Annotated in this window: 54 protein-coding genes, 1 tRNA gene and 1 pseudogene (1 of these 56 cut by a window edge); 33 read left to right on the forward strand and 23 right to left on the reverse strand. The window is 66.2% G+C overall.

Annotation, left to right across the window (positions count from 1 at the left end):
• Positions 1–42: 42 nt before the first annotated feature.
• Entirely contained in the window at positions 43–936 is an 894-nt protein-coding gene (gene serB, locus RM50_RS18730) for a phosphoserine phosphatase SerB (protein WP_043455872.1), read from the reverse strand.
• Positions 937–1,062: 126 nt separating this feature from the next.
• On the opposite strand from serB, the gene RM50_RS18735 reads away from it, so the two are divergent.
• The 3 genes from RM50_RS18735 to RM50_RS18745 are packed head-to-tail and all read left to right on the forward strand — an operon-like array spanning position 1,063 to position 3,555.
• Positions 1,063–1,848 carry an ABC transporter ATP-binding protein gene (locus tag RM50_RS18735; RefSeq protein ID WP_043455873.1) on the forward strand — a complete coding sequence of 262 codons (786 nt, stop codon included), beginning with the start codon at positions 1,063–1,065 and terminating at the stop codon, positions 1,846–1,848.
• Between the two features lie 20 nt (positions 1,849–1,868).
• Positions 1,869–2,654 carry a sulfite exporter TauE/SafE family protein gene (locus RM50_RS18740; protein ID WP_043455874.1) on the forward strand — a complete coding sequence of 262 codons (786 nt, stop codon included), beginning with the start codon at positions 1,869–1,871 and terminating at the stop codon, positions 2,652–2,654.
• A 7-nt stretch (positions 2,655–2,661) separates the two neighbouring features.
• A complete protein-coding gene (locus RM50_RS18745; RefSeq protein WP_043455876.1) occupies positions 2,662–3,555 on the forward strand; it encodes a TrmH family RNA methyltransferase in 894 nt (297 codons plus the stop codon).
• Between the two features lie 66 nt (positions 3,556–3,621).
• Here RM50_RS18745 and RM50_RS18750 read toward each other — a convergent pair whose 3' ends face one another.
• From RM50_RS18750 to RM50_RS18765, 4 genes are all read right to left on the reverse strand, one after another.
• The gene (locus tag RM50_RS18750) at positions 3,622–4,254 is read right to left on the reverse strand and encodes a YoaK family protein (protein ID WP_043455878.1); all 633 of its coding nucleotides are present in this window, start codon (positions 4,252–4,254) and stop codon (positions 3,622–3,624) included.
• A gap of 260 nt (positions 4,255–4,514) precedes the next feature.
• The gene (locus RM50_RS18755; RefSeq protein ID WP_043455880.1) at positions 4,515–5,087 is read right to left on the reverse strand and encodes a flavin reductase family protein; all 573 of its coding nucleotides are present in this window, start codon (positions 5,085–5,087) and stop codon (positions 4,515–4,517) included.
• Between the two features lie 2 nt (positions 5,088–5,089).
• A complete protein-coding gene (locus RM50_RS18760; protein WP_043455881.1) occupies positions 5,090–6,136 on the reverse strand; it encodes a methionine synthase in 1,047 nt (348 codons plus the stop codon).
• A 20-nt stretch (positions 6,137–6,156) separates the two neighbouring features.
• Positions 6,157–7,149, reverse strand: coding sequence for a DUF1852 domain-containing protein (locus RM50_RS18765; protein WP_043455883.1), 993 nt, complete (start codon positions 7,147–7,149; stop codon positions 6,157–6,159).
• Positions 7,150–7,272: 123 nt separating this feature from the next.
• Here RM50_RS18765 and RM50_RS18770 point away from each other — a divergent pair, with 123 nt between their 5' ends.
• The 4 genes and pseudogenes from RM50_RS18770 to RM50_RS18780 all read left to right on the forward strand — a co-directional run bounded on the left by RM50_RS18770 (position 7,273) and on the right by RM50_RS18780 (position 10,047).
• Complete coding sequence (locus RM50_RS18770) at positions 7,273–8,214, forward strand: LysR family transcriptional regulator (RefSeq protein ID WP_043455884.1); 942 nt, start codon at positions 7,273–7,275, stop codon at positions 8,212–8,214.
• A pseudogene (locus tag RM50_RS20510) lies at positions 8,215–8,432 on the forward strand (TrmH family RNA methyltransferase); the annotation flags it as partial.
• Between the two features lie 163 nt (positions 8,433–8,595).
• A complete protein-coding gene (locus tag RM50_RS18775; RefSeq protein WP_018771158.1) occupies positions 8,596–8,853 on the forward strand; it encodes a type B 50S ribosomal protein L31 in 258 nt (85 codons plus the stop codon).
• A gap of 90 nt (positions 8,854–8,943) precedes the next feature.
• Positions 8,944–10,047 (forward strand): lipoate--protein ligase family protein, encoded by a 1,104-nt coding sequence (locus RM50_RS18780; RefSeq protein ID WP_052260375.1) that lies wholly within the window; start codon positions 8,944–8,946, stop codon positions 10,045–10,047.
• A gap of 72 nt (positions 10,048–10,119) precedes the next feature.
• Here the strand turns inward: RM50_RS18780 and pepN are convergent, their stop codons facing one another.
• Complete coding sequence (gene pepN, locus RM50_RS18785; RefSeq protein WP_052260377.1) at positions 10,120–12,816, reverse strand: aminopeptidase N; 2,697 nt, start codon at positions 12,814–12,816, stop codon at positions 10,120–10,122.
• 33 nt (positions 12,817–12,849) lie between these two features.
• Positions 12,850–13,890: a putative sulfate exporter family transporter gene (locus RM50_RS18790; RefSeq protein ID WP_052260384.1), complete on the reverse strand. Its 1,041-nt coding sequence runs from the start codon at positions 13,888–13,890 to the stop codon at positions 12,850–12,852.
• 131 nt (positions 13,891–14,021) lie between these two features.
• Between RM50_RS18790 and RM50_RS18795 the strand changes: the two genes are divergently transcribed.
• The 3 genes from RM50_RS18795 (at position 14,022) to RM50_RS18805 (ending at position 17,428) form a co-directional block, all read left to right on the forward strand.
• Positions 14,022–15,578: a circularly permuted type 2 ATP-grasp protein gene (locus tag RM50_RS18795; RefSeq protein ID WP_043455888.1), complete on the forward strand. Its 1,557-nt coding sequence runs from the start codon at positions 14,022–14,024 to the stop codon at positions 15,576–15,578.
• A gap of 75 nt (positions 15,579–15,653) precedes the next feature.
• Positions 15,654–16,580: an alpha-E domain-containing protein gene (locus tag RM50_RS18800; protein ID WP_043455889.1), complete on the forward strand. Its 927-nt coding sequence runs from the start codon at positions 15,654–15,656 to the stop codon at positions 16,578–16,580.
• The gene (locus RM50_RS18805) at positions 16,577–17,428 is read left to right on the forward strand and encodes a transglutaminase family protein (RefSeq protein ID WP_043455890.1); all 852 of its coding nucleotides are present in this window, start codon (positions 16,577–16,579) and stop codon (positions 17,426–17,428) included. The genes RM50_RS18800 and RM50_RS18805 overlap by 4 nt, the downstream gene beginning before the upstream one ends.
• A 3-nt stretch (positions 17,429–17,431) precedes the next feature.
• On the opposite strand, the gene RM50_RS18810 is transcribed toward RM50_RS18805, so the two are convergent.
• The 3 genes from RM50_RS18810 to glgC form a co-directional block, all read right to left on the reverse strand.
• Positions 17,432–17,902, reverse strand: a complete 471-nt coding sequence (locus tag RM50_RS18810) for a pyridoxamine 5'-phosphate oxidase family protein (RefSeq protein ID WP_043455891.1) — start codon at positions 17,900–17,902, stop codon at positions 17,432–17,434.
• Positions 17,903–17,920: 18 nt separating this feature from the next.
• On the reverse strand, positions 17,921–19,372 hold the full coding sequence (locus RM50_RS18815; RefSeq protein WP_043455892.1) for an SDR family NAD(P)-dependent oxidoreductase: 1,452 nt from the start codon (positions 19,370–19,372) through the stop codon (positions 17,921–17,923).
• 88 nt (positions 19,373–19,460) lie between these two features.
• Positions 19,461–20,870, reverse strand: a complete 1,410-nt coding sequence (gene glgC, locus RM50_RS18820; protein ID WP_043455894.1) for a glucose-1-phosphate adenylyltransferase — start codon at positions 20,868–20,870, stop codon at positions 19,461–19,463.
• Between the two features lie 102 nt (positions 20,871–20,972).
• Here glgC and glgA point away from each other — a divergent pair, with 102 nt between their 5' ends.
• Positions 20,973–22,178 (forward strand): glycogen synthase, encoded by a 1,206-nt coding sequence (gene glgA, locus RM50_RS18825; protein ID WP_043455896.1) that lies wholly within the window; start codon positions 20,973–20,975, stop codon positions 22,176–22,178.
• 125 nt (positions 22,179–22,303) lie between these two features.
• On the opposite strand, the gene RM50_RS18830 is transcribed toward glgA, so the two are convergent.
• On the reverse strand, positions 22,304–24,421 hold the full coding sequence (locus RM50_RS18830) for an acyl-CoA dehydrogenase (protein WP_043455897.1): 2,118 nt from the start codon (positions 24,419–24,421) through the stop codon (positions 22,304–22,306).
• A gap of 1 nt (position 24,422) precedes the next feature.
• Complete coding sequence (locus RM50_RS18835) at positions 24,423–25,151, reverse strand: TetR/AcrR family transcriptional regulator (protein WP_043455899.1); 729 nt, start codon at positions 25,149–25,151, stop codon at positions 24,423–24,425.
• Between the two features lie 61 nt (positions 25,152–25,212).
• Between RM50_RS18835 and RM50_RS18840 the strand changes: the two genes are divergently transcribed.
• Genes RM50_RS18840 through RM50_RS18850 form a run of 3 tightly spaced genes read left to right on the forward strand, consistent with a single transcriptional unit; the run spans position 25,213 to position 28,843 of the window.
• Positions 25,213–26,565, forward strand: coding sequence for an acetyl-CoA C-acetyltransferase (locus RM50_RS18840; protein WP_043455900.1), 1,353 nt, complete (start codon positions 25,213–25,215; stop codon positions 26,563–26,565).
• Between the two features lie 11 nt (positions 26,566–26,576).
• The gene (locus tag RM50_RS18845; RefSeq protein WP_043455901.1) at positions 26,577–27,917 is read left to right on the forward strand and encodes a 3-oxoacyl-ACP reductase; all 1,341 of its coding nucleotides are present in this window, start codon (positions 26,577–26,579) and stop codon (positions 27,915–27,917) included.
• Complete coding sequence (locus RM50_RS18850; RefSeq protein WP_043455903.1) at positions 27,914–28,843, forward strand: MaoC family dehydratase; 930 nt, start codon at positions 27,914–27,916, stop codon at positions 28,841–28,843. The genes RM50_RS18845 and RM50_RS18850 overlap by 4 nt, the downstream gene beginning before the upstream one ends.
• Here the strand turns inward: RM50_RS18850 and RM50_RS18855 are convergent.
• The 5 genes from RM50_RS18855 to RM50_RS18875 all read right to left on the reverse strand — a co-directional run bounded on the left by RM50_RS18855 (position 28,840) and on the right by RM50_RS18875 (position 33,488).
• Positions 28,840–29,892 carry an FUSC family protein gene (locus RM50_RS18855; protein WP_043455905.1) on the reverse strand — a complete coding sequence of 351 codons (1,053 nt, stop codon included), beginning with the start codon at positions 29,890–29,892 and terminating at the stop codon, positions 28,840–28,842. The genes RM50_RS18850 and RM50_RS18855 overlap by 4 nt on opposite strands.
• 92 nt (positions 29,893–29,984) lie before the next feature.
• The gene (locus RM50_RS18860) at positions 29,985–31,094 is read right to left on the reverse strand and encodes an EstA family serine hydrolase (RefSeq protein WP_043455906.1); all 1,110 of its coding nucleotides are present in this window, start codon (positions 31,092–31,094) and stop codon (positions 29,985–29,987) included.
• A gap of 39 nt (positions 31,095–31,133) precedes the next feature.
• Positions 31,134–32,222 carry a glutathione S-transferase family protein gene (locus RM50_RS18865; protein ID WP_043455908.1) on the reverse strand — a complete coding sequence of 363 codons (1,089 nt, stop codon included), beginning with the start codon at positions 32,220–32,222 and terminating at the stop codon, positions 31,134–31,136.
• A 30-nt stretch (positions 32,223–32,252) separates the two neighbouring features.
• Positions 32,253–32,993: a M50 family metallopeptidase gene (locus tag RM50_RS18870; RefSeq protein WP_043455909.1), complete on the reverse strand. Its 741-nt coding sequence runs from the start codon at positions 32,991–32,993 to the stop codon at positions 32,253–32,255.
• Between the two features lie 192 nt (positions 32,994–33,185).
• Positions 33,186–33,488 (reverse strand): DUF4193 domain-containing protein, encoded by a 303-nt coding sequence (locus RM50_RS18875; protein ID WP_018761323.1) that lies wholly within the window; start codon positions 33,486–33,488, stop codon positions 33,186–33,188.
• Between the two features lie 195 nt (positions 33,489–33,683).
• On the opposite strand from RM50_RS18875, the gene RM50_RS18880 reads away from it, so the two are divergent.
• The 4 genes from RM50_RS18880 (at position 33,684) to RM50_RS18895 (ending at position 36,448) form a co-directional block, all read left to right on the forward strand.
• Positions 33,684–34,823, forward strand: a complete 1,140-nt coding sequence (locus RM50_RS18880) for a glycosyltransferase family 9 protein (protein WP_043455911.1) — start codon at positions 33,684–33,686, stop codon at positions 34,821–34,823.
• Complete coding sequence (locus RM50_RS18885) at positions 34,820–35,791, forward strand: glycosyltransferase family 9 protein (protein WP_156133917.1); 972 nt, start codon at positions 34,820–34,822, stop codon at positions 35,789–35,791. Before RM50_RS18880 ends, RM50_RS18885 begins: the two co-directional genes overlap by 4 nt.
• 73 nt (positions 35,792–35,864) lie before the next feature.
• Positions 35,865–36,095, forward strand: coding sequence for a hypothetical protein (locus RM50_RS18890; RefSeq protein WP_043455913.1), 231 nt, complete (start codon positions 35,865–35,867; stop codon positions 36,093–36,095).
• Between the two features lie 161 nt (positions 36,096–36,256).
• Positions 36,257–36,448: a three-helix bundle dimerization domain-containing protein gene (locus RM50_RS18895; RefSeq protein ID WP_043455915.1), complete on the forward strand. Its 192-nt coding sequence runs from the start codon at positions 36,257–36,259 to the stop codon at positions 36,446–36,448.
• Between the two features lie 12 nt (positions 36,449–36,460).
• Here the strand turns inward: RM50_RS18895 and RM50_RS18900 are convergent, their stop codons facing one another.
• Both RM50_RS18900 and RM50_RS18905 read right to left on the reverse strand, forming a co-directional pair.
• Positions 36,461–37,486 (reverse strand): NADPH:quinone reductase, encoded by a 1,026-nt coding sequence (locus RM50_RS18900; protein ID WP_043455917.1) that lies wholly within the window; start codon positions 37,484–37,486, stop codon positions 36,461–36,463.
• A 114-nt stretch (positions 37,487–37,600) separates the two neighbouring features.
• Positions 37,601–39,205, reverse strand: coding sequence for a phospholipase D family protein (locus RM50_RS18905; RefSeq protein ID WP_043455919.1), 1,605 nt, complete (start codon positions 39,203–39,205; stop codon positions 37,601–37,603).
• Between the two features lie 124 nt (positions 39,206–39,329).
• Between RM50_RS18905 and RM50_RS18910 the strand changes: the two genes are divergently transcribed.
• The 3 genes from RM50_RS18910 to RM50_RS18920 all read left to right on the forward strand — a co-directional run bounded on the left by RM50_RS18910 (position 39,330) and on the right by RM50_RS18920 (position 40,749).
• The gene (locus tag RM50_RS18910; RefSeq protein ID WP_043455921.1) at positions 39,330–39,791 is read left to right on the forward strand and encodes a GatB/YqeY domain-containing protein; all 462 of its coding nucleotides are present in this window, start codon (positions 39,330–39,332) and stop codon (positions 39,789–39,791) included.
• 164 nt (positions 39,792–39,955) lie between these two features.
• Positions 39,956–40,363 (forward strand): rhodanese-like domain-containing protein, encoded by a 408-nt coding sequence (locus RM50_RS18915; RefSeq protein ID WP_052260378.1) that lies wholly within the window; start codon positions 39,956–39,958, stop codon positions 40,361–40,363.
• 170 nt (positions 40,364–40,533) lie between these two features.
• Entirely contained in the window at positions 40,534–40,749 is a 216-nt protein-coding gene (locus tag RM50_RS18920) for a hypothetical protein (RefSeq protein WP_043455922.1), read from the forward strand.
• 172 nt (positions 40,750–40,921) lie between these two features.
• Here the strand turns inward: RM50_RS18920 and RM50_RS18925 are convergent.
• Positions 40,922–41,004, reverse strand: a tRNA-Leu gene (locus RM50_RS18925).
• A gap of 170 nt (positions 41,005–41,174) precedes the next feature.
• On the opposite strand from RM50_RS18925, the gene RM50_RS18930 reads away from it, so the two are divergent.
• Positions 41,175–42,479 (forward strand): M20/M25/M40 family metallo-hydrolase, encoded by a 1,305-nt coding sequence (locus RM50_RS18930; protein WP_043455923.1) that lies wholly within the window; start codon positions 41,175–41,177, stop codon positions 42,477–42,479.
• Between the two features lie 12 nt (positions 42,480–42,491).
• Positions 42,492–43,652 (forward strand): acyl-CoA dehydrogenase family protein, encoded by a 1,161-nt coding sequence (locus RM50_RS18935; RefSeq protein WP_043455924.1) that lies wholly within the window; start codon positions 42,492–42,494, stop codon positions 43,650–43,652.
• A gap of 23 nt (positions 43,653–43,675) precedes the next feature.
• Here the strand turns inward: RM50_RS18935 and RM50_RS18940 are convergent, their stop codons facing one another.
• Positions 43,676–43,909: a DUF5703 family protein gene (locus RM50_RS18940; protein WP_018771130.1), complete on the reverse strand. Its 234-nt coding sequence runs from the start codon at positions 43,907–43,909 to the stop codon at positions 43,676–43,678.
• A 40-nt stretch (positions 43,910–43,949) separates the two neighbouring features.
• On the opposite strand from RM50_RS18940, the gene RM50_RS18945 reads away from it, so the two are divergent.
• The gene (locus RM50_RS18945) at positions 43,950–44,216 is read left to right on the forward strand and encodes a hypothetical protein (protein WP_043455925.1); all 267 of its coding nucleotides are present in this window, start codon (positions 43,950–43,952) and stop codon (positions 44,214–44,216) included.
• Positions 44,217–44,248: 32 nt separating this feature from the next.
• Here the strand turns inward: RM50_RS18945 and RM50_RS18950 are convergent, their stop codons facing one another.
• Entirely contained in the window at positions 44,249–45,178 is a 930-nt protein-coding gene (locus tag RM50_RS18950; RefSeq protein WP_043455926.1) for an aldo/keto reductase, read from the reverse strand.
• A 51-nt stretch (positions 45,179–45,229) separates the two neighbouring features.
• On the opposite strand from RM50_RS18950, the gene RM50_RS18955 reads away from it, so the two are divergent.
• Both RM50_RS18955 and mshC read left to right on the forward strand, forming a co-directional pair.
• A complete protein-coding gene (locus RM50_RS18955; RefSeq protein ID WP_043455927.1) occupies positions 45,230–46,063 on the forward strand; it encodes an undecaprenyl-diphosphate phosphatase in 834 nt (277 codons plus the stop codon).
• A gap of 15 nt (positions 46,064–46,078) precedes the next feature.
• Positions 46,079–47,356 (forward strand): cysteine--1-D-myo-inosityl 2-amino-2-deoxy-alpha-D-glucopyranoside ligase, encoded by a 1,278-nt coding sequence (gene mshC, locus RM50_RS18960; RefSeq protein ID WP_043455928.1) that lies wholly within the window; start codon positions 46,079–46,081, stop codon positions 47,354–47,356.
• Between the two features lie 150 nt (positions 47,357–47,506).
• On the opposite strand, the gene RM50_RS18965 is transcribed toward mshC, so the two are convergent.
• Complete coding sequence (locus RM50_RS18965) at positions 47,507–48,412, reverse strand: PAC2 family protein (protein ID WP_043455929.1); 906 nt, start codon at positions 48,410–48,412, stop codon at positions 47,507–47,509.
• Between the two features lie 199 nt (positions 48,413–48,611).
• On the opposite strand from RM50_RS18965, the gene RM50_RS18970 reads away from it, so the two are divergent.
• From RM50_RS18970 to prcB, 7 genes are all read left to right on the forward strand, one after another.
• Positions 48,612–49,295 (forward strand): HAD family hydrolase, encoded by a 684-nt coding sequence (locus RM50_RS18970; RefSeq protein WP_043455931.1) that lies wholly within the window; start codon positions 48,612–48,614, stop codon positions 49,293–49,295.
• A complete protein-coding gene (locus RM50_RS18975) occupies positions 49,288–50,478 on the forward strand; it encodes a site-2 protease family protein (RefSeq protein ID WP_043455950.1) in 1,191 nt (396 codons plus the stop codon). Before RM50_RS18970 ends, RM50_RS18975 begins: the two co-directional genes overlap by 8 nt.
• Positions 50,479–50,576: 98 nt before the next feature.
• Positions 50,577–51,641, forward strand: a complete 1,065-nt coding sequence (locus tag RM50_RS18980) for a tRNA (adenine-N1)-methyltransferase (RefSeq protein WP_043455932.1) — start codon at positions 50,577–50,579, stop codon at positions 51,639–51,641.
• Positions 51,642–51,723: 82 nt separating this feature from the next.
• A complete protein-coding gene (arc, locus tag RM50_RS18985; protein WP_043455933.1) occupies positions 51,724–53,475 on the forward strand; it encodes a proteasome ATPase in 1,752 nt (583 codons plus the stop codon).
• Positions 53,476–53,525: 50 nt separating this feature from the next.
• A complete protein-coding gene (gene dop / locus RM50_RS18990; protein WP_167562187.1) occupies positions 53,526–55,145 on the forward strand; it encodes a depupylase/deamidase Dop in 1,620 nt (539 codons plus the stop codon).
• Between the two features lie 84 nt (positions 55,146–55,229).
• Positions 55,230–55,433, forward strand: coding sequence for a ubiquitin-like protein Pup (locus RM50_RS18995; RefSeq protein ID WP_043455935.1), 204 nt, complete (start codon positions 55,230–55,232; stop codon positions 55,431–55,433).
• 80 nt (positions 55,434–55,513) lie between these two features.
• Positions 55,514–56,101, forward strand: the 5' portion of a protein-coding gene (prcB, locus tag RM50_RS19000; protein ID WP_043455936.1) for a proteasome subunit beta. Its footprint extends 234 nt past the window's final position; the window shows 588 of its 822 coding nt (coding positions 1–588); it begins with the start codon at positions 55,514–55,516; the stop codon falls past the right edge of the window.

The following is a 56,101-nucleotide window of genomic DNA, read 5'->3' on the forward strand; positions in this document are numbered from 1 at the left end:
TTGCCGCGAACTGCCAATTCGCGGTTAAGGGGCGGTGCGGGCTCAGACCCCGGCGACGTGGCGGACCGCGTCCAGGTACGGCATGTTCAGCGCGGCGTCGGCCACGGCGCGGACGGCAGGCTTGGCATTGAACGCCACCCCGATGCCCGCGGCGCCCAGCATGTCCAGGTCGTTGGCGCCGTCGCCCACGGCAATGGTGTGCTCAAGCGCAATGCCCTCGGCGGCAGACCACTCCCGCAGGTACTTTTCCTTGGCAGCCCTGTCCACGACGGCGCCCAGCACCTTTCCCGTCAGCGCGCCGTCGACGATTTCCAGTTCATTGGCCTGCCAGTAGTCCAGGGCCAGGTCCGCGGCGATCGGTTCAAGGATCTGGTTGAAGCCGCCGGAGACCACCGCCACGGCGTGCCCTGCGGCCTTGAAGGCGGCTACCAGCTCATCGGCCCCTTCGCTGAGCTTCACTTCCTGGCGCACGGAGTGGACGACGTCGGCCGGCAGCCCCGCCAGCACCGCCACCCGGGCGTGCAGGCTCTGCGCGAAATCCAGTTCCCCCCGCATGGCCGCTTCAGTAACCGCGGCCACTTCCTCGCGCTTCCCGGCATAGGCGGCCAAAAGTTCGATGACCTCCTGCTGGATCAGGGTGGAGTCCACGTCCATGATCAGCAGCTTCCGGGACGCCGCCCGAAGCGCGGCCGGAACTAGGGCGGTATCAAAGCCGGGATCGGCCGCTTCCGCGACGGCGTGGCGGAGCGCGGCCAGGCCGGCCGCGGTGGCGTCCTGAAGGGCAAGGTCAAGGACGCGGACCTGGTACCGGTCGTCGCCGGAGGCGGACTCGGACAGCACCTGCGCGCCATGGGCTGCAAGGGTGGAACGCAGCTGCTCCAGCCCGGTCGGGGTCACATTCAGGCCATAGCTGACCGCAGTCACGTTCGAAGTCATGCCAGCAATCTTAGTCAGCGGTGGCGGGCCCGCCTGAATTCATTGCGCGGCCGCCGCCATGGGGCAGTCTGGCCGCCTTCCCGCCGGTTATCAGTCATCTTCCGTTTTGTCCTAGTGTCTACTCCTATGAGTGATGTTCTGGAACTGGACTCCGTCAGCGTTGTCCGAGGTAAGAAGACCCTGCTGGACAAGGTTGACTGGCAGGTCAACGAAGGCGAACGGTGGGTCATCCTGGGCCCCAACGGCGCCGGCAAAACCACCCTCCTCCAGATCGCGGCAGCCCGCCTCCACCCGAGCAGCGGCACCGCCGGCATCCTCGATGAAGTCCTTGGCCGTGTTGACGTCTTTGAGCTCCGGCCGCGCATCGGCCTGTCCTCGGCCGCCCTTGCCACCCAGATTCCCGAGCACGAGAACGTCCTCAACGTGGTGGTCACCGCCGCCTACGGCGTCACCGGCCGCTGGCGGGAAGGCTACGAGCGCGACGACGAACGGCGCGCCTTCCGGCTCCTGAACGACTGGGGCATGGGGCCGCTGCTGAACCGGACGTTCGCAACCCTGTCCGAAGGTGAGCGCAAGCGCGTCCAGATCGCCCGGGCCCTGATGACCGACCCCGAACTGCTGCTCCTGGACGAACCGGGCGCCGGGCTGGATCTGGGCGGCCGCGAGGAACTCGTCCACAAGCTGGGCGAGCTGGCGCGTGACGAGGCAGCCCCGGCCATGGTGCTGGTCACGCACCACCTGGAAGAAGTCCCGCCGGGCTTCACGCATGCCATGCTCCTGCGCGACGGCGGCGTGGTGGCTGCTGGACCCATTACCGAGGTGCTGACCGAAGAGCACCTGAGCACCACCTTCGGGATGCCGCTTGCGGTCACCGAAAACGCGGGACGCTACACCGCCACCGCACGCCGCTAGAACAGGCCTGCGCTACTGCCTTGGAACTCTTCAGCAGCATCATTGTGTTCATCGCCGGCCTGTGGGCCGGCACCATCAACGCGGTAGTCGGCTCGGGCACCCTGGTGACCTTCCCGGTGCTCATCGCGCTGGGCGTGGCCCCGGTGGTTGCCTCCATGAGCAATGCCATGGGCCTCGTGGCCGGTACCGCCGCCGGGGCCTTCGGCTACCGCCGGGAACTAGCCGGCCGGGGCCGGCAGGTGCTGCGGCTGCTGCCGGCGTCTGTTCTTGGCGGCGTCTCCGGGGCCTGGCTCCTGCTTCACCTGCCGGAGAAGGTCTTCCACTATGTCGCCCCGGTCCTGCTCGTCCTTGCCCTGCTGATGGTGGTGTTCCAGCCGCGCCTGCAGGACTGGGTGCGCAACCGCGAGGCCAACCCCGAACACGCCGTCCGGGACAAGCGCCATGGCGTCCTCCTGGTGGTCCTGGTCTACCTGGCCGGCGTCTACGGCGGCTACTTCGTGGCCGCGCAGGGGATTCTGCTGGTCGGCATCCTGGGCGTGTTCCTTACCGGCACCATCCAGAACGCCAATGCCATGAAGAACATCCTGGTCCTCGGCGTGAACATGGTGGCGGCCATCTCCTACCTCCTGTTCGCCTTCGACCGGATCAACTGGCTGGTGGTGCTGCTGATCGCCGTCAGTTCCACTATCGGCGGCATCCTGGGCTCCAAGGTGGGCCGGAAGCTCTCGCCCCGCGTCCTCCGCGCGGTGATCTTCAGCCTGGGCATCGTGGCCCTCGGTGTCATGATCGCCAACCTGCTGAAATAATCACCCGGTGACCTTCCACTACCTCGAATCCGCGGATGACCCGCGCGTCAGCGACTACACCACCCTTACCGATGTGCACCTGCGCAAGCTGCGGGAACCGGCCGAGGGCATGTACATCGCCGAGTCCTCGCGGGTCCTGCGCCGTGCCCTGGCGGCGGGGCACCGGCCGCGTTCCTTCTTCCTCGCCGAGAAATGGGTGGCGGACCTTGAGGATGTCTTCCAGGAGTATCCGGATGTGCCTGCCTTCATTGGTTCCGCGGCACTGCTGGAGGAAATCAGCGGGTTCCACCTGCACCGCGGAGCCATGGCGGCGATGCAGCGTCCCGCCCCGGTGCCGCTGCCGGACCTGCTCGCGGGGGCGCGCCGCGTGGCCGTGCTGGAGGACATCGTGGACCACACCAATGTCAGTGGTCGCAAAATACAAGAGTCTGATCGAGACCGTATGCCGGGACGATCAAGGATCGCGGTCCTGGAGAACCTTACCGACCATACAAACGTTGGGGCGATTTTCCGCAGCGCCGCAGCCATTGGCGTTGACGCTGTCCTGGTCTCTCCACAGTGCGCCGACCCGCTCTACCGGCGCTCCATCCGGGTGTCGATGGGGACTGTGTTCCAAGTGCCATGGACCAGAATCGAGTCGTGGCCTGGGGACCTTGAGGTACTCAAGGACGCAGGCTACTTCGTGGCCGGCATGTCGCTCGGCGAAGGTGCCATCACACTCGATGAGCTGGTCGCCCAGGACCACCCGAACCTGGCGCTGGTCTTCGGCACGGAGGGAGAGGGGCTGAGGCCTGAGACCGATCAGGTGCTCGACGCGCGCGTGACGATTCCGATGATGAACGGCGTCGACTCCCTCAATGTGGCTGCCTCGTCGGCTGTTGCGTTTTATGCGACGAGGTAGCGGCTGAGCGTGACGTACCCGCCCGACCGGCGGTGGCAGGAGCAATTGAAGAGCTGGATTAGCGCATCAATGCCAGCGGCGACTCCCCAGGAACGTCACAGCGGCGGTGATGGCGATGCCGAGGGCGATCGGGACGCTGAAATGGATCTGGAGCAGGAGTACTCCGGTAGCGGCCCCGGCGAACATAGCGAGGACAGCGCCCAGCCGTCGGTTGAGTAACCGGGGCCGTTGCCTGCCCACAAGTGACTCTCCGGCGAGGGAAGTCATGGTGGAAGTAATGACCACTGTGGTCATGTCCCGTACGCCCAAATGCCGCGCAATCAGGGCCTGGGAACCCATGTGCATGGCGATAACGGCGGCAACAATGACACCGGTGGACTGCCGGCCGACGTCTTCCACGATGAGCGAGATGGCGGCGGTTCCCGTCAACGCGATACAACCCGCTGTGAGAAGCAGCGTGACCCTGCGGTTCCAGCCTTTCGGGCTTGACTGGAGCGTAAATCCGGCAACCGCCGCGCCGAGGAGAAAGGCGCCAAGTGCTACCAGTGGGCCCAAAGTTGGCAGGTTCGCCGCCCCGGCCAGCGCCATCGCAAGAATCACCACGTTGCCGGTCATGTTTCCGGTGAAGACGTGATCGAGTCCAAGGTAGCCGACCGCGTCAACCACACCTGTAACGAGCGTGAGGGCCATCATGAGCATCAGTCGGAACTTTTCCGGAGACGACACATTTTCTTGTGGGGTAGAGGCGGTTTTGATACCTGAGCCGGCTACAGCTGATGTCATGGTTTAAGGGATCCTTCATCATGAGGGGTGGTCTCTATGACCACCCCTCGGACATGCTTGTTGGTGGTTTTAGATGGACTGGCAGGCAACTAAGGCGCTGCCAGTCCTCCGGGGATCTGCGCCGGCGACTAGGGCGCCATCGTAGCGGCGACGCGCAGTCATTGTTGGCGCGGCGCTCAGGCTTCAAGCTTGGAATGCTGGCCCAGACGGTGCCATGAACGGTTGTGGTAGACCAGAGCGTCGCCGGGTTCGCCCGATTGGACGTCACGCATCACGCGGGACTCCAGGGCGTGAACGGCGATGATGGTGGAGGTCCCCACCTCCATGCGATTGATGACGGCGCAGCGCACCCAGGCGCGGACATCGTCATACACCGCCTCGCCGGTTGCAAGGGCCGACCAGCGGTGCGTCTGGTCAAAGCGGTCGGCGCCGGGGGTCGCTCCAAACTTGGCCAAGTCGACGTCGTGCGCGTCCAGCAGGTGCACGACGACGGTTTCGGCGCGCGACAGCACCTCGGACGCAGAAGACAGTGCCGAGACCGAGAAGATCAGCAACGGAGGGTCCGCACTCACCGACACGACCGAAGATACCGTCAGCGCCACAGGCCCTTCGCCGGCATCGGCCGTGATGACGGCGACACCTCCCGGGTGCCCACGGAACAGTGCTTTGAATTCATCGGCCGAGAGGGAGGACGGGAAGCTTTGCCGCGGAGCCTCGAGCCAGGTGTCTGTGGGGTAGGCGTGAAACACCGTTATGACACCCTGGGGGCGGAGCGGGCGAGTTCCTCGCGGACGATGGTCGTCCCTGCACTGAGAGCACTCAGCTTGGCCAGTGCGACGTCCCGGGGGAACGGTGCCATGCCGCAGTTGGAGCTGGGGATGAGCTTGTCCGCATCGACGAACTGCAGGGCCATGCGGAGGGTGTCGGCGACCTCCTCCGGGGTCTCGACGGTCTCGCTTGCGACGTCGATTGCCCCGAGCATGACTTTCTTGCCGCGGAGGAGCTCGATGAGGTCCATGGGCACGTGGGAGTTCTGGGATTCCAGCGAGATGATGTCGATGCTGGAGCTTTGCAGCAGCGGGAACGTTTCCTCATACTGCCGCCACTGTGAGCCGAGCGTCGCCTTCCAGTCATTGTTCGCCTTGATCCCGTAGCCGTAGCAGATATGCACGGCGGTCTCCGCGCGCAGTCCTTCTGCCGCTCTCTCAAGCGCAGCCACTCCCCAATCCTTGACCTCATCGAGGAAGACATTGAACGCGGGCTCGTCGAACTGGATGATGTCAACGCCGGCCGCCTCCAGTTCTTTCGCCTCCTGGTTCAGGATGGTGGCGAACTCCCAGGCCAGCTTCTCGCGGCTCTTGTAGTGGTCATCGTAGAGCGTATCCACCATCGTCATTGGACCGGGAAGAGTCCATTTGATCGGCCGGTCCGTGGTTGCGCGGAGGAACTTCGCGTCTTCCACGAATACCGGCCGCTCGCGGCGCACCGGTCCGACGACGGTCGGTACGCTCGCGTCGTAGCGGTTGCGGATGCGCACGGTCTTGCGTTGTTCAAAGTCGACCCCGCTGAGATTCTCGATGAAGGTCGTGACGAAGTGCTGGCGGGTTTGCTCGCCGTCGCTGACGATGTCGATGCCGCGCAGGCTCTGCTCGTGGATGGCGATGCGCAGCGCATCCTGTTTGCCCTCGAGCAGCGCATCTCCCTCCAGCTTCCACGGGGACCAAAGAGTCTCCGGCTGTGCGAGCCACGATGGTTTCGGCAGGCTTCCGACAAGGGTGGTGGGCAAAAGTGTGTTCATGATTGACGATTCTCCGTGGGTCAGTTGACGAGAGCGGGGTAGTTGGCGGTCCACCGGTCCAACAGATCCTTGTGGGGCGTGATGAAGTGCTCCTCCGTGTACTTTGCCTGCGTGATCGCGAGCTGACTGCGCTCGACGCGGTCGTAAGCGATCTGGGTCCGCGAGTAATCCTCCTCGCCCAGGCTCGGCTGGTAGACGGCGGCGGCGGCGGAGTTCGCGTTGTAGATCTCCGGGCGGTAGATCTTCTGGAACGTCTCCATGGTGCTGATCGTGCCGATGAGCTGCAGGTTGGAGTAGTCATTGAGCAGGTCGCCGCGGAAATAAAAGGCGAGGGGAGCCACGCTGCCGCGGGGCATGAAGTAGCGGACTTTCAGCCCCATCTTTGCGAAGTAAGCGTCCGTCAGCGAGAACTCGTCCTGCTGGTACTCGACGCCCAGGACCGGGTGACGGTTCCCGGTTCGCCGGTACGTTTTGCTCGTGGAGACGCTGATGCAGACCACTGGCGGCTGCGGGAAGCGTTCCTGGCATTCGGGGGAATCGAGGAAGTGCTGGAACAGCTTGCCGTGAAGGTCGCCGAAGTCCTCGGGGACGGTGGGCTTGCCTGAGTCCCCTGCTGCCGCCGGCAGTACGACGCTGAAGTCGAAGTCGCGGACGTAGGAGGAGAAGTTGTTCCCGACGATTCCTTGGTGGCGGACCCCGTTCAGCAGGTCGACGATCTGGATGTCGAGGACCTCGAACAGGGGGAACTGCTGATCCGTGCCTTCCGCAGTGAACTGTATCTGTACGGAGACGATATTAAGCTCGAGCGTGTAGCGGTCCCGGTCCGGGTTGTCCCAGTCTGCTAGATCGTTGAAACGGCGCCGGATCATGGTCAAGGCGTTGCGGAGGTTCTCCTGGCGGTGCTCGCCCCGTGCCAGGTTGGCGAAGTTCGTCGTGATCCGGGAGCCTTCGGACGGGGAGTAGTCCTCGTCGAAGCGGGTGGTGGTGATACTGAACGTAAAGTCGTCTGCCATGTGTTGCCAATCCGTTGTCGATGGGCCGGAGACGGCCTTCCAGAAGGGGTTGAGTCCATGGTGCAACCTTTCCGCGGGTATCGGGTAACTAGGCGCTACTATGCATTGATATAGACTTTTCCTATGGCCCAGATTTCGAGCGGACTGACGCTGCAGCAGCTCCGCTACTTCATAGAAGTTGCAGCCGAGGGATCGATCTCCGCGGCTGCCGATCTTCTCTACGTAGCGCAGCCAACGATGTCCGCAGCGATGAAGGACCTTGAGGCCCGGGTGGGCCGTGCGCTCCTGGTTCGCTCCGCCCGCGGGGTCACCCTCACCGCCGACGGGGCAGAGTTCCTCGGCTATGCGAGGCAGGTCGTCGAGCAGTTCGCTCTCCTCGAGCAGCGCTACCTCGGCAGGCCACCGATGCGACGTCTGCTCGGGGTGTCAACGCAGCACTACTCGTTCGCGGTGGACGCCTTCGTCCGGATGGTCAAGGCCACTGAGGTGGCCGAATACGAGTTCTCGCTCCGTGAGTCCCGCACCTGGGACATCATCGAGGATGTCCGGACGCTCCGCAGCGAGATAGGCATCCTCTACCGGAACGATTTCAACCGGAAGGTCATCGACAAGCTGCTCCGGGAATCCGGGCTCGCGTTCACTCCGCTTTTCCTCGCCGATCCGCACATTTTCATTGCACGGAATAACCCGCTGGCCTCAAAAGAGCGTGCGACTCTCGCCGATCTCGCCGGCTTGCCGCGCCTAACTTTCGATCAAGGTGCGAACAACTCTTTTTACTTCGCCGAGGAGATTCTCTCCACCTTGTCCAGCAAGCAGGAGATCCGGGTCTCTGACCGGGCGACGATCTTCAACCTCATGATCGGGCTCCACGGCTACACGATCTCGACGGGTATCATCAGCGGGCAGCTCGACCCGGAGATCGTCGCCATCCCGCTCGATGTAGACGAACGCATCGAGATCGGCTGGATCGGTCACGCCGCGATTCCGCTTACCGACCAGGCGCAGCGCTACCTCAGGGAATTGCGGGCCGTCGTCGCCGAGTTCGGCGTAGCGCTACTCGGCTGACTGGAGCTCACGCCGGACGCGGAGGATGTCGACGCCGTCGCGGCGCGCAACCTGGACAGGCTCGCCCTGGTGCTTGGCACCGAAGGCGGGGCATGGGCGCGGAGACCCTCGCCGCCGTCGACCTCGCCGTGAAGATCCCCATGCGCAACGGCGTGGATTCGCTCAACGTGGCGGCAGCCTCGGCGGTGGCGTTCTGGGAGCTGCGCGCCCGGGACTGACGCGGCACGCAGCCGGGCGGCCGTTCGTCAGGCCCCTCCGGATCGGCTATGATGGATAGCTGGTTGTCCTGCTTTTTCAGCTTCGGCTGATGCATCAGTACCCAGCCATCCCATTCATACCTGGCAACTGGCAAAATCCAGCTGCGCGAACAAAGGTCCAATTATGAAGTCTGATACCCACCCGAAGTACGAAGCTGTTGTCTTCAACGACCTGGCCTCCGGCACCAAGTTCCTGACCCGCTCCACCGTGTCTTCCAACAAGACCATCGAGTGGGAAGACGGCAACACCTACCCGGTCATCGACGTCGAAATCTCTTCCGAGTCCCACCCGTTCTACACGGGCAAGCAGCGCATCATGGACTCTGCAGGCCGCGTCGAGCGCTTCAACGCTCGCTTCAAGGGCTTCGGCGGCAAGAAGTAATTCCCTTCGCCCAAGCTTGTTGCAGAAAGCCCGCACCGGTCCCGGTGCGGGCTTTTCCGCGTTAACGGCGTCCCGGATTTCTGGGGCAGGATGGGACGTATGACCGAATCTGCCTTTCCTGCCAACCACGCCACCGGCCAGCGCCTGCACGGGGAGTACAAGGTTCCCGGCGGCAAACTGGTGGTGGTGGACCTCTCGGTGGTGGACGGGGCCCTGGCGGACGTGTCCGTCAGCGGCGACTTTTTCCTTGAACCGGACGAGGCCCTGGAGGACATTAACCGGGCGCTGACCGGGCTGCCTGATCCCACGCCTGCCTCCGACCTGGCCGCCGCCGTCACCGCCGCCCTGCCCGCCGGTGCCGTGCTGTTCGGCTTCTCCGCCGACGCCGTGGCGGTGACAGTCCGCCGCGCGCTGGCCAAGGCAACGTCCTGGGGTGACCACGAGTGGAACATCATCGCGCCCACCGTGCTGCCCACCCAGATCAACGTCGCCCTCGACGAGGTGCTGACCGAGGCCGTCGGCGCCGGGGAGCGTACCCCCACCCTGCGGTTCTGGGACTGGCAGGAACCGTCCGTGGTCATTGGCAGCTTCCAGTCCGTGCAGAACGAGGTGGACCCGCACGGCGTCGCCCGGCACGGCATCAACGTGGTCCGGCGGATCAGCGGCGGTGGCGCGATGTTCATGGAGGCCGGCAACTGCATCACGTACTCGCTTTACCTGCCGCAGACCCTGGTGGACGGGCTGAGCTTCGCCGATTCCTACCCCTTCCTGGACGCGTGGGTGATGGCGGCACTGGAACGCCTCGGCATCAATGCCTTCTATATCCCGCTGAACGATATTGCCACGGACCAGGGGAAGATCGGCGGTGCCGCCCAGAAGCGGCTGGCCAACGGCGGCATGCTCCACCATGTCACCATGAGCTATGACATCGACGCCGACAAGATGGTGGAGGTCCTGCGGATCGGCAAGGAAAAACTGTCCGACAAGGGCACCCGAAGCGCCAAGAAGCGGGTGGATCCACTGCGCCGCCAAACCGGCCTGGCCCGGACCGCGATCATCGAGGCCATGATGGACGTTTTCAGTGAACGGTACGGCGCCACGCCGTCCACCCTGGCCGGCCACGAACTGGCGGCGGCAGAGGAACGGGTGGCGGCCAAGTTCGGCACCGACGAATGGCTATACCGGGTCCCGTAAACCATGCGTTATCGGGTCCCCTGGACTCATCGACTGCTGAGTAACTGTCGTTTTGGGCAGGGAAAACGACAGTTACGGAGCAACCGATGAGTGGTGGGCGGCCCACGCCGGTAGGGTTCCCTGGCCGAGCGCAGCGAGGTTAGGGGGCCGGTGGGGAACGACGGCGGCCTGCGCCGTGAGCGCCCGCAGCAGGTGGCTGCGCTGCTCCACGATGATCCGGCGGAGTGCGTGCGGTGCGTCCGGGTTGGCGGCCAGCCAGGTATCCGTCCGCCGGACCACAGGGTGGCCTTCCGGCCGCATGCCGTCCGCCAGGTCCTGCGCGGCGGGATAGAGGCCGCGGACAATCCGGCTGGCGATCTCGATGCTGCGCCCATCCCAGACGCTCTGCAGGCACTCGAAGTATGGCTCTACATAGGGGGCCAGCAGTTCCGGCGGCGCGGTGGTGAAGCCGCTGATGGTGGCTGTGAGGAGTTGGTTGGACAGCTCATTACCGTGCACCGCCGCGCTCCACGCTGCAGCCTTGACGGCAGCCTCCGGCCGGGTGGCCATCGCCGTCGCATGACCGGCCCGGCCCGACGCGGTGGTGTCCTGCGCCAGTTCGGCGTCGAGCTCGGCGGCAGTGGCCTGCCCGTGCGCGGCCAGTGCATGCCACAGCTGCCAGCGCAGGTCGGCGTCCACGGCCAGGCCTGCCACGGGCGCCGTGCCGTCGAGCAGGCCGCGGAGCCGGGGGAGTGCGGTGCTGTCGTGCCTGCCCAAGGCGGCAAGGGTGCGGGCCCAGGCAAGCTGCGCGTCCGATCCCGGGGCGGCCCGGTCCAGTTCGGCGGCGGCAGCAGAGATGAAGGTTGACCGCACGGTGTTCCTTGCGGCTGCGGGGGTGTAACGCTCAATGGCGGTGGCGGCGTTGTCCAGGATGTTCAGCAGGACACCGATGCCGGTCTCCGCCGGTGCGAAGGCGGCCACCGCGTCGACGTACTGCGCGGCAGGGCTTTCGCCGTCGCGGGCGGAGTTCCACAGCGCCGTCCAGCACAGGGCGCGCGCCATGGGGTCGGAGATCCGGTCCAGGGCCCGCCGGACGGTCGCCTCGGAGACCGGGTCCAGCCGGACCTTGGCGTACGCCAGGTCGTCGTCATTGACCAGCAGGAGCGGCGGCCGCGGCTGCCCCGCGAGCTGGGGGAGTTCGGTCCGGCCGCCAACCACATCAGCCTCCATGCTTCCGGTCCGCACCAGCGCACCGGAAGCGTCAAAGTCGTAGGAACCCACGCGGAGGCGGTGCGGGCGCAGCTCCTCCCGTCCCGTGACCGGGTCCACCGCGTCCTGGACGATCGCCACCTGCCCCAGGATGCCGTCGTCGCCCGCTTCCGGAGCAATGTCCACGGACAGCGTGGAAATCCCCGAGGTCTGCAGCCACTGCCGGGCCCAGCCGGACAGGTCGCGGCCCGAGGCCGTGCCCAGGGCCGCCAGCAGGTCCTGGAGCGTGGTGTTCCCGTAGGCGTGCGTCCTGAAGTACTCCCGGGACCCGGCAATGAAGGCGTCAAAGCCCACGTATGCCACCAGCTGCTTCAGCACGGATGCGCCCTTGGCGTAGGTGATGCCGTCGAAGTTCTGTTTCGCCGCTTCCAGATCGGGAATGTCCGCGACGATGGGATGGGTGGTGGGCAGCTGGTCCTGGACGTAGGCCCACGCCTTGCGCTTGTTGGCGAAGTTGACCCATGCCGTGTCCCAGTCCGTGGCCCGGTCGACGGCGAGCGTTCCCATGTAGTCGGCAAACGATTCCTTCAACCACAGGTCGTCCCACCACTGCATGGTCACCAGGTCGCCGAACCACATGTGGGCCATCTCGTGCATCAAGGTGTTGGCCCGCGCCTGGTACTGCGCGTCCGTGGCGCGGGAGGTGAACACGTAGCTTTCCGTGAAGGTGACCAGGCCGGGGTTCTCCATGGCGCCAAGGTTGTATTCGGGGACGAACGCCTGATCGTATTTGCCCCAGGGGTACGGGAAGTCGAAGAGGCGGTTGAAGAAGTCCAGGCCCTGCTTGGTGAGGCGGAACAATTCTTCCGTGTCGAAGGATTCGGCCATGGATGCCCGGCAGTACAGGGCCAGCGGCACGTCCAGCCGGGTGCCGTCGTCGAGCGTGCCCTCCCAGCGGTCCTCGGCCTTGAAGTAGGGCCCGGCCAGGATGGCGGTGATGTAGGTGGACATGGGCAATGTGGTGGCGAAGTCCCAGCATGCCGTGGCCGGGTCGCTGGTCAGCAGGGTGCGGCCCACCCCGGCCCCGTTGGATGCCACCTGCCACCCGGCGGGTGCCATGACATGGAACGTGTAGGTGGCCTTCAGGTCCGGCTGTTCAAAGTTGGCGAACACCCGGCGGGCATCAGCCGGTTCGTATTGCGTGTAGAGGTAGCACTGCCCGTCCGCGGGATCCACGAACCGGTGCATGCCCTCGCCCGACCGGCTGTACAGCGCCGTCCCGGTCACGGTGACCTGGTTTTCGGCCTGGAGGTTGTCCAGCCTGATGCGTGCACCGTCCACCACGTCCTCCACGGGCAGGCTTTTGCCGTTGAGGAACACGCTGTGGACACTGCCGGCAATGAAGTCCAGGAAGGTGCTGGCACCGGGTGCGGCCGTGAAGGTGATGATGCTGCGGCTCGTGTAGCCGGGGACGGCTGGATCGGCGGCCTGGCGCACATCCAGGGAGACGTCGTAGCTGGTGGTGCTGATCAGGGCTGAACGTTCGGCGGCTTCACGGCGCTGCAGATTCTCATGTGACACCCGGCTATCTAATCACGGCGCTGCTTCATCGCTTCAGTGCACAATCAGGAAGGCGGCCCCGAGGCCCAGCACGGCTATCAGGAGCCACGCGGCCAGGGCGGCAAGGACAGCCTGACCTCCGGTATGGAGCAGCGTCCGGATTCGCACGGCCGAGCCCAGTCCGAACAGGGCGGCGCCCAGGAGGATGTCCTGCGCCATGGCGCCGGCGTCGAGCCAGCCGGGGGACAGCCAACCCGTGGAGCGCAACCCCACCATGGCCACGAACCCGACGACGAACAGCGGCACCACCGGCGGCATCGCCGACGACGTGCCGTCCGCGGCCCCAAGGGCCCGGACCTCCCGGCGGTGGTGCACCCCCGCCACGGCGGCGACGGGTGCCAACAGCAGCACGCGGGTGAGCTTGACGACGACGGCGATCGCCAGGGCAGCGGTTCCGGCGGTTTGCGCTGTGGCCACCACCTGGCCCACGTCGTGGACCGAGGCTCCGGTCCAGGCCCCGAAAACCCCGGCGCTCAGGCCCAGGGGGTGCGCCAGCAGGGGGAGGACACCGATGGCCAGTGTTCCGCAAAGGGTCACGAGCGCCACGGGCAGGACGGTCTCCGCGTGCCGGATGCGGCGGACGGCGGCCACCGCACCGATCGCGGACGCGCCGCAGATGGAGAAGCCCGTAGCCACCAGCAGCGAGGTCACCGGCGTCAGCCGGAACAGCCGCGCAATCGCGTACGTGCCGCCGAAACTTGCTGCCACCACGGCCACGATCAGGACCAACGCCAGCCATCCAAGGTCCAGGACGTCCCCGATGCCCACCTTCAGGCCCAAAAGCACGATCCCGCCGCGCATCAGGTGCTTGCCTGCGAAGTCCAGGCCCGGCCTGGCGCGGCCTGCGGTCCAGCCGGCCGCTCCCGGCAGGTTTGCGGCGAGGACACCCAGGACCACTGCCACGGTCATGGCGGGAAGGGCAGGCATCAGCCCGTGCACCAGGAATGCCGCCGCCACCGCAGCCGCGGCGGTCACCAGGCCCGGCACCAGCCATGCCGGCCCGTGGCGTGAACTGCCGTGGCCCGGCGCGGGGATGCTGTTGCTGACTGGCACTCACCTACTGTGCCCGACGGGGCCCGTAAAGTACGAACCGGGCCATCGGCGCCAACACGCCAGAATGGATGGCAGTAATGAATTCGAAACAAAAAGATGGTTGGCTATTGGACATGTCAGACCTATTCCAGGATTACTCCGAGGCCGCGGGCCGCACCGGAGCCTACGACGAGATGTTTGCCCCCGGGCAACAGGCCAGGGAGTCGTACGGGCAGGTGGCGGAGGCACTCCGGAAGCTGTCGCTGGCGGACGTCAGCGCCCGTGCCGATTCGATGGCGCGCACGTTCCTGGACCGCGGCGTGACGTTCGACTACGCAGGCGAGGAGCGGCCCTTCCCGCTCGATATCGTCCCCCGGGTCATCCCCGCGGCGGAGTGGGATGTGCTGGAGAGCGGCGTGGCCCAGCGTGTGCGCGCCCTGGAGGCCTTCCTCAACGACGTATACGACAAGATGACCGTGGTGTCCGACGGCGTGATCCCGCGCCAGCTGGTGACAACCAGCGCCCATTTCCACCGCCAGGTCCACGGCTTCGAGCCGGCAGGCGGGGTCCGGGTGCACATCTCGGGCATCGACGTCATCCGCGACGCCGCCGGGACCTTCCGGGTACTGGAGGACAACGTCCGGGTACCGTCCGGCGTCAGCTACGTCCTGGAGAACCGGCGCGCCATGGCCAAGGGCCTGCCGGAGGCCTTCGGCCAGCAGCTCATCCGGCCCGTCGAGGAATACCCGCGCCGATTGCTCTCGGCCCTGCGCAAGACCGCACCGGCCGGCGTCGACGATCCCACCGTCGTCGTCCTGACCCCCGGCGTGTTCAACAGCGCCTACTTCGAACACACCCTGCTGGCCGGCCTCATGGGCGTCGAGCTGGTGGAAGGCCGCGACTTGATCTGCCGCGGCAACCGCGTGTACATGCGCACCACCGCCGGTGAGCAGCGCGTGGACGTGATCTACAAGCGGATCGATGACGACTTCCTCGACCCGCTGCAGTTCCGGTCCGACTCCATGCTCGGCTGCCCGGGCCTGGTCAACGCCGCCCGGGCCGGCGGCGTCACCATCGCCAACGCCGTGGGCAATGGCGTTGCCGACGACAAACTGGTTTACAGTTACGTCCCTGACCTGATCCGCTACTACCTCAGCGAGGAGCCCATCATCGCCAACGTGGACACCTTCCGCCTCGAGGAGAAGGAGGCCCGGGAATACACCCTGGACAACCTCGCGGACCTGGTGGTCAAGCCGGTGGATGGTTCGGGCGGCAAAGGCCTGGTCATCGGCCCCGACGCGTCCAGGGACGAACTGGACGCCCTCCGGCAGCGGATCATCGCCGATCCCCGCGGCTGGATCGCCCAGCCCGTGCTGCAGCTCTCCACCGTGCCCACGCTGGGCGGTGACAAGTTCGGCCCCCGCCACGTGGACCTCCGGCCTTTTGCCGTCAACGACGGCGACAACGTCTGGGTGCTTCCGGGCGGCCTGACCCGGGTGGCGTTGAAGGAAGGGTCGCTGATCGTCAACTCCAGCCAGGGCGGCGGTTCCAAGGACACCTGGGTCCTGGCCAATTCGCCCCAGATGCCGGTGGAAACCGTTCCCCGCCAGTCCGTCACGGTCCGTGAACGGGTCTCCGTGTGGCCTGTGGAAAGCAACTGGCGTGACCGCCAGTCGGAGCAGCAGCAGTGACCCGGACACGTGGACACGTGGCCGCCGTCGTGCATTTTTTTGACACCGTCCCGGTCGCGCAGGAGGTAGCCGCGAATGCTTAGCCGAATAGCCGAGTCCCTGTTCTGGATCGGCCGCTATGTGGAGCGGGCGGATGGAACTGCCCGCATCCTTGACGTGCACCTGGAACGCCTGAACCACCTTCCCATGGAGGAACGCAAAAGCGTGGCCCAGGAACTCCTGGCCGTCATGGGCGCCAGGCCGCAGAGCGAGGACTTCGGCCTTCCGGAACTCCTCCATGCGCTGGCCTACGACAAGACCAGCGCCACGTCCATCGCGGGCTCCCTGGGGGCGGCCCGGGAAAATGCCCGCCGGGCCCGCGAAACCGTGTCCTCCGGACTGTGGGAGAGCCTGAACACCACCTACTACGGCCTGAGCCAGCACCGCAAGGACGTGGTGGGGACCTACCGCTTCTGCAACTGGACGCTGGAACGCACCGCCATGGTCAGCGGGCTCGCCGACACCACGGTGAGCCACGACGAGAGCTGGCTGTTCCTGGTCCTGGGCCGTTCCCTGGAGCGTGCCGACATGACCGCCCGCATGCTCTCCACCCGCGACGTGCTCTCCGCCGGTATGTCCTGGGTGAACATGCTGCGGTGCGCCGGCGCCTACGAGTCCTTCCTCCGGACCCGCCGCGCAGCGTTCGGCGACCAGCACGCAGCCGAGTTCCTGCTGCTGGACCGCCTCTTTCCACGCTCGATCGTCTATGCACTGCGGGACGCCGACGAGTGCCTGGCCAAGTTGGACCCCTCTGCCCAGCGCGTGGGCTTCATCAACGACGCCCGCCGCATTGTGGGGCAGGCCCGTACCTTCCTGGAGTTCCACAGGACGGACGACCTCATGTCCGAACTGCCCGAGCACATGGAGCGGGTGCAGAAGGCCGTGTCGCAGGCCTCGGACGCCATTTCCCGTAAGTACTTCAATCAGGCTGACGAACTTGCCTGGGTGGGAGAGCTGTCATGACCCGGCTGAGCATCGTCCACAGGACGGCCTACAAGTACAACAAGCGCGTGACACTGTCCTACAACGAGGCCCGGATGACACCGCTGACAGATTCGCAGCAGGTGGTCCTTGAATCAGTGGTGAAGGTGTCCCCGTCACAGGCCGCTGTCAGCACCTACCGCGATTACTGGGGGACCAGGGTTACGGCCTTCGACATGCAGATGCCGCACGAGAACCTCGAGGTGGTCTCCAACATCACGGTGGAGGTGCACCGCGCAGAGAAGATCCCCGCGGAGGCGGACATCGTGGGCTGGGACGTCCTGAGGTCTCCGGAGACGCTCGACGCGTTCAGCGACTGGCTCCCGCAGTCCCGGCTCAGTGGCCCGGGCGGGGAAGTCCTGGGCATCATTCCCGGCGTGGTGGCCGGAAAGAACCCGCACGAGGCAGCCATGGCGGTCTTCGCATGGATGCGCGGGGAAATGACCTACATGTCCGGCTCCACCGCCGTCACCACCAACGCCGAAGAAGCGTGGACCCAGCGCCAAGGGGTATGCCAGGACCTGGCCCACCTGGCCATCGGCGCACTGCGGAGCTGCGGTATCCCGGCGCGCTACGTCTCCGGCTACCTGCACCCGCGCTCCAGCGCCGGCATCGGCGAAACCGTGGCCGGGCAGTCGCACGCCTGGCTCGAGTGGTGGGACGGCGAGTGGCGCAGCTGGGATCCCACCAACCACAAACCGGCAGGGGACTTCCACGTCACCGTGGCCAGGGGCCGGGACTACCGCGACGTGTCGCCGCTGAAGGGCATCCTGTCCGGAGGCGGCGGGTCCGCGCTGAACGTTAGCGTGGAAATCACCCAGCTCGCCTAGGGCCTACTCCGGTGCGGTCCTGGCGGAACTGCTGATCTGGGTCCACCAGGTCATGGGGTCGGTGACCTTGAAGCGCCGGCCCGTGATCGAGTCCGGAGTGATGCGGACAAACGCGTCCTTCCGGCCGGACTGCCAGGGGAACAGGTACAGGCGCGACGTTTCCAGCACGTCCTCCGTGCTCTTGACCAGGGCGGCGGTGCCCTTGATCACCACGCTCCATGCCAGTCCGGTGTCCGGGTCCACGCCGTCAGCTTCGACGGCGACGGCGGCGTCCTCACCGGTGGCTGCGGACAGTTTGGTGCCCTGGCCGGTGCGGAAGACCAGGGTGCCGCCGTCCACCGTGTAGTTGACCGGAAAGATATCCGGGCGCCCGTCCGCCAGCACGGCCAGCCTGCCCACGGAGACGGTCCGCAGCAAAGCCCAGCATTCGTGGTGTTCCAGGTTCTCCACCTGCGGAGATGACTCGTTGCTCATGCCGTGAGCATACGCCCTTCACCAGGGGCTGGGCTTGTAATCCTTCAGGAAGACCCCGTACTGGTCCTCGCCCTGTTCGCCCATGACGATGGGATCATAGACCCGGGCCGCGCCGTCCACCAGGTCCAGGGGAGCGTGGAAGCCTTCCTCCATGAGCCGGACCTTGGTGAAGTGGGGGCGTTCGTCCGTAATCCAGCCCGTGTCCACGGCCGTCATCAGGATGCCGTCCGTGTCCAGCATTTCCTGGGCGCTGGTGCGCGTCATCATGTTCAGGGCCGCCTTGGCCATGTTGGTGTGCGGATGCCCCGGACCCTTGTAGGCACGGGAAAACTGGCCTTCCATGGCGGAGACGTTCACGATGTACTTCCGGCGCGCGGTGGAACGCCGCATGGCCCCGCGCAGCCGGCTGACCAGCAGGAACGGGGCTGTGACGTTGCACAGCTGGACCTCCAGCATCTCCAGCGGGTCCACCTCGTCCACCACTTGGGTCCAGCTGTTGATGGTGGCGAGGTCCGGAACCAGGCCGCCGGCATCGATCGCCGTTCCCGAGGCGATCCGTTCCAGGGACGCGGACCCGGTGGACAGGGCAAGGGAGGTGATGGCGTCCCCGGCCAGGACCGGGTGCTCCGTGACGCTGCCGGCAAGCGCCAGGGGGTGCTTGTCATGGGCGTGGCCGAAGGTCAGCAGTTCGGGGCCGCCGTTCGCCTGCTCCAGTGCTGCGGGCAGCGGCTCGTCCTCGGCGTCCACGAGCGGCTTGTAAGCGTTCCCGGAGCGCCGGACCGTCTGTGCCGCGTTGTTGATGATGATGTCCAGCGGGCCGGCTTCGTTGAGTGAGTCCGTCAGCGCCATCACCTGCGCGGGGTCGCGCAGGTCGATGCCGACAATCCGGAGCCGGTGCAGCCAGTCGCCGCTGTCTTCCATGGCCGCGAAGCGGCGGGCGGCGTCCTTGGGGAACCGGGTGGTGATGGTGGTGTGCGCGCCGTCGCGCAGCAGCCGGAGCGCAATGTACATACCGATCTTGGCCCGGCCCCCGGTGAGCAGTGCCCGCCGCCCCGTCAGGTCCGTGCGGGCGTCACGCTTGCTGTGGCTGAATGCCGCGCATTCGGGGCAGAGCTGGTGGTAGAACGCATCCACCTGGGTGTAGTGCTGCTTGCAGATGTAGCAGGGCCGGGACCGGATGAGGTGCCCCGCAACTTTGCCGGTGGCGGATGGCGCCAGCTTGTTGCCCCGGGTTTCGTCATCAATCCGGTCCGGTGCCGCGGTGGCCGTCTGGGCGATGACAGCGCGGTCGGCCTCTGCGATCGAATCACGCTTAGTGACCCTGCGGTGGCGCTTAACGGCCTTGAACATCTTGCCGGTGGCACGGCGCACCGAGATGTAGTCCGGGTGCTCCTCGTCGTAGGCGTGGATGGTGTTCAGGACCTTGAGGCAGGCCTGGATGTCCTCAGGGGTCAGATCGGGGGAGCTCATTGGGAAAATTTTACAGCGTACGCCGCAGGCCGGGTCACCACCAGCGGTGACCCGGCCTGCAGGATGCCTTGGAAGGATGAGGAGCAGGTCAGGAAACCCGGGCTCCGGGCGTGGCTTCAGCTGCGGCTGCAGCATGGGTGCCCGCAACCTTGTCCACCGTGTCCCGCACCTCCGGGTACTGCTCGGCGGCTGCCTTCACGGCGCTGGGCAGCAGGCTCAGGTGCTTTGCCGCCAGCTGCCGTTCCTCGTCACCGGGTTCCGGGACTTCCTGGCCCTTGGCGAGGACCGTGATGCCGGAGTCGGTGACCTTGAATCCGCGGGCCCGGTCCAGGTCGGGGTCCAGCCCGATGGCTGCGCCGGCAGGAACCTTGACGTTCTTGTCCAGGATGGCGCGGTTGATGACCGCTCCTTCACCCACCTGCACCTTGTCCATCAGGACGGAGTCGATGACCCGGCTGCTGGAGGCCACGTAGACATCGTTGGACAGCACGGAGCCCTCCACGATCCCGCCGGAGATCACCACGCCGCTGGAGACAATCGAGTCCAGGGCCGTGCCCACGGTGTTGTTCTGGCCGCGGACGAACTTGGCCGGCGGGGAAATGCTCTGCCGGGTGTAGATGGGCCACTCGGAGTTGTACAGGTTGAAGACCGGCAGCGGGGAGATAAGGTCCATGTGGGCGTCGTAGAACGAATCGATGGTGCCCACGTCGCGCCAGTAGGTGCGGTCGCGTTCGGTGGAGCCGGGGATGTCGTTGAGGGTGAAGTCGTAGACTCCGGCCTCGCCGCGGTTGACGAAGTAGGGGATGATGTCGCCGCCCATATCGTGCTTGGTGTCCAGGCGCTCGGCGTCAACGTGCAGCGCTGACACAAGGGCGTCGGCATCAAAGACGTAGTTGCCCATGGAGGCCAGGAACTGGGAAGGGTCGGCGGCCAGGCCGGGCGTGGAGGACGGCTTCTCCACGAACGCTGCGATCTTCTGCGGATCGTCCTGGTCCACCTCGATGACACCGAACTGGTCTGCCATGTGCAGCGGCTGCCGGACGGCAGCCACCGTGGCCTTCGCGCCGCTGTTCACATGCTGGGCCACCATCTGGGCAAAGTCCATCCGGTACACGTGGTCCGCGCCGACCACCACAACAATGTCCGGGTTGGCGTCGTGGATGAGGTTCAGCGACTGGTAGATGGCGTTGGCGCTGCCCAGGAACCAGCTCTTGCCCACGCGCTGCTGTGCCGGCACCGATGCGATGTAGTTGCCCAGCTGCGTGGACATCCGCCAGGTTTCGGAGATGTGCCGGTCGAGGCTGTGCGACTTGTACTGCGTCAACACCACGATCTGCAGGTAGCGGGAATTGACCAGGTTGGACAGCGCGAAGTCGATAAGGCGGTAGCTGCCGGCGAAGGGCACGGCGGGCTTGGCCCGGTCTGCCGTCAGTGGCATCAGTCTGTTTCCCTCGCCACCTGCGAGGACAATGGCCAGGACTTTTTTCGTTAACGGCATGATGGTCGCTCCTGTACGCCTTCGTAACTCCCCAAGACAGTCCGGTTCGCCCGGACCCCTTCACACTAGAACAGTTATGCGTGAAGGACTACCTTGGGTCTTGTGCGTATAGACATTGTGACTAAAGAGTTCCCGCCGGAGATCTACGGTGGCGCCGGGGTGCATGTGGCCGAATTGAGCAGGGTGCTTAGTAAGCACGTTGACCTGCAGGTTCGTGCTTTTGGCGCTCCCCGCGACACCGATTACCATGGCGCGACGGTGACGTCCTACCAGGTCCCGGAGGACCTGGGCGGGGCCAATGCCGCTGTGCAGACGCTGGGTGTCGACCTGCGCATTGTGCCGGACGTGCAGGGCGCGGACCTGGTCCATTCGCACACCTGGTACGCCAACATGGCCGGCCACCTGGCCTCTCTCCTGCACGGGATTCCGCATGTGCTGAGCGCCCACAGCCTGGAGCCGCTGCGGCCGTGGAAGGCTGAGCAGCTGGGCGGCGGTTACGCCCTGTCCTCCTGGGTGGAGAAGACGGCCTACGAAGCGGCCGCGGCGATCATCGCCGTCTCCGAAGGCATGCGCCAGGACATCCTGCGCAGCTACCCCAATGTGGACCCCGCAAAGGTCCGGGTGGTCCACAACGGCATCGACGTGGAGCTTTGGCAGCGTGATGAAAATGACGACGCCGTCCGCGCCCTGGGGATTGACCCCGCCAAGCCAAGCGTCGTCTTTGTGGGCAGAAACACACGCCAGAAGGGCGTCCCCTACCTTCTGCGGGCAGCGGCAAAACTTCCCGCCGACGTCCAGCTGGTGCTGTGCCTCGGTGCCGCGGACACCCCGGAACTGGCTGCCGAAACAGCGGCGTTGATCGAGGACCTCCAGACGCAGCGCACGGGCGTGGTGCTCATCGAGCGGATGCTGCCGCGCCATGAATTGATCCAGGTCCTCAGCCACGCCACCGCGTTTGCCTGCCCCTCCATCTACGAGCCGCTCGGCATCGTCAACCTGGAGGCCATGGCCTGCGGTGCAGCTGTGGTGGCCAGCGCTACTGGCGGCATTCCCGAGGTGGTGGAGCACGGCCGCACAGGACTCCTGGTGGACCTGGAGCAGGTCACCGACGGCACCGGCACGCCCCTGGACCCGGAAAAGTTCGTCAAGGAATTTGCCGCCGCCCTCACCGAAGTGGTGTCCGATCCGGAACGCGCCCGCGCCATGGGGCAGGCCGGCCGCGAGCGCGCCGAGAAGCACTTCTCCTGGGAGTCGATCACCGAGACCACCCTTGAGGTGTACCGCTCGGTGCTGCCGGCAGCCGGCTGAGCCCACTGGCCGGCGTGACACGCGCCGGGACGTTGGGCGCCAGCACAACCAACGACGGCGCCGCTCCCCATGGAAGGGGAGCGGCGCCGTCGTGGTTTCACACTATGTCCGCCAATGCCGGCAGGTCAGCCCTTCCGTGCCCCCGCTGCCCTGGCGATCATGACCTTCTCGTCCACGGGCGAGGCACCGCTGGCCCGCTGGGCCCGGAAATAGGCCCTGGCCTCATCCTGCCGGGCTTTTTCGGCGCCGGTGGCGATCGCTGCCCGGACATGGTCGTCGCCGTATCCGAACGCTTCCACCAGGTCCAGGGCATGGGGGCGGATCTTTTCCAGCAGCCGGTTGATGTAGCCTCCCACGGTCCGTGCCCGCTGCATGGAGAGCCGGCCGTTCATGAGGTACCAGGACAGGTTCTTCTCGATCAGGGACAGGCCGAACAGGTCGCGGAGCCAGGTAAGGACGGTCTTGGTGCCCGGATCGGCGACGTTCTCCAGGGCTTCGGTGAACGCTTCCCACTGCAGCAGCTCTGCGTGGGCCTGGGCCGCGTCGATGAGTTCGTTCTGGTGCCGGTTGAACAGGGCTGCACCCTTGTCCTGCGGCAGCCGCCTGCTGCCCTTAAGGGCCGCCCCCGCCTCGGCGACCATGGTCTGCACCCTGTCGGTGAGGAGGGCGCGCTGCGCTTCCCCGTCCCGGAGCGCGATCGCGGCCTTCTGGACTGAGCCGGTGTCTGCCACGAACTGGGCCACCTGGCGCAGGCCGGTGCGGTGGACGGCAGCGCCGGCCGCCTGGTTCACCACGTAGCGGGCCAGCACCCCGAAGTCGACGTTGCGGAATTCCTTGGCGTAATCAGCCAGCAGGCGCTTGGCCACCAGCTGCAGCAGCACGGTGTTGTCGCCTTCGAAGGTGGCATAGACGTCCAGGTCCGCGCGGAGTGAGGCGAAACGGTTCTCGATCAGGAAGCCGGCACCGCCGCAGGCCTCGCGGCATTCCTGAAGGGTATCCAAGGCGTGCCAGGTGCTCAGCGGCTTCAATGCCGCTGCCAGTGTCTCCAGGTCCTGGCGGTCGGCGTCGGTATCGTGGGCGCCCGAGAAGACGTCGTCGAACTTCTGCAGCAGCTGCTCATGGGCAAAACCCGCCGCGTACGTGGTGGCGAGCCGCGTGAACAGCCGGCGCTGGTGCCGCTGGTAGTCGAGCAGGACCTCCTCGTCAGTGTGCGAGGAGGCGTTGAACTGGCGGCGTTCGGTGGCGTACTGGATGGCGGCCTTCAGGGCTACCTTTGACGCCGCGACCGCGGCTCCGTCCAGTGACACACGCCCCTGCACCAGGGTTCCGAGCATGGTGAAGAAGCGCCGGCCGGGGCTGGCGATAGGGGAGGTGTACGTGCCGTCAGCGTCCACATTGCCGTACCGGTTCAGCAGGTTGGTCCTGGGAATGCGGACGTTGGTGAAGTGCAGCCGGCCGTTGTCGATGCCGTTCAGGCCGCCCTTGATGCCGTCGTCCTCGCCGCCGATCCCGGGCAGGAACTCCCTGGTGTCCGGATCCCGCAGGTCGACGTAGAAGGCGTGCACGCCGTGGTTGACGCCGCGGGTCACGAGTTGGGCGAACACGACGGCGCCGAGTCCGTCCGTTGCGGCGTTGCCGATGTAGTCCTTCCAGGCGGCGCGGAAGGGCGTGTGGATGATGAATTCTTCGGTGTCCGGGTCATATGTGGCGGTGGTGGCGATGCTTGCCACGTCCGAGCCGTGGCCGGTTTCCGTCATGGCGAAGCAGCCCGGGATGTCCAGGTTCATGATTCCCGGCAGCCACTTGGCGTGGTGTTCCGCCGTCCCCAGGTGCATCACGGCGGATCCGAAGAGACCCCACTGGACTCCGGCCTTAATTTGCAGAGACGGGTCTGCCACGACCAGTTCCTCGAACCCCGCGATGTTCCCGCCGTGGTCGTCCGAACCGCCCAGTTCCGCCGGGAAGGCGCGGTGCACGGCTTCGTTGTCCACGAGGTACTTCAGCTGGCCGAATACCCGGGCACGGTGTTCCGTGTGAGTCTGCCCCTCGATCTTGTGCAGTTCGGGGCTGGCTGCCAACTCCCGCGCCTGGAGCCGGACATCGGCCCACTTGCCCAGCAACTGGCGGCCCAGAGCTTCGACGTCGACGGCGGGGGCGGGGCCGGCGCCCGGGGCACCGGCGGCTGCAGGGGTTGCTGCGGGCCGAAGCCCTTTGCGGGCGGGGCGGTCCACTACGTCAGTCATGTCACAGTCCTTCTTTGGCGGATAACTTGGTGTTCTGTGGGGCGGGAGTGAGTTCGGGGGCAATGCCTACGCACAGCCAGGCGGTGATTTGGCGGGCCATGGTTTCCTGGTCCGGTTTCGTGGGGGAATCCGGGGTGCCGAGCCACTGTTCGCCGGCGTTCCGCACCAGTCCAATGGCTGCCTTGGGCCAGTAACCGATCAGGGTTTCCGTCGCCCCGGCCAGGTGCGAGCGCATGGGCGTGGCAATCATGTCCGCAATGGCGTCAAAGAAGTGGCCCAGGGGACCGCCGGCAGCGGCGGGGTGGGGCGGGCCTGCGGGGTCCGCCGGGGCGTAGCTGGTGACGAATGTATAGACGTTGGGGCTGGTGTCCGCCATCTGGAGATAGGCCGAGACCATCGCCAGCAGACCTTCCCGGGGCGTGAGTGCACTTTGGGCTGCTTCCTGGATGCGGTGCTGCATCTGGCGGAGGACCACTTCGCCCACCGCCTGCTGCAGCCCGGCTTTGTCCCCGAAGTAGCGGTAAAAGACCGACTTTGACGTCCCGGCGGCGCTGGCGATGTCCTCCATGGACGCATCGCTGCCCAGGGCGTGTACGGCACGGCGGGCCTGCCTGATCAGTTCCCTGCGCCGTTCCTCGCGGTGGCTCTGCCAGCGGGCCGAGCGCCCGTCCGGACTTGCCGGGGAGGGCAGCTCAATGCTCAAGGGGAGGCTTGTGTCCTGAAAGTTCACGATACCCAGCGTATCAGGTACGCTGGGTATCGGTAACCGCATGTGACCAAAGGAGCCATCCATGTCCACAACCGGACAGTCCACGCCCGCATCCGACGAAGCTGTCCGCCGCGCTCCGGCGACGCGCAGGGCGGTGATCGTCGGCGGCAACAGGATTCCGTTCGCCCGCGCCGGCGGCGCCTATGCCAAGTCGTCCAACCAGGACATGCTGACCGCAGCCCTGGACGGCTTGATCGCACGGTTCGGCCTGCAGGACGAACGGATCGGCCAGGTGGCGGCGGGCGCCGTTCTTAAGCACTCCCGTGACTTCAACCTCACCAGGGAAGCAGTCCTCGGATCGGCCCTTTCTGCCGAGACTCCGGTGTACGACCTGCAGCAGGCATGCGCCACCGGCCTTGAAACGGTGGTGGGACTGTCCAACAAGATCAAACTCGGGCAGATCGAATCGGGGATAGCCGGCGGCGTGGATTCCGCCTCGGACGCGCCGGTAGTGGTCAGCGAGGGTCTCCGTGAGGTCATCCTGGACCTCAGCCGGGCCAAGGCGCTGCCCCAGCGGCTCCAGATCCTCAGCCGGTTGCGGCCAAAGGACCTGGCACCACTGGCCCCCGGGACGGCGGAACCACGGACCGGGCTGAGCATGGGTGAGCACCAGGCCCTCACCACGGCGCAGTGGAAGATCTCCCGGGAAGCACAGGACGAACTGGCGCTGAACAGCCACCGCAACCTCGCTGCCGCCTACGATTCGGGGTTCTTTGATGACCTCCTTACCCCCTACCGCGGGCTGACGCGCGACGGCAATCTGCGGGCGGACACGTCCGCGGAGAAACTCGCCGGACTGAAGCCAGTCTTCGGCCGCAACCTTGGTGCCGACGCAACCATGACTGCGGGTAACTCCACCCCGCTGACCGACGGTGCTTCCACGGTGCTGCTGGCCTCCGACGAATGGGCTGATGCCCGCGACCTGCCCAAGCTGGCAGCCGTGGTGGATGCGGAAGCCGCGGCCGTCGACTTTGTCCATGGCAAGGACGGGCTGCTGATGGCCCCCGTGTTCGCCGTGCCCCGGCTCCTGGCCCGCCATGACCTGACCCTGGCAGACTTTGACTTCTTCGAGATCCATGAGGCCTTTGCGGCCACCGTGCTCAGTACGTTGGCTGCCTGGGAAGACGAGGAGTTTGGCCGTACCCGCCTGGGCCTGGAGGGCGCGTTCGGCAGCATTGACCGTTCCCGCCTCAACGTCAACGGCTCATCGCTGGCAGCAGGCCATCCGTTTGCCGCCACCGGCGGACGCATCGTCGCCACACTGGCCAAGATGCTCCACGCTAAGGCGGCCTCCACCGGCCGTCCCGCCCGGGGGCTGGTATCGGTGTGCGCAGCAGGCGGCCAGGGCGTCGTCGCGATCCTTGAATCTCTGTAGGGGGGACAGCTATGGCAGATACGTATTCGCAATTGGTCAACAGCGGCCTGGGCAGGAACGTCGCAAAGAAACTCGGACTCCCGCAACCTGCCGTCCTGCGCCGTTACCAGCCAGGCGGGCCGCTGGTTACCGGACCCGTCGTCGTCCTGGGTGACACCACCGGCGCGGACAAGCTCGCCGCGGAACTGTTGTCGTGGGACCTTGACGTCAGGAGGCACGCCGTCCCGGCCGAAAAGCTCGGCGGCATCATCCTGGTCCTCGACGAACTCGGGCACCCCGCGGACCTGGAAAAGCCCGTTCTCGCAGCGGCAGGATCCCTCCGGGACCTGCGTCCGGGCGGCAGGGTCATCACCATCTCCCGCCCGGCAGCGGAGGCAACCACTCCGGACGCGGCGGCGGCCCGGCAGGGGGTCGACGGCTTCCTGCGCTCACTGGCCAAGGAACTCCGTGCGGGCGCCACCGGCAACGGCGTGCTCCTGGCAGACGGCACCACCGCCACGAGCCCCAGCGTCCTGGCCGCCACCCGGTTCTTCCTCTCCGGCCGTTCAGCCTTCGTGGACGGGCAGTTCCTGGCCGTGTCGACCGGAGACGGGGTGTTGCCCGGGAACCCGGAGCAGCCGCTTGCCGGGAAGATTGCCGTCGTCACCGGTGCGGCCCGGGGCATCGGCGCCCAGATCGCCCGGACCCTGCACCGCGATGGCGCAACCCTGGTCCTGGTGGACATTCCTGCGGCAGGCGACCAGCTGGCAGCCGTAGCCAACCAGGTGCACGGCACGGCCCTGCAACTGGACATCACCCGGACCGACGCGGGCCAGCGCATCATCGATCACGCCGTGCAGCGGCACGGACGGCTGGACGTCGTGGTGCACAACGCAGGGGTCACGCGGGACAAGCTCCTCGCCAACATGGACCCGGTGCGGTGGAACACCGTCATCAACATCAACATCGCCGCCCAGCTGCGCATCAACGAGGCGCTGCTGTCATCCGACCACTTCCAGCCTTCGCCACGTATTGTTTCAGTTGCCTCCACCAGCGGCATTGCCGGCAACCGGGGGCAGACGAACTACGCAGCATCCAAGGGAGGTGTCATGGGAATGGTGCGGGCCACAGCCCCGCTGATCGCCTCCCGCGGCGGCACCATCAACGCCGTTGCCCCCGGATTCATCGAAACAGAGATGACGGCGCGCATTCCCTTCGCCGTACGCGAAGTGGCCCGTCGGCTGAACTCCCTGCAGCAGGGGGGACTGCCGTCCGACGTCGCCGAAACCATCGCGTTCCTGGCCAGCGACGCCGCAGGCGGAATTAACGGGGAGGTGCTGCGGGTGTGTGGTCAAAACCTGGTGGGGGCATGACGCACCAGCAACCGGTAATCCTGGCCGAGATGCCGTCCTTGTCGAAGCTCTATGTCAACGCCGCAGCCCAGGCAGCCCGCCGCCGGCTCCTGGGAACGCATGACGCCGCCGTCCTCCCCACGGACAGCCATGAAGTCAGGGGGGTGACCGTTGCGGTGGAGAACCTCACCGCGTACCAGCATCTGATCGGCGAGACGGCCAGTGACGTGCTGCCCGCAGGCTTTATACACGCCATTGCGTTTCCACTGGCAATGAGTGTCCTGAACCGCGACGACTTCCCGCTGCCGCTGCTCGGGATGATCCACCTCCGCAACAGTGTTGAGCAACGGTCGCCCCTCGTCTTCACCGACGTCCTCGACATGACGGCCAGGGTGGACAACCTTCGCGGCCACCGTGCAGGCACACAGGTGGACGTCATCGCCGAAGTGCGCCGCTCCGGCTCTTCCGAGGTGCATTGGCGGGGAGTCTCCACCTACCTGGCAAAGGGGGTATTCCTGCCGGGAATCGACAAACCCACAGCACAGGCACCCAGGGGGGAGTTCTCAGCACCTGACCCAACAGCCTTGTGGCATCTGGGCGTGGACACGGGGCGCGCCTACGCGGCGGTCTCGGGCGATTTTAACCCGATCCACCTCAGCGTCCTCTCGGCCAAGGCCTTGGGCATGCGCCGTTCCATCGCCCACGGCATGTACCTCGCATCCCGTGCGCTCGCAGACGTCGGCCCGGCCCGCGGCGACTCCTTTACCTGGGATGTGGAGTTCGACGCCCCGGTATTCCTGCCGTCCCGGGTTGCTTTGGAAATCGCCACCGACCACAGCGGCTCAGTGGCGTGGAAACACTCCAGCTTCGTGGCGTGGAACCCGGGGTCCGGCCGGCGCCACTTCAGCGGGACGGTCGCGGCGCTGCCGGCGCAGGATTGCGGCTAGTCCCGGGGACGGATGGCCCGCAGGATCCGGTGGAGGCTCAGCAGCACCGACTCTGATGCAGGGACGGTGCCCTGGGCCGCCGGCCGGCCGGCGGTGGCGGCCATGCAGGCTTCCACCGCCACCCTGGCAGTCTCGAAGGCATCGTTCCGTTCCTGTTCGTCCCCCTCGGTATGGACCGACAGCAGCTTGCCGGTGGCGGTGACGGCGTCCGCCAGTGGCCCATTGTCCTGCAACGGTATGGCGTACGGCGCATCGTCCTCATAGATCACGTCGGACAGGACATCCGTCATGTCCTGGATGTGGAAGGTAACGCGTTCCAGGTTCTGCAGGTCGCGGTAGTCCTGGTCGATGTCACGCGGATGCAGCTTCCGGCGCGGGTTGGCCCTGCGGCTTGCGTCCGCTTCCTTCACCAAATGGCGCACCGATCGGGCCGCCTCGGCCAGTTCATCCGACCTGCGCGACCAGTCCTCGTGTTCGGGCGGCCACTTTTCCTTGAGGGCTGCGCCCATATCAGTGAGCTGCCGCCCAAGGGCCTGGCGCAGGTCGGCCATGCTGGACGCGGCGGCGTTGAGGTGCAGGGGCGGAAAGATCAGGAAGTTCACGGCAATGCCCACGGCCACGCCGGCGGCCATTTGCACCAGGTATCCGTACGAGAAATCTTCGGCGTTACTGCCGCCCACCAGCAGAACCAGCAGGGCCGCCGTCGGAATCCAGTCACTGCCTGAACCGATGCCCGGCAAGCCGCCCAGCAGGACGCCCACCCCCATGAACACGGCGACCGTAAGAGGGGAAGGATCGCTGATGCTCACCAGCAGGAAGGCGAGGCCGATTCCCATTGCCAACCCGGCCAGGGCCTGGGCGCCCTGCTTCACGGACCCGGCGACGTTGTGGTACATGGCCACCAGGGCACCCAGCGGTGCGTAGTACGCGTAGTGCGAGGCGGCGCCCGGCATGAGGGGAGCGATGGCGAACGCCAGCCCTGCAGCCACGGCCGCTTTCCCTGCCAGTTGCAGCCGCTGTGCTGCGAAGGCGGCGGAGAGTCCCGCCACCGATTGTTTGAGTAGTTGGGTCCCCCGAGCCCACCGTGCATCCGGACGTGCTTGAGTATTGCCCATCCGGCCACAGTAGGGCCGGCTGACCGTCAGGACAAGCCGGCTGCGGAACGCCGCACTTCGGCTGCCAGCCGGTGGGCGCGGCCCGGGGTACGCCCCTCTTCAGCGCGCCGCGGGATGTAGCCGAAGCCCAGACCATAGGACGGGTCGGCAAAACCAAGGGCCGCGTTGGCCCCTTCATGGCCGAACGCCCGGTAGCTGCCGAAGTTCCGCGAGGGGTGGGGCTTCATGAAGACGACGGCGAATGCGTTGTCCAGCCCGGAGGACCGGTCCAGGCCCCAGACCTGTTCACGTGCCATGGCTTCCAGGATCCACGCCTCAAGGAACGGCGCACCACCCTCGACGCCTGTTGTTGCCGCCGCGTACAGGCGCGCAAGGCCGTCGGCGGACCCCATGCCGCCGGCGGCGGACATGCCTGCCGCCCGGACGGACCGGATGTTCGGCAGTTCCATGATGGTGCTTACCGGGGCGTTGCTGTTCATGCCCTCCACGCTGAGCGGGTCAACCCAGCCCTGGTCCGGGGCGTCGTCGTAAAGGACGTCGCGGTAGCGCGGCTCAAGGTCTGCCGGCAGCCCGAGGAAGAAATCCACGTCCTGCGCCTTTCGGATCCGCCGGTCGTAGATGTCCTGGAGCGCCTCGCCTGCAGTCCGCCGGCACAGCTCCTCCATGAGGATGCCGATGGTGAGGGCGTGGTAGCCGAACTGCCGCCCGGGCTCCCACGAGGGATGGGCCGCAGCGAGCCGTGCGGCCGCGGCTGGGGTGGTGAATTCGTCCAGGCCAAACCCGCCCGCAATGCCCATCAGCCCCGCCTGGTGGGACAGCGCCTCCCTGACCAGCAGCCGGTCTTTCCCGTGCACGCCGAATTCCGGCCAATAGTGCGCCACGGTCTTATCCAGGTCGAGGACGCCGTCCTGGACCAACAGGGCCACGACCATTGCCGCGACCCCCTTTGAGCAGGAGTAGGCGCCGGTCAGCGTATCCCGGGCCATGTCCGGGCCGCCGGTCAGCTGCACCACCGGGACGCCGCGGTGGTACGCCGCGAGCTGTGAGCTGTAGCCGGGATCATCTGCGAGGAACGACTCGAACAGGGCCAGGACGTTTTCGTACCCGGGCGCCACGAAACCAAGGGAAGTCTGCATGGCCTTCAGTGTAGTAGGAAAGCGATTTCCTGTAACCGGTCAGCGGGCGGCACCATGGCCCGGCGCAACTTCCTCGCCGGGCTTGACCGGGCCGGGTGGCGTGCCGTCGCCGAACGGCCGGCCGCCAAGGGACTCCCGGCCGTGGTCGTCCAGCCAGTTACTGAGGTCCGGCCCTGCGGGAACGATGCCGGTGGGATTGATGTCCTCGTGAACTATGTAGTAGTGCCGCTTGATCTGCACAAAGTCGATCGTGTCCCCGAAACCGGGCGTCTGGAACAAATCACGCGCGTATCCCCACAGGTTGGGCATCTCGCTCAACTTCTGCCGGTTGCACTTGAAGTGTCCGTGATAGACGGAATCGAACCTGGCCAGGGTGGTGAAGAGGCGCACGTCCGCCTCCGTGATGGTGTCGCCCACCAGGTAGCGCTGGCGTGACAGACGGTCCTCGAGCCAGTCCATCGCAGCCCAAAGCCGCCCGTACGCTGCGTTGTAGGCCTCCTGCGAGCCTGCGAAACCGCAGCGGTAGACGCCGTTGTTGACTTCGGTGAAGACTCGCTTGTTGACCTGGTCGATGTCCGCGCGGAGGTGCTCGGGGTAAAGCTGCGGTGCACCCGGGCGGTGGAACTCTGTCCACTCCGTCGAAAAGTCCAGGGTGATCTGGGGGAAGTTGTTGGTCACTACTTCACCGCTGGGCACGTCCACGATGGCAGGTACTGTTATTCCGCGCGGGTAGCCGGGGAACCGCTTGAAGTAGGCCTCCTGCAGGCGCTCTATGCCAAGGACAGGGTCCATGCCGCCGGGATCAAGGTCGAACGTCCATGAGCGGGCGTCGTGCGTTGGTCCTGGCTGGCCCAGGGAAATGGCATCCTCCAGCCCCAGGAGGCGCCTGACGATCACCGTGCGGTTTGCCCAGGGGCAGGCCCGTGCTGCGACGAGGCGGTAGCGCCCGGCTTCCACCGGCCACCCTGGCTCGCCGTTGCTCCCCGGTGAGGCGTTCCGGGTGATCCGGTCTTCGATGTAATTAGTGTCGCGGGTGAACTCAGCGCCGCCTGTGACGTAGGCGCCGCGGGTGCTGTAGCCGTCGGCGGTACCGGTCGCTGCGGGAGTGTTTTCCGTTTCCTGGCTCATGTCCCAAGCCTAAACGCCACCCCCACCGATCTAGGCGCCGGCCAGCAGGATTGCCGAGATGGGCTGCCAGGCCGCGAGCCAGGATCCCGCCACGAGGAGTGTGAACAACATGATCCAGATGGCTGACGGCACAGCCGTGGCACGGTACAGGAGATAGGCGTCCGAGCTGGCGAGGCGGTCGCGGCGACGGGTGTGGACCTGGGCAAGTTTCAGCAGGTCGCGGACGGCCGCCACCAGCAGGGCAACTCCCAGGATGACGGCCATGTGCCCTGCAGCCGCCGGGGGTGCAAGGACCGCTGGCAAGGCAGTGGCGGCGATGGCGGTCGCGGTGATGGCGAAACCGGCAAGGTTCCGAAGGAAGAGGAGGGAAACAGCCAGGACCAGCGCGCTGGCCGCCATCGCTGCCGTTCCCCAGCCGTTGAGACCGCACCATACGAAGACTGCGCCGACCAGCGCAGGGACCGGGTACCCCCAAAAACAGGACCAGGCGGCCGCCAACCTGCTGCGGCCGTACGTGGTGGTAGTCCCGGAATGGTCGAGCCGCAGCCGGATTCCGGACAACCGCTGCCCCGTGGTTACAGCCGCAAAAGCATGGCCAAGTTCATGAGTGGCGGTGGCAATCAGGCCGAAGTAGCGCCAGCTTCGGGCGGGAATGGACAGGACGACGGCGGCTGCCAGGGACAGCAGCATTTCCTGCCACGTGATGTTGGGCACGTCTGCATGCCTGAAGACTGAACCAAGGATGTTCCCTACGCTCGCGGCGCCGTCCATCGCTGCCTCCTGGCTGTTGCTTGGCGTCATGGGTTCCGCCCAACGTTATGCCCCGCAGCTGGGTGGAACCTCAAGGTGAACCCACCGGACCGGGCCTCCCAAGGGGGCCGGGGCTATTAACAAGGAAAGGCACGCCGGGTGCGGCGTGCCCTTCCATAGGGGGACCATTCGTCCCCTGCTGACGCTTGTTGGTCAGCCTTCGCACTCGGTGCAGTAGCTGTGTCCATCTTTCTGCCGGGCAATCTGGGACCGGTGGCGGACCAGGAAGCAGGAGTAGCAGGTGAACTCATCCTCAGCCTGCGGGATGACCTGGACTACGAGCTCCTCGGCGACGAATTCGCCGCCAGGGACGCCGGCGCCGTCCAGCCCGTCAGCTTCGTCCAACTCCTGCACAACACTGCGGGCGTCGGGAGCATTTGCTGACTGGAGCTGCTCGAGAGAGTTGTCCTGCGATTCCTTGACGTCGGAACGCAGTTCATCGTAATCGGTTGCCACTTTAGGTGCTTCTCTTTTCTTTGATTGGCTGTCGGGTATGAAACGTACAGCATCAGGCCGGTATTCCCCAACAGGAGGCGTAGATCTGTCGGGTATTGGGTACAGGTTCAAGGGAGCAGACGCACGTTGGCGGCGTCGGTGCGGCTGGAGGGGCAGCGGGCTGCTGTCTCCTGTGCATGACGGAAGGGGCAGGTTTTGGAGCAACTGACCGCGGAATTCGGTGGTGCGGCACAGGTTGGTATTGGTGTCGGTCCCGTGCTGGAGAAGTTCAACTCCGTTTCCAGGATTGCCGTGCTGCGCGGAGGCGGCCTGGGGGACCTGATCTTCGCTGTCCCGGCAATGGCTGCGTTGAAGGCCGCTTATCCGGCGGCCAGTATCACACTGCTGGGCACTCCCATTCATAAGGCGCTGCTGGGTGCCGTGAAGAGTCCGGTGGATGACGTCTTTGTCCTCCCGTTTGCGGAAGGAGTCCGGCCAGGGGAAGAGGATGAGGCCGGACTGGACCGCTTCTTCACTGACATGCGTGCCCGGAACTTCGATCTTGCGGTCCAGCTTCACGGCGGGGGACGGTACTCCAATCCCTTCCTGCTTCGGCTGGGCGCCCGTCATACGGTCGGTACCCGTACGGCAGACGCAGCAAGCCTTGAGCGCACCGTTCCCTACCTGTATTACCAGCACGAACCTTTGAGGGCGCTCGAGGTTGCCGGGTTCGCCGGAGCCTTCCCTGTCGACCTGGAGGCCCGGCTGGCCCCGGCAGACACGGCAGCGCCGGATGCTGCGGATGGGCACGGCACTCAGCCGCTGGTGGTCATCCACCCGGGCGCCACCGACCCACGTCGCCGCTGGCCCGCGGAAAAGTTCGCCGAACTCGCGGCAGCCTGTGCGGCGGACGGCTCCCACGTGGCCATCATCGGCGACGCGAGCGAACAGGAGTTGGCGGAGGGGGTCGCGGCGCGGGCGGCGTCAGCGGACGTCCGGTCCGTGGCTGGTGCCCTGGACATGCGGGGCCTTGTGGGGCTGCTGGCGGGAGCTGACGTTGTGGTGGCGAACGACAGCGGCCCCCGGCATCTTGCGCAGGCGCTGGGCGTGCCCACTGTCGGCATATTTTGGGCGGGCAACGTGATCAACGCGGGAGCCCTGGGCAGGAGCCTGCACCGCGTACACGCTTCATGGGTCACGGTCTGTCCCACATGCGGCATCGACGTGACCCAAGTCGGCTGGACGGCGCCGCGCTGCGTCCATGACGATTCGGTCGTTGCAGGAATAGATGTGCAGGATGTCTACGAAGATGTGCGCAGCCTGGCGGCCACGGCGTTCGCAAGGCAGGATGCATGAGCCGCACCGGAACCATGGCGGCGTCCAGTGAGCCTGTTGCCGCTGATGGCAAGCCCGAGCTCCTGGTGCTGCGCGCGCTGAAGCTGGGGGACCTCCTCGTCGCCGTACCTGCCCTGAAAGGAATCCGGCGCGCTTTTCCGGAGCACCGGCTCCTGTACGCGGCGCAAGGGTGGCTGTCGGAGGCGCTGGGGCTGGTGGGCGGCTATGAGCTGCTGCCCACGCATGGCCTGGACGAACCGCTGGCGATGGATCCCGGTGTGGTGGACGTGGCCATCAACCTGCACGGCAGCGGCCCGGAGAGCCAGGGACGGATTGAGGCTTTGAAGGCGCGCCGGACCGTGGGTCACCTGAGCATGCACCGGGACGGACCGCCGTGGCGCCCGGAACTGCACGAGCGCGAACGCTGGGTACGGCTGCTGGAATGGCACGGCATCGACGCGGATCCGCTGGACGTCCAGTTGAACAAGCCCCATGTGCCCAGCCCGGCCCCGGGCGCAACTGTCCTGCATGTGGGGGCGGCGTACGGCAGCAGGCTCTGGCCGGCGGAGCGTTTTGCAGCGGTGGCGTCCGCCCTCGCCGTAGCCGGACACCAAGTGGTGTTCACCGGCGGAAAGTCCGAACGGGAACGCGCCGTCGAAGTGTGCCGCCTGGCGGGAATTCCGGGTACAGCGATGCTGGCCGGCGTCCTGGGCCTTGGCGAGTTCGCTGCCACGGTCGCCGGTGCGCGCCTGGTGGTCTCCGCTGACACAGGTGCCGCACACCTGGCATCCGCCTACGGGACCCCCTCGGTGGTTCTTTTTGGTCCGGCGCCGCCGGAAATCTGGGGGCCGCCGCCGGGGCCGCATGTTGTCCTGACGCGCGAGGATCTTCGGCGCGGCGATACCTTCGCCGCCGACCCGGATCCCGCCCTGCTCGCCGTGCAGGTGCCGGATGTCATGGCTGCCGTCAGGGGCCTGGGAGTGCTGTAGGGGCTGCGGGTTTGGCCTCATTTATGTGGGTCTGCGGGGGTCTGGTGGAGGTGTCGGGGCCTAAAATTGGTGCATGGGCACTGAGCTGGAAATCGCTTTGGTGTTGGGGACGGCGTTCCTGTGGATGGCCGTCACGTTAACGATCCTGTCCGCCATCGACCGCTCGGAACGGAAGGCGCGCCGGCAGGAACGGCATGAGCTCCGCAGGGAGAAGCGGCGGATTGAATACCGTCCGGTTGCCGCAGGCTCCCATCTGCAGGGACGGACCCGCCATCCACGGTCGCACAGGTTCCACCTGCACTGACGACGACGGGTCCCGCCGCGGGTGCCTCGGCGTGGGCCACGTGGCTGGGCGGGCACGGGAGGGCCCGCCCGCCGTCGTCCAGTCGCTCCTGTCCCACCAACCCTGTGGCACCCGCTTCGTCAAGTCTTGACGGGCGGGACCGGAAGCCAGACACTTTCCCGATGGGAGTGAACGAAGAGTTGCGGGCGCTTAGCGACGTCGTTGACCGGCTTGCGGCAAAGTTTCCTGCCCTGCCGCGGGAGCACATCGAGGATGTGGTCCAGGAGGAGCACAGCCTCCTGGACGCGGGCAGGGTGCGGGCGTTTGTTCCCGTCCTGGTGGAGCACGCCGCGAGGGACCGCCTGTCCCGCTGAGGCGGGGGTTTGTCAGGGCGCCGGCGCGACGTCGATGAGCACTTTCCCCACCGTTCCCCGTTCCACTGCGTCGTGCGCGGCGGCCGTGTCTTCAAGGCTGAACCGTGTCAGCGGAAGTCCGTGTTCTTCGCCAACCTGCAGGGCGCCGGCGGCGAGCGCTTCGCCCACAGCGGCCACAGCATCGTGTTTCTGCCGGTCGGACACTGTATAGGTGAGGATGAACTGGAAGCGGACGTTCCCGGTCATGCTCTCGCGGATCGGAACAGCCAGGGATTCCCCCGGGTTGGCCGCGTAGATCGAGATTGTTCCGCCGGGCTTGAGCACCTGCAGGTCGGTCTGGAGGTTGGCGGGGGCGTTCACGTCCACGATGATGTCAACGCCGTCCGGTGCGGCATTACGGATCGACCGGACGACGTCGTCGGCCCGGTAATTGATCACTGTCTGCGCGCCGGCCCGGCGGGCAAGGTCCGCTTTACGGTCTCCGCTGACGGTGGTGATGACGTTGGCTCCTGCCCAGCGGGCGAGCTGGATGGCGGCGTGGCCGACGGCTCCTGCGCCCCCGGCGACCAGGACGGCACGCCCGGCCAGCGACCCTGGGGAGAGCCGGGCAGGTCCATCCTCCAACGCGGTCAAGGCCCGGTGCGCGGTCAGCGCCGGAATTCCCAGCGATGCCCCCGTATCGAAGGACTCCGTAACCGGGAGCGGCACGGCTTTGTGCGCTGGCACCGTGACATATTCCTGGGCTGTTCCTTCGTTGCCGCCCCAGGCCACATCCCAAAGCCACACGCGGTCGCCCGCCCTGGGATTCTCCACTCCCGGCCCCACTGCATCAATGACACCGGCACCGTCCTGGTTGGGGACTTTGGGGGCGTCCAGCTTCTTGTTTCCGCCCCCGGCCCGCGACTTCCAGTCGGTGGGGTTGACTCCGGACACCACCATGCGGACGCGGACTTCGCCGGGGCCGGGACCCGTCAGCGCCTTCTCCTGGAGCGTAAGGACGGATGAAGGACCCGTTGCCTCGTACACCACTGCTTTCATGATTTCTCCCCGGTCCCGATGTGAGCTGCCGTTACGCCTCCAACCTACCCAAACCCAGGCCCCGAGTATGCACCCCCGCCGGCGTGGGTACCGGCCTGGCCGCATCCGGCCGGGCTAGAAGCGGTCTGTCCGGCGGAGTTTGCGGGGACGGCCGTCCGGGTCAACGATGAACCGGCACAGGGGGTCGGCCCAGAGCCGCTGGATGACCGGAACGGCCTGGGGAACGTGATGGCGCACCTGGCCTGCCGGGCGCGTCCCACGGCCGCTCCGGTGCCACTCGTCCAGGGCGTCAGCAGTCCTGTTCCACAGTTCCAGCCCCGGCCAGGCGGACTGGAGCTCCGGGCCGTCCTGCTCAAGGCCAAGGTGTTCGGCCCACAGCTGCAGCCTCAGTTCCCTGGCCAGCGGCCGGGGCCGGGAATCGCCGCTGCCTGCCGTGGCCGGGTCTTCACCGGACGTGTCGACCACAGCGCAGGTGAGCTCGCTGTCGGTGGTCCAGGACCGGCGGTTGAAGTTGTCAGATCCGCAGGTGAACCAGGTGTCATCGATGATGCAGATCTTGGCGTGGACGTAGATGGGGGTTCCCTGGCTGTTTTCCAGGTCGAACACCCCTACCCTCCTCGGCGCGGCTTGGCGGAGCATGCCGATCGCCCTGTTTTGCGCCAGCCGCTTGGGCGGCCCGCTCAGGAAGCCATCGGAGTCCGGGTACCTGGGAACCACGATGATCACGTTCAGGCCGGGGTTGTCCTTCAGCGCGGATGCGATTCCCGCTGCGACCTCCGTGGACCACAGGTACTGGTCCTCAATGTAGATCAGTGACCGGGCCTGGGCGAAGGCTTTGGCGTAGGCGCGCGCTATGGATCGTTCTCCTCCGGGCGCGAAAGGGAACGGCGGGTGCTTGTGGCCGTAGGTGCGCAGCAACTGGACGGCGTGGGGACCTGCCGGCGGCGGCGGGGGAGCGGTTTCGGGCAGCGGCTTGGGATGCCGGGGCATGCGGGCCAGGCGCTGCAGCAGCATCCTGTAGGGCGTGTGCCGGTCCAGCGGATGGGGGTCGTTCCACCGTTCCGCAAAGACCGCCAGGACGTCGGCAACCACCGGGCCCCGCAGTTCGAGGGCTGCGTCGTGCCACGGGGGCCTCTTGCCATACCGGGCATCCATTTCGACCGCCTGCGGATCCCCGGCATGCCCCGCATCGTCCCGGCGGCTGTGGGACAGGTCGAGCCCACCAACAAAAGCCACATCCCGCGAGGGGTCGTCACGTCGGCGGATCACCAGCAGTTTCTGGTGATGACAGCCGAAAAGACGGACGCGCTGGTCCAGGAGTGCTTCGCCGCCGGAGTCGTTGATGTGCCGGCTGAGGTGCTCGTTGGAGCGGCCGCTGATGGGGGCGGACACGCGCTCGCCGTGGGACCGCCAGACCAGGCCCCGTACTTCGACGCCGGACCGGGCCAACTGTCCCAGCAAGCCCCCGATGGTGGTGCCGCCGGGTTCCAGCTGCTCATCGGCATCACCCCGCCAGTCGGTGAACCACACCCGGTCTCCGGGCTGCAGGGCCGACAGCTCCTCGTACAGTCGTGAAAAGTAGGTTGTGCCGTGGACCAGGGGGCGCACCAGGTTGCCTTCAGACCACGAGGGGGATCCTGCACCGCCCCTTTGGACGTCGGATGCAGGGTTTCCCCGCTCAGTCCGGTCCAGGAACCACTTACCAGCGGTGCTGTCCACCTGGCGCTCCTTCCGGGCCCGTGGAATCAGGCCGCTGCGGATTCCAAACTAGCCTATGAAGACGGGGGCCGGCCCGTCCGGCAGCGATTCCACAACTCCCGCAAACCTCAAGAGGAGCAGAACCATGGCACTGAAGGAAAAACTCAAAGGCGATGTCGTCGCCCACATGAAGGCAGGCAACAAAGTGGCGCTGACTACCGTGCGCAACGTCCTGGGCGAAATCGAAACCCGGGAGAAGTCCGGCAAAACACCGGTGGAACTCGATGACCTCCAAGTGACGGCGCTGCTCCAAAAAGAGGCCGCCAAGCGGCGTGACACCGCTGCCACCTACACAGCGGCGGGACACCAGGAGCGGGCCCAGGCCGAGATCGCGGAGGCAGAAATTATCGAGGCCTACCTGCCCAAAGCCCTCAGCAGGGACGAAGCCGAAGCCATCGTGGACGAGGTCATTGCCGGCCTTCGAGCAGGGGGCAGCGATCTGTCAATGCGCTCCATGGGAGTGGTCATGAAGTCGGTGACCCCCAAAATCGGCGGGCGCTTCGACGGCAAGGCTGTCAGCGACATGGTGAAGGAGCGGCTGGGGTAGGCGGGCAGGGCCCCGGGCCGGACCTGGACCGCTTTGCCTCCGACGGCCACGGGCATGGACAACCGCCACGGCCAGGCGCTTTGCTTGATTGCGGGGCATTCTTCATGGTGAAACGGGCTTCGGTGTGGGACAGTGGCCCGATCAGCAGGTAAAGCGAGGAAAAGGTGAAGCAGTTACCCATCCCCGGCGCCGCCGCCGGGTCGTTGACGATCGACGAATTGCTGCTTGAAAGCCGCCGGGGGCTCGACCGCGTCCACCCTTCGGCTCTTGAACAGGAAATGGCGGCGGGCGCCCTTGTTATTGACACCAGGCCGGTCGATCAGCGGGACCGCGACGGCGAGCTGCCCGGTGCCGTCGTTATTGACCGAAACGTTCTCGAATGGCGGCTCGATCCCTCCAGCCCCCATCGGCTGCCGATGGCAGGCGACTACACCCGGCGGATCGTCGTCGTCTGCAATGAGGGCTACAGCTCCAGCCTCGCTGCACACACCCTGCAGCGCCTCGGACTGACCGGCGCCACCGACCTCATCGGCGGATTCCAGGCCTGGGCGGCCCTGCACCGCGGTCCCTGAAAGTACCGGGTCCGGCCGGAAGCCGCCGGCCGCGGGGATCCGGGACCTTCGTCCCTGTTGGCCGCGCACCGGTTCCCGTTGAATTGTTGATCGGAGCGGGCAGCAATCCGCATCCGGCCAGGTCCATACCCGCCGCCGCGCAGGCCCGAACACGGAGGCACCGTCCGCCCATGAACCTCAAAGACCGCTGGAACGCCCTTGACCGCACCACACAGAAGTGGCTGCTCGATAACCCTGGTTGCCAAATGCTCCCGCGGACCCTCACCACCGTCATCTCCAGGGAATGCGGGGAGGACCTGGCTACCGGGCTGCACGGGCAGGCGCTCATCTCCCGTGAGGATCAGGATTTCATCCGCTCCATGGCGGCGGGCACCGCACAGGCGTGACAGGCGCTTCCCGGGGCTGCCAGCGGGGCTGATCCATCGTCGAACCAGCGGACGGTGCCGTGCCCCGTTCCGGATGCCCCACGGTCGTGTTCCTTTGCCGGACACGGGCGCGGTCTTTTCGGAGACACAAAAAAGCCCCGGAACATCAATGATGTTCCGGGGCTTCCCATTGTGCGCGGAGGGGGACTTGAACCCCCACCCCCTTTCGAGGACTAGCACCTCAAGCTAGCGCGTCTGCCATTCCGCCACCCGCGCAGGTGGTATTTCGGGAAGCATCTCCGCCTTTCAGCGTTTCGCGCCTCTCCGAAGCAGCGAGAAAAACTCTAACACGAACTTTCCGGGAACAACGAATCGGGCCAAGTAGGTAGGCTGAGGGCAGCGATTCAGCTCGTGCCAACCAGTCATTCCCTACCAAGGAGCCACCAATGCCTGACGTCCTGCCCGAGGATGAAGTTGTCCGGATCTGCCAGGAACTCATCCGGATCGACACTTCCAACTACGGCGACGGGTCGGGGCCGGGGGAGCGGGCTGCGGCAGAGTATGCCGCCGGACTCATCGAGGAAGTGGGGCTGGACGCCGAGATCTTCGAGTCGGCTCCCGGCCGTGCGAACGTTGTCACCAGGATGGCGGGGGAGGACCCCTCGGCCAGTGCGCTGGTGGTCCACGGCCACCTGGACGTCGTTCCAGCGCTCCGGGACCAGTGGTCCGTTGACCCGTTCGGGGCAGAACTGAAAGATGGCCTCATCTGGGGACGCGGCGCCGTCGACATGAAGGACATGGACGCCATGATCCTTTCGGTGCTGAGGAGTTTTGCCAGGGAGGGCCGGAAGCCCAAGCGGGACATCATCTTCGCTTTCTTCGCGGATGAGGAGGCCGGCGGCGTGTATGGCGCCCGCTACGCCGTGGACAACCGGCCCGAACTTTTCGAAGGCGCCACCGAAGCCATCTCCGAGGTGGGCGGCTTCTCGGCCACCATCGGCGGCCAGCGGACCTACCTGCTGCAGACCGCGGAAAAGGGCATCTCCTGGCTCCGCCTCGTTGCGCACGGACGTGCCGGCCACGGTTCGCAGATCAACACCGACAACGCCGTCACCCGCCTTGCCGCCGCCGTCACGCGCATTGGCGAGTACAAGTGGCCCATCGAACTCACCCCGACCACCCGCCAATTCCTCGACGGGGTGACGGAACTCACGGGCGTGGAATTCGACGCCGACAATCCGGACCTCCTGCTCAACCAGCTGGGCACCGTGGCCCGCTTCGTCGGGGCCACCCTGCAGAACACCACGAACCCCACCCTCCTCAAGGGCGGCTACAAGCACAACGTCATTCCAGAGTCCGCCGAAGCTCTGGTTGACTGCCGGACCCTCCCGGGCCAGGAACAGCAGGTCCTCGAAATCGTGCGCGAACTCGCCGGCAACGGCGTGGACGTCAGCTACGTCCACAACGACGTCTCGCTTGAGGTCCCGTTCGCCGGCAACCTGGTGGACTCCATGATCGACGCGCTCCACAAGGAGGACCCTGGCGCCAAGGTGCTGCCCTACACGCTCTCCGGCGGGACGGACAACAAGTCGCTCAGTCGCCTGGGCATCACCGGCTACGGGTTTGCGCCCCTCATGCTGCCGGATGAGCTGGACTTCACCGGCATGTTCCACGGGGTGGACGAGCGCGTCCCGGCAGATTCCCTGAAGTTCGGTGCCCGGGTCCTGAACACCCTGCTCACCAACTACTAAGAGGAGCCCGCCGTGAGCCCAGAGGAACTGCTGCCGGATGAGCTCCTGGAGCGTATCCGCGCCCGCGCTGCCGGCTACGACCGCGACAACGCCTTCTTCCATGAAGACCTGCAGGAGCTGGCGGCAGCAGGGTATCTGAAGCTTTTCGTTCCAGCGTCCGACGGCGGTGCCGGGCTTGGCCTCGAAGCGGCAGCCCAATGCCAGCGCAGGCTGGCAACGGCTGCCCCGGCCACGGCACTCGCCGTCAACATGCATCTGGTGTGGACCGGCGTCGCACACGTCCTCGCCGCCCGGGGTGACCACTCGCTGGGCTTCGTCCTGGAGGAAGCCGCGCAGGGCGAGGTCTTCGCGTTTGGCAATTCCGAGGCCGGCAACGACTCCGTCCTCTTAGACTCCCGGACTGTGGCCAAACCCACTGGGGACGGCGGGTACTCGTTCAGCGGGACCAAGATCTTCACCAGCCTTTCCCCGGCATGGACCCGCCTGGGGATCTTCGGCAAGGACGCAGACGCAAGGGACGGCGCCGGCGAACTGGTCCATGGCTTCATCACGCGGGAAACGCCCGGCTACCGGATCCTTGACGACTGGGACACGCTGGGCATGCGGGCCAGCCAGTCGGCCACCACTGTCCTTGAAGGTGTGGAGGTGCCGCCGGAGAGGATCTTCCGCAAGCTGCCGGTAGGACCCAACGCAGACCCCCTGGTCTTCGCCATCTTCGCCTGCTTCGAAAGCCTGCTGGCTGCCGTGTACACAGGCCTGGGGGAGCGGGCGCTGGCCGTCGGCGTGGAGACGGCGAAGCGCCGCACCTCGTTCAAGAACGGCGGACGCAGCTATGCCCAGGACCCTGACATCCGCTGGAAGGTGGCTGACGCGGCGATGGCCATGGACAACCTGTACCCGCAGCTCGCCTCGGTGACCGCAGACGTGGACGCGCTGGCCGACCATGGAAGCCAGTGGTTCCCGAAGCTGGTGGGCCTGAAAGTGAACGCCACCGAGACTGCGCGCCGGGTGGTCGACCTAGCCATCCGCGTCAGCGGGGGATCAAGCTACTTCAGGGGTTCGGAGCTGGAGCGCCTCTACCGGGACGTGCTGGCCGGGATGTTCCACCCGTCCGACGATGAGTCCGCGCACAACACCGTGGCCAATGCCTGGCTGGGACCACTGGAGGACTAAACAGTCCTCTGGGCCGGCAAACCCTAGACGGTCCTCTGGACCTGCATCACCCGGCGGCGCAGCCAGAACCGCCTCCCGCCGCCCACGTAGAGCTTGCTGCGCTCCAATTCCCACTTGCCGTATTCGGAGTGTTCCACCAGCCGGCGCCGCGCCTCGGGCAGGGAATCATCAGGGCTGACGGTCAGTACGAGGTACTCGTACTGCCGTAAATAATCCCGTTCCCGCTGGACCGAGCTGGTGAGAAATTGTTCCTTCATTTGCTCTCCATTTTCGTCCTTTTCCGGCTAACGTGAAGTCATGAGCATCGATCCGCGTGTCGCGCTTTCGTCCCTGACCACCGCTTTGGAAGAACACCTTATAGCAGCATCGAACCGCCGCGGGGACGGTGACCCCTCCGTCGAGGCAGCTTTTTTCGCCGTGGCCGATGCCTTTGAAGTTTATGAAGACGCCCTCTACGAGGCCTACAACGAAGTGACCCCGCTTCAGGTCTTCGACGATGAGGACGAAGAGGACGAGGAAGCCGACGTGGACGACGACGAGGGCCTGGAGATCGTCGAGGAGTAAGGGCGCCGGAAAAGCAGGGTGGGCGCCCGCCGTCAGCCGGCGGAGACGTCCTCAAGGGCCCGTGCAATCTGCGGCGGCAGCGGGGAAAGCTGGGCGTCCAGGATTTCCTTCAGCTGTACCGGCGTGCGGGCGCCTACAATCGCCGTGGCCACCCCCTGCTGCGACAGCAGCCACGAAAGCGACACATCCTGCGGGGTCCGGCCGAGGCCGTTGGCAGCCATGCACACCGCATCCACGATCCGCGACGGCTTCTCCGCCAGGTAGGGCTCCACATAGCCTGCCTCGCTTGTGGCCCCTCTGGATCCGGCCGGAATGCTGCCCCGGTATTTTCCGGTAAGGACGCCCCGGCCCAGCGGACCCCATGCCATCAGGCCAAGCCCGGCATCCTCGGCGGCCGGGAACAGTTCGGCCTCGGCCGTCCTGTCCAGGAAGGAATACTCCGCCTGCACTGCCACCAGCGGGACGGTGCTGATGGCCGCGGCCTTCGCCGTCTGCCACCCCGTGAAATTCGAGATGCCGGCATAGCGTGCACGGCCCGTGCGGACGGCAAACTCAAGCGCAGCCAAGGTTTCATCCAGGGGAACATTGCCGTCCCACGCCTCGACGAACCACAGGTCGATATAGTCGGTGCCCAGCCTGGCCAGGCTGGCGTCGAGACCGGTGAGCATCGCATTCCGGGACGTGTCCACCGCGCGGCGGCCATCCGGCGTCGTCATTCCCGCTTTGGTGGAGATGGACACCTCCGTCCGCGACACCACGTCGCCCAGCAGCGAACCGAGGACCGCCTCCGAGCCGCCGCCCGCATACGAGGCCGAAGTGTCGATGTGCCTGCCGCCTGCGTCAAGGAAGGTGCGCAGCAATTCGGATGCGTCCTGCTCGTCGGTTTCCTTACCCCACGACAGGGTGCCCAGGGAGAGGGCTGAAACTCGCAATCCACTGTTGCCGACGTAACGCTGCTGCATAGCAGCAAGCTTACGGGCAGAACCACCGGTGCCATGCCGTAGGGTCTTAGCGTGAACTGGTTTGAAGCGGCCCTGCTGGGCCTAGTGCAGGGACTGACCGAATTTCTACCTATTTCATCGAGTGCGCACCTGCGGATCGTGGGGGAGTTCCTCCCCAATGCGGAAGACCCGGGGGCGGCTTTTACGGCCATCACCCAGCTGGGGACCGAGACCGCCGTGCTGATCTATTTCTGGCGGGACATTGTCAGGATCATCCAGGCGTGGGCGGGCTCGTTCACCGGCAAGGTTCCCCGGCACGATCCCGACGCCCGGATGGGGTGGCTGGTGATCCTGGGCAGCCTGCCCATCATCGTCCTGGGGCTGCTCTTCCAGGACCAGATCGAGTCCGTGCTGCGCAGTATGTGGATCGTGGCCACCATGCTGATCGTCTTTGGCCTCATCCTGGCCGTAGCGGACGCGGTGGGGGCCCAGAAACGGGACCTCGCCCACCTCACCTACAAGCACGGCATCCTGTACGGCCTGGCCCAGGCGCTGGCCCTGATCCCCGGCGTTTCCCGGTCCGGTGGCACCATCACCGCCGGCCTGCTCATGGGCTATACCCGCGAAGCCGCCGCGCGGTACTCGTTCCTGCTGGCCATCCCCGCGGTGTTCGGCAGCGGGCTGTACCAGCTGTTCAAGGTGGTCACCAAGGAAGGCATCTCCGGCCCGTTCGGGCTGCCTGAAACGGCACTGGCCACCGTCATCGCCCTGGTGGTGGGCTACGTCATTATCGGCTGGTTCCTGAAGTTCGTGTCCACCCGCAGCTACCGGCTGTTCGTCTGGTACCGGATCTTCCTGGGACTTGCCCTCTACCTCCTGCTTGGTTTCGGCGTCATCAACGCCTAGGGCTAGGCTTGGCTTGTGAAATCCTGGACTTCCCGCCCCGTCCCCGCCCTGCCCGGAAACATGCCCGCCGTCCGGCTCTTCGACACTGCGGCAGGCCGCGAAGTGGCACTGGAGCGGGAGGCCAGGCCGTCCATGTACGTCTGCGGCATCACTCCCTACGACGCAACGCACATGGGCCATGCGGCAAGCTACGTCGCCTTCGACCTGCTGAACCGGGTCTGGCGCGATGCCGGCAGTGAGGTCTCCTACGTCCAGAACGTCACGGACGTGGACGACCCCCTGCTTGAACGCGCCACGGCCACCGGCGTCGACTGGCGCGACCTTGCGGCGGAGCAGGTGCAGCTCTTCCAGACAGACATGGAGGCCCTGAACGTCCTGGCCCCGGACCATTACGTCGGCGCAGTGGAATCGATCGGCCTCATCGTTCCCGAAGTCGAGCGCCTGGTCAGCATGGGGCTGGCCTACCAGGTGGCCGGCACCAACGGTGAACCTGACGGCGACGTCTATTACGACGTCGAGGCGGCAGGCAAGCAGTCAACCGCCCCTGACGCCTGGTCCCTGGGCTGCATTTCCCACCTTGGCGAAAGCGCCATGCTGGAGCTTTTTGCCGAACGCGGAGGCGATCCCGGCCGGGCAGGAAAGCGGCAGGCACTGGACCCCCTCCTCTGGCGGGTTGAGCGGCCGGGAGAGCCCAGCTGGCCCGGCGGCAGCCTTGGCGCAGGCCGTCCCGGCTGGCACATCGAATGCACCGTCATCGCCCAGAAGTACCTGCCGTCTCCCTTCACCGTGCAGGGCGGCGGGTCCGACCTGATCTTCCCCCATCATGAGATGGGCGCCGGCCACGCCTACTCGTTGGCCGGGGTCCCGCTCGCCCGGCACTACGCCCACGCAGGCATGGTGGGGCTGGACGGCGAAAAGATGAGCAAGTCCAAAGGCAATCTGGTGCTGGTTTCCAGGCTCCGCGCCGCGGGGGAGGACCCGGCGGCGATCCGCCTGGCCATCCTGGCCCACCACTACCGCTCCGACTGGTCCTGGACCGATGAAGGGTTCGCAGCTGCCAAGGCGGACCTGGCAGCCTGGCGGAAGGCCCTCGACCACGCGCCGGAAGGTTCCGGCGCGGCGCTGCTGGCCGACATGCGGGAAGCCCTGGCCGCCGACCTCAACGCACCGGCGGCAGTGGCCGCGGTATCCCGGTGGGCACGGACCGCGAACGACGGCGGTGCTGCCGCCAGCGCTGCTGACCGCGCCCTGGTCAAGGACGCGGTGGACGCCCTCCTGGGCATCAGGCTCTAACTTCCGCGCAAGGCTCTGCCTTCGCACGGCGGCAAAGGGAGGGCCCTGGCCAGGATTGCTGAACTGCTCCCGCAGGGCCCTTCCCTTTGGCTCACCCGAAACGGGCCAGCTCGTCAAGCCCGGAAAACCAAGCCAGCCAGCCAGCCAAGGTCAGGGCTTGTCCTGGCCGCGCCGCTTCAGGTAACGCTCGAATTCGCGGGCAATGGATTCGCCACTGGCCTCGGGCAGGTCGGCGGTGTCCTTGGCTTCCTCCAACTGCCGCACATACGCTGCAATCTCCGGGTCCTCGGTGGCCAGTTCGTCCACACCACGCTCCCAAGCGTCGGCTTCCTCGGCCAGTTCGTGGGTGTCCAGGGGAACCTGGAGCAATTCCTCGATGCGGTGCAGGAGGGCCAGCTGGGCTTTGGGCGAGGGAGCCTGCGCCACGTAATGCGGGACGGCAGCCCAGAGCGACACCGTCGGGAGACCCGCCAGCAGGGCCACCTCGGACAGGACGCCCACGATGCCCACGGGGCCCTCGTACTGTGATGCTTCCAGGTTCATCCGCTCCCGGAGCGGACCGTCGTCGGATGATGTGCTCACCGGGATCGGGCGGCTGTGCGGGACATCGGCGAGCAGTGCGCCCACCAGGATCACATAATCCACGTTAAGGGCCTCGGCGTGGGCCAGCAGCTCCGCGGTGTAGGCGCGCCATTTATAGGATGGCTCGGTCCCCTGGACGAAGATGACATCCACGTTGGAGTTGGGTGCACTGGCCTTATAGATCCGGGTGGACGGCCACTTGATCTTCCGCTCACCGGCAGCGTTCCTGCGCACCGTGGGGCGGGTGAACTGGAAGTCGTAGTACTCATCGGCATCGATGGACGCCACTTTCTTCCCGCCCCACAGCTTGTTCAGGTAACGCAGGGAATCACTCGCCGCCTCTCCGGCGTCGTTCCACCCCTCAAACGCGGCAAGCATGACAGTTACGCGCCGGCCGTCAGCCACCGGCTGCAGGAACCGTTCCCGCTCGGGTCCGGCACCCTGTGCGGCGGTGTCTCCCTCGAAGCTATTCATTTCTTCACCCTACGTCCAAGGTGCACGCCCGCGCATGGAATGAAGCGCCGCAAATCCAGTCCACCCGGTACAAACGGGACCCGCCGCGGGCCTAATTCGCCAAGGGCGTAGCCCCCAGCCGCCGTCCAGCCAGGCCCCGTAGACTGGCAGCATGCGATCTCCTGCCGTTGGTTCCCCACTCAAAGCCGTCCTTTGGGACATGGACGGGACCATCGTGGACACCGAGCCTTACTGGATTGCCGCCGAACGCGCGCTCGTGGAGGCCCATGGCGGAACGTGGAGCCACGACCAGGCCATGCAGCTGGTGGGACAGTCACTGACGTTCTCCGCGGGACTGCTGCAGCAGGCCGGTGTCGAGCTGGACATCCGCGAAATCATCGATTCCCTGACGGCCCGGGTGATCAGCAGCGTCCAGCAGCAGGTGCCCTGGCGGCCGGGAGCACGGGAACTGCTGGAAGAGCTGCATCAGGCGGGCGTGCGCTGCGCCCTTGTCACCATGTCCGAGGGGCCCTTGGCCCGGGAAGTAGTGGCCAGCCTTCCGCGCCCATACTTCGAGGTGCTGGTGACCGGCGACACCGTGAGCCAAGGCAAACCGCACCCGGAGGCCTATCTGACCGCTGTGGAGCTGCTGCAGGAGAACGATCCCGAACTCGCGGTCCACCACTGCGTGGCCCTCGAGGACTCCGTGCCCGGTGTGGCTGCAGCCGTCGCCTCCGGCGTTGCCACCGTGGCGGTCCCGCATATCGTGCCGCTGCCCGACGACGGCAGCTATGCATTGTGGGACTCGCTGGCCGGCCGCGGCCTGGCCGAACTGGAAGCCCTCCTCGCAGGCAGCGATCCGTCGGACACCTCAGCGGCGCCCTGGGGTGGTCCCCGTGGCTGAGCCCGGCAGTTCCGGGGGGACGGAAAGCCAAACCCCTGCCCGCCGCGAAGGGATCCCGCTGGGACGCATCGCCGGCGTGCCTATCGTGCTTGCATACTCATGGTTCGTCATTGCTGCCTTCACCGTGATCGCCTACGGCCCGGTGCTCGCCAGAAACAATCCGATGCTGGGTGTGAGCGCCTACCTGGTGGCCTTCGCCTACGCCGTCCTGCTCTTGATTTCCGTGCTTGTCCATGAGCTTGCCCACGCACTGACTGCCAAAATCTACGGTTGGCCCTCCCAGAAGATCGTCCTCAACCTCTGGGGCGGCCACACCCAGTTCGAAAGTTTCACCGCTTCCCCCGGACGGTCCGTACTGGTCGCTTTGGCCGGCCCGGCAGCAAACTTCGTCCTTGCCGGCGGAGCCTGGCTGGTGCTCGGCACCGACAGCCTTGGCAGCGTGGCGGACATCCTGACCAACATCTTCATGTGGGCCAACTTCCTCATCGGCGTCTTCAACGTCCTGCCTGGACTGCCGCTGGATGGCGGCCGCCTGGTCGAGTCCATCGTCTGGAAGGCCACCGGCAGCCAGGCGAAGGGAACGGTGGCCGCGGGCTGGGGCGGGCGGATCATCGTGCTCGCCATCGCCTACTGGTTCCTGCTGCGTCCTTTCCTCGCAGGCGAAAGCCCGGATTTCAGCCTGCTGATGATCACCATCCTGGTTGGCGGATTCCTCTGGATGGGCGCATCCGCGTCCATCCAGCAAGGCACGCTGCGGGGGCGGCTCCCGCTGGTAAGGGCCGCAGCATTGGCGACGCCGGCTGCCGGGCTCCCCGCAACCGGCAGCGTCCGCGATGCCCTGCTGCTCGGAGCGGACGGCGCAAAGGCCGTGGTGGTCTGCGGGCCCGACGGCCGGCCGCAGGGGGTGGTCGACCCCGGCGCCCTCGCTTCGGTTCCCGCCGCCGCGGCGGAAACCACTCCGGTCACGGCCATCTCCTTCCCCCTGGCCGCCGGCGCCTACGTTCCCGAATGGTCCAAGGGGCAGGAGCTGATCAAGTTCCTTTCCCAGCTTGAGGGACGCCACTACGCCGTGGTGGACCACAACGGAGCCGTCACCGGCCTGCTGACCCAGGAGGCTGTTCTGGCGGCCATCACCGGCAAGCGCCAGCGCAACGATAGGTACCCGCAGGGCCAGAACCGGTAGAGTTACCTGCCGGTCGTGCATTGCCGTCGCCAAGCCACCAGGTCCCTAGCGGCCTAGGCGGCGGCGGCACAACAGGTTTACAGGAGCGAGGAAGAATCATGAGCAGCGAAACTGCCGTCAACGACGCCCAGGGAGCAGCGCAAGCCGGTGCTGCCGCCAGCGCCTCGCAGCCGGTGGGAGCTGCCCGTCGGCGTGGCCCCTTCCGCGAAGGTGAGCGGGTCCAGCTGACGGACGAACGCGGCCGGATGAACACCATCACCCTGGAACGCGGCGGCGCCTTCCATACCCACCGCGGTTTCCTCAACCATGACGAGATCATCGGCAAGGTGGATGGCTCCGTGGTGGTGAACAACGTGGGCCAGCAGTACCAGACCCTGCGGCCCCTGCTGTCCGACTTCGTGCTCTCCATGCCGCGCGGCGCCGCCGTCGTCTATCCCAAGGACGCCGGCCAGATTGTCACCATGGCGGACATCTTCCCCGGCGCCCGCGTCGTGGAGGCCGGCGTCGGCTCCGGCGCGCTCTCCATTTCCCTGCTCCGCGCCGTGGGCGACAACGGCTACCTGCATTCCTTTGAACGGCGCGAGGAATTCGCCGACATTGCACGTGGAAACGTCGAAACCATCTTCGGTGGTCCGCACCCCGCATGGCAGATCTCCCTGGGTGATTTCCAGGAAGAAGTGGTCAAGGCTGAGGAACCGGGTTCCGTGGACCGGGTGGTCCTGGACATGCTGGCACCGTGGGAGTGCCTGGACGCCGTCGCCACCGTCCTGGCCCCCGGCGGGGTCTGGATCAACTACGTCGCAACGGTCACCCAACTTTCACGCACGGCCGAGGCGATCCGGGCAGACGGCCGCTTCACCGAACCGGACGCCTGGGAATCCCTGGTCCGCGGCTGGCACCTCGAAGGACTCGCCGTCCGGCCCGACCACCGCATGGTCGCCCACACTGGTTTCCTGCTGGTAACGCGCAGGCTCGCCGACGGCGTCACCGGAATTTCGGTGAAACGCCGGCCGTCCAAGACCGAATTCAATGAAGAAGACGTCAACGCCTGGACACCCGGTGCGGTAGGGGAGCGGGCCGTGTCTGACAAGAAACTCCGTCGGGCCGCCCGCGATGCCATTGCAGGCACCAACGTCGTGGACACTCCCGAGGTTACGAACTAGTCCACATTTCGGGAGTCTCCATCCCTACCCGGCATCTTGGGACTAATGTCTTAAGAGAAGCGCAGGAAGGGGCTGATACATCATGGAGACACCAAACCAGGACTCCGGACGTACACCGGCAGAGCAGTCTGCCGCCAACGACCTCTCGGTTGCTGACCGCCAGGTCAACATCCTTCGGGACAAGCTCAGGCACATCGACCGCCAGTTGGCAGCGGCAACGCAGAACAACACCAAGCTGGTCAGCATGCTGGAGACGGCGAAGGCGGAGATCCTCCGGCTGAAGAACGCCCTGGACCAGGAAGGACAGCCGCCCTACAGCTTCGGCACCATCCTCCAAATCAACCCGAAACGGCAGCCGGCCCCCGGCAGCAGCGGCCAGGCTGCCACCGAGGAATCGGTGGACATCTTCAACGCGGGGCGCAAGATGCGCGTGGGCGTCAGCCCGCTCGTAAACATCAACCAGCTGGCCGTGGGCCAGGAGGTGCTGCTGAACGAGGCACTCCTGATCGTGGCCGGCCTCGGGTACGAGCGCGCGGGCGAACTGGCCACCCTGAAGGAGATGCTGGGACGCGACCGTGCACTGGTGGTGGGCCGCGCGGACGAAGAACGCGTTGTCCGGCTTTCCGGCGCCCTCCTGTCCGAGAAGCTCCGGGTGGGCGATGCGCTTTCGGTGGATTCACGGACCGGCTATGCCCTGGAAAAAGTCCCCCGCTCCGAGGTCGAAAACCTCGTCCTGGAAGAAGTCCCGGACATCACCTACGAGGACATCGGCGGCCTGGGCCCGCAGATCGAGCAGATCCGCGACGCCGTCGAACTGCCGTTCCTGCACCCGGACCTCTACCGTGAGCACGGCCTGAAGGCTCCGAAGGGCATCCTGCTGTACGGCCCTCCAGGCTGTGGAAAGACGCTGATTGCCAAGGCGGTTGCCAATTCACTTGCGGCCCGCGCCGCCGAACGGTCCGGAAACGTGGACCTGAAGAGCTACTTTCTCAACATCAAGGGCCCTGAGCTGCTGGACAAGTATGTCGGTGAAACGGAGCGGCACATCCGCCTGATCTTCTCCCGCGCCAGGGAAAAGGCATCAGACGGCAGCCCCGTGGTGGTGTTCTTCGATGAAATGGATTCACTGTTCCGCACCCGCGGCACGGGCATTTCCTCCGACGTCGAAACAACCATCGTGCCCCAGCTCCTCAGCGAGATCGACGGCGTGGAACGGCTCGACAACGTCATCGTGATCGGTGCATCCAACCGCGAGGACATGATTGATCCCGCGATCCTCCGGCCCGGCCGGCTGGACGTCAAGGTCAAGATCCAGCGCCCCGATGCCGAAGCCGCGGCGGACATCTTCAACAAATACATCACGCCGGACCTGCCGTTCCATGAGTCGGACCTTGCCGAACACAACGGGGACGTCCAGGCCACCGTGGATGCCATGGTCCAGCGCACCGTTGAAGCCATGTACTCCACGGACAAGTCCAACGAGTTCCTCGAGGTCACGTATGCCAACGGTGACACCGAGATGCTCTACTTCAAGGACTTCAACTCCGGCGCCGTGGTGCAGAACGTTGTGGACCGGGCCAAGAAGTATGCCATCAAGGACCTGCTGACCACCCATCAGAAAGGGCTCCGGATCGAGCACCTGCTGCGCGCCGTGGTGGATGAATTCCGCGAGCACGAGGATATGCCCAACACCACCAACCCGGACGATTGGGCACGCATCTCCGGCAAGAAAGGCGAACGGATCACGTACATCCGCACCATCGTCCAGGGCAAGGCCGGGCAGGAGCCAGGCAAGTCCATCGAGACGATGCCGACCACGGGACAGTATCTGTGACGGGTGCCCACGGATCCGCCGCCGGGGAATCCCTCCCCGCCGGCGGAGCCATGCGGGTCATGGGGGCGGAAACCGAATACGGCATCCACGCTCCGTCCGCACCGTCTGCCAATGCCACCATGATGAGTGCCCGGGTAGTCCAGGCCTACGCCCAGGTCACCCGGCAGCGGGCTGCGGGCGGGGCCGAGACGCGGTGGGACTATACCGACGAAGAGCCGCTGCACGATGCCCGGGGCTGGACTGTGGACCGGGGTGCGGCCCATCCATCCCAGCTCACCGACCAGCCGCCCGTCCTGGATGCGGAGGCGGTGGCCCTCGCCTACGGCCGTGAGGAGCTGGAGCTGGACGGGCAGGACGAGTCGGGGACACTCCTGATGAACATGGTCCTGGGCAACGGCGCCAGGCTGTACGTCGACCACGCCCACCCCGAGTACTCAAGTCCCGAGGTCACCAACCCCAGGGACGCGGTGGTCTGGGACGCAGCCGGCGACCTCGTAGGACTGGCGGCGCTGCGCCGGCTGGCAGCGGACCCGGCCCTCCCGCCGGTCAACCTGTACAAGAACAACACTGACAACAAGTCAGTGTCGTACGGTTCGCACGAAAACTACCTCATGCCGCGGTCCGTGCCTTTCGGTGACATCGTGCGCGGCCTGACGCCGTTCTTCGTCACCCGGCAGGTCATCTGCGGGGCCGGCCGGCTGGGACTGGGGCAGGACAGTTCCGTACCCGGCTTCCAGGTCAGCCAGCGCGCCGACTTCTTCGAAGCCGAGGTGGGCCTGGAAACCACCATCCGCAGGCCCATCATCAACACCCGGGACGAACCCCACGCCACGGCCGACAAGTACCGGCGGCTGCACGTGATCATCGGGGACGCGAACCTCAGCCAGGTCTCCAATTACCTTAAGTTCGGCACCACCGCCATGGTCCTCAGCCTCATCGAGGCGGGCCTGGCACCCAAGGTGGAGGTCTACGAGCCCGTTGCGGCGCTCAAGACCGTCAGCCACGACACCTCGCTGACGGCGAGGCTGCGGCTGCTGGACGGCAGGCGCGTCACAGCCCTCGATCTTCAATGGATGTACCACGAGGCCGCCGCCAAGCTGGCCCAGGACACCGGTGTGGGCGACACCGTGGACGGCGATGGGCACACCCACGAAGTGCTGGAGCGGTGGGCTTCGGTGCTCACTCAACTGGACAGTGACCGGGCAGCGGCGGCCACATCCGTGGAGTGGCTGGCCAAACTCTCGCTGCTGGACGGTTACCGCCAGCGCGACGGCCTGGAATGGAACGATGCCCGGCTGGGCCTGGTGGATCTCCAGTGGGCCGATATCAGGCCGGAAAAGGGCCTATACTACCGGCTGCTGTCCAGGAACCGGATGCAGCGGATCGTGGACGACGCAGCCATCGCCGCCGCCGTCGCGGAACCTCCGGCCGATACCCGGGCCTTCTTCCGCGGGAAGTGCATCAGCAGCTTCGGCAAGGATGTGGTGGGAGCAAGCTGGGACTCGGTCATCTTCGATGTCCCCGGGTACGGGCGGCTGCAGCGCGTACCTACCCGGGAACCATTGAGGGGAACCAAAGCCCTGACCGGAGCGTTGTTCGAGCGCTACCGGGAAGCCGGACCGTTCCTTGGTGAACTGCTGGGACACAACAGCACTCCGCCTGCGGCATAAACCGCGCCGGAACGCCCGTACCGTGGCAGGATGGGCATATCGGTGGATCCGCCGGATCCACCGGACGAAGAAGGAGGGAAACCAATGGCAGGCCAGGAGCAGCAGCAGCCGCAGTCACGTGACAGCCAGGTCGACGAAGACATTCCCGAGGCACCCCCGGCACCGCCCGAGGCCAAGGCATCGGCGTCCACAGAGGGCGTTGACGACCTGCTCGACGAGATAGACGGCGTCCTGGAATCCAACGCCGAGGAGTTTGTCCGGGCGTTCGTCCAAAAGGGCGGCCAGTAACCCGGAGCCGGAAGGTGGCGGAAGCCGCGGACGGCAGGGATCTGTACCAACGTTGAAGTACCACGTTCAAGGAGTGATGAGTGCAGGAATCAACCGCCAACCAGGTAGCCGCCAACGCCACCTCGTCCTTTACGGAGCACCTGCAACGGGACCGGCCGGAGTTACTGCCGTTCAACCGGTCCCTTCAGGGTGGCGCGTCGGCGGCTGCCCCGCTGCAGGTTCCCCATGCCACCACTATCGTGGCGATGAGCTACGGCGGCGGCGTCCTGATGGCGGGGGACCGGCGGGCCACGATGGGCAACGTCATTGCCAGCAGGCATATTGAGAAGGTCTTTCCCGCAGACCATTTCTCGGTCCTTGGCATCGCAGGGACAGCCGGCATCGCGATTGACCTGACGCGGCTCTTCCAGGTTGAACTCGAGCACTATGAAAAAATCGAAGGCACCCAGCTGAGCCTCGAGGGCAAGGCCAACCGGTTGGGGGCCATGATCAGGGGCAACCTCCCGCTGGCCCTCCAGGGGCTCGCGGTGGTTCCCCTCTTCGCCGGCTTCGACACCAGCGCCGGTGTTGGGCGGCTGTTTTCCTACGATGTCACCGGAGGCCGGTACGAGGAACACGAACACCACACGGTGGGTTCGGGCTCGGTCTTCGCACGGGGCGCCCTGAAG

Origin of the sequence: Pseudarthrobacter phenanthrenivorans (genome assembly GCF_000813845.1) — a bacterium.
GTDB lineage: Bacteria > Actinomycetota > Actinomycetes > Actinomycetales > Micrococcaceae > Arthrobacter > Arthrobacter phenanthrenivorans_B.

Bases quoted from the DNA above. Each gene is read 5' to 3' on its own strand.
- serB (WP_043455872.1), bottom strand. From the start codon at position 936: ATGACTTCGAACGTGACTGCGGTCAGCTATGGCCTGAATGTGACCCCG.
- RM50_RS18735 (WP_043455873.1), top strand. From the start codon at position 1,063: ATGAGTGATGTTCTGGAACTGGACTCCGTCAGCGTTGTCCGAGGTAAG.
- RM50_RS18750 (WP_043455878.1), bottom strand. From the start codon at position 4,254: ATGCTCATGATGGCCCTCACGCTCGTTACAGGTGTGGTTGACGCGGTC.
- RM50_RS18760 (WP_043455881.1), bottom strand. From the start codon at position 6,136: ATGAACACACTTTTGCCCACCACCCTTGTCGGAAGCCTGCCGAAACCA.
- RM50_RS18765 (WP_043455883.1), bottom strand. From the start codon at position 7,149: ATGGCAGACGACTTTACGTTCAGTATCACCACCACCCGCTTCGACGAG.
- RM50_RS18770 (WP_043455884.1), top strand. From the start codon at position 7,273: ATGGCCCAGATTTCGAGCGGACTGACGCTGCAGCAGCTCCGCTACTTC.
- RM50_RS18775 (WP_018771158.1), top strand. From the start codon at position 8,596: ATGAAGTCTGATACCCACCCGAAGTACGAAGCTGTTGTCTTCAACGAC.
- RM50_RS18780 (WP_052260375.1), top strand. From the start codon at position 8,944: ATGGGACGTATGACCGAATCTGCCTTTCCTGCCAACCACGCCACCGGC.
- RM50_RS18795 (WP_043455888.1), top strand. From the start codon at position 14,022: ATGTCAGACCTATTCCAGGATTACTCCGAGGCCGCGGGCCGCACCGGA.
- RM50_RS18800 (WP_043455889.1), top strand. From the start codon at position 15,654: ATGCTTAGCCGAATAGCCGAGTCCCTGTTCTGGATCGGCCGCTATGTG.
- RM50_RS18805 (WP_043455890.1), top strand. From the start codon at position 16,577: ATGACCCGGCTGAGCATCGTCCACAGGACGGCCTACAAGTACAACAAG.
- RM50_RS18810 (WP_043455891.1), bottom strand. From the start codon at position 17,902: ATGAGCAACGAGTCATCTCCGCAGGTGGAGAACCTGGAACACCACGAA.
- RM50_RS18815 (WP_043455892.1), bottom strand. From the start codon at position 19,372: ATGAGCTCCCCCGATCTGACCCCTGAGGACATCCAGGCCTGCCTCAAG.
- glgC (WP_043455894.1), bottom strand. From the start codon at position 20,870: ATGCCGTTAACGAAAAAAGTCCTGGCCATTGTCCTCGCAGGTGGCGAG.
- RM50_RS18830 (WP_043455897.1), bottom strand. From the start codon at position 24,421: ATGACTGACGTAGTGGACCGCCCCGCCCGCAAAGGGCTTCGGCCCGCA.
- RM50_RS18840 (WP_043455900.1), top strand. From the start codon at position 25,213: ATGTCCACAACCGGACAGTCCACGCCCGCATCCGACGAAGCTGTCCGC.
- RM50_RS18845 (WP_043455901.1), top strand. From the start codon at position 26,577: ATGGCAGATACGTATTCGCAATTGGTCAACAGCGGCCTGGGCAGGAAC.
- RM50_RS18850 (WP_043455903.1), top strand. From the start codon at position 27,914: ATGACGCACCAGCAACCGGTAATCCTGGCCGAGATGCCGTCCTTGTCG.
- RM50_RS18860 (WP_043455906.1), bottom strand. From the start codon at position 31,094: ATGCAGACTTCCCTTGGTTTCGTGGCGCCCGGGTACGAAAACGTCCTG.
- RM50_RS18865 (WP_043455908.1), bottom strand. From the start codon at position 32,222: ATGAGCCAGGAAACGGAAAACACTCCCGCAGCGACCGGTACCGCCGAC.
- RM50_RS18870 (WP_043455909.1), bottom strand. From the start codon at position 32,993: ATGGACGGCGCCGCGAGCGTAGGGAACATCCTTGGTTCAGTCTTCAGG.
- RM50_RS18885 (WP_156133917.1), top strand. From the start codon at position 34,820: ATGAGCCGCACCGGAACCATGGCGGCGTCCAGTGAGCCTGTTGCCGCT.
- RM50_RS18890 (WP_043455913.1), top strand. From the start codon at position 35,865: ATGGGCACTGAGCTGGAAATCGCTTTGGTGTTGGGGACGGCGTTCCTG.
- RM50_RS18895 (WP_043455915.1), top strand. From the start codon at position 36,257: ATGGGAGTGAACGAAGAGTTGCGGGCGCTTAGCGACGTCGTTGACCGG.
- RM50_RS18900 (WP_043455917.1), bottom strand. From the start codon at position 37,486: ATGAAAGCAGTGGTGTACGAGGCAACGGGTCCTTCATCCGTCCTTACG.
- RM50_RS18910 (WP_043455921.1), top strand. From the start codon at position 39,330: ATGGCACTGAAGGAAAAACTCAAAGGCGATGTCGTCGCCCACATGAAG.
- RM50_RS18920 (WP_043455922.1), top strand. From the start codon at position 40,534: ATGAACCTCAAAGACCGCTGGAACGCCCTTGACCGCACCACACAGAAG.
- RM50_RS18930 (WP_043455923.1), top strand. From the start codon at position 41,175: ATGCCTGACGTCCTGCCCGAGGATGAAGTTGTCCGGATCTGCCAGGAA.
- RM50_RS18940 (WP_018771130.1), bottom strand. From the start codon at position 43,909: ATGAAGGAACAATTTCTCACCAGCTCGGTCCAGCGGGAACGGGATTAT.
- RM50_RS18945 (WP_043455925.1), top strand. From the start codon at position 43,950: ATGAGCATCGATCCGCGTGTCGCGCTTTCGTCCCTGACCACCGCTTTG.
- RM50_RS18950 (WP_043455926.1), bottom strand. From the start codon at position 45,178: ATGCAGCAGCGTTACGTCGGCAACAGTGGATTGCGAGTTTCAGCCCTC.
- RM50_RS18965 (WP_043455929.1), bottom strand. From the start codon at position 48,412: ATGAATAGCTTCGAGGGAGACACCGCCGCACAGGGTGCCGGACCCGAG.
- RM50_RS18970 (WP_043455931.1), top strand. From the start codon at position 48,612: ATGGACGGGACCATCGTGGACACCGAGCCTTACTGGATTGCCGCCGAA.
- RM50_RS18980 (WP_043455932.1), top strand. From the start codon at position 50,577: ATGAGCAGCGAAACTGCCGTCAACGACGCCCAGGGAGCAGCGCAAGCC.
- arc (WP_043455933.1), top strand. From the start codon at position 51,724: ATGGAGACACCAAACCAGGACTCCGGACGTACACCGGCAGAGCAGTCT.
- dop (WP_167562187.1), top strand. From the start codon at position 53,526: ATGCGGGTCATGGGGGCGGAAACCGAATACGGCATCCACGCTCCGTCC.
- RM50_RS18995 (WP_043455935.1), top strand. From the start codon at position 55,230: ATGGCAGGCCAGGAGCAGCAGCAGCCGCAGTCACGTGACAGCCAGGTC.